Origin of the sequence: Streptomyces iconiensis (genome assembly GCF_028657195.3) — a bacterium.
In the GTDB taxonomy this organism is placed as follows: domain Bacteria; phylum Actinomycetota; class Actinomycetes; order Streptomycetales; family Streptomycetaceae; genus Streptomyces; species Streptomyces iconiensis.
Window position 1 is genome coordinate 1 of record NZ_JANCPR020000018.1, and the last position, 56,410, is coordinate 56,410.

Genomic DNA, 56,410 nt, shown 5'->3' on the forward strand with positions numbered 1-56,410 from the left:
TCTCTGGGTGGGTTGGGGGTGTCTCTTGCTGGGGGTGGGGGGCCTAGCCTGGCGGGATGGGGTCTGATGAAGGTCGTGGTCGTTGGTCGGATCTGGAGCGTCCGCCGCTGAACGCGGGGGCGCTCAGGAAGGCGTTGGTGCGGGAGGACTCGTTGTGGGCCGGGTTGGAGGTGGTGGAGTCGATCGGGTCCACCAATAGCGAGCTGGCCGACAGGGCGCGTGAGGGTGTCGCGGAGGCCGGGAGTGTGCTGGTCGCGGAGGAGCAGACGGCGGGGAAGGGGCGGCTGGACAGGGTGTGGACGGCGCCGCCGCGTTCGGGGCTGTTCTTCTCGGTGCTGTTGCGGCCGGAGCCGCCGGTGTCCAGGTGGGGGTGGTTGCCCCTGCTCGCGGGGGTGGCGGTCGCGGGGGCTCTCGCGCGGGCTGCGGGTGTGGATATGGGGTTGAAGTGGCCGAATGACGTGCTGACGGTCACGGGGGGTGAGGAGCGCAAGGTCGGTGGGCTGCTCGCGGAGCGCGTGGGGGAGGACATGGTCGTGCTGGGCATCGGCTTGAACGTCACGCTCCGCACGGAGGAGCTTCCTGTTCCCACGGCGGGCTCGCTCGCGCTGGCGGGGGCGCAGGGGGTCGACAGGGACCCGTTGCTGCGCGCGGTGCTGCGTGGGCTTGAGGACTGGTACGGGCGCTGGACCGCTTCGGACGGTGACCCGACGGGGAGCACCCTGCTGGAGGCGTACGCGGCCGGTTGCGTGACCCTCGGCAGGACCGTACGGGTGGAGCTGCCCGGCGGTGACGAGCTGGTCGGGGAGGCCGTCGCCGTGGACGGTGACGGGCGCCTCGTGGTCGCTTCGGAACAGGGCGTACAGCAGCCGGTAGCGGCCGGTGACATCGTGCATCTGCGGCCCGCGACCGGAGAGTGAGCTAGCGCACAACTGCCGTAGGGTGGGCAATCGGCGGTGACATGCGGTGCCACCAGGGGCCGCCGAGCAGCGCCGGGCACGACTGAGCAAGAGGAACGGAAGGGCTGTGCGCAGGGACGACGCTTCGCCGCGAGGAGTGCAGGGAGCGGGCAGTGGCCGTGGATGAACCGGGCACTCCCCCGCGTGCGGCGGCGTCCGCCGCGCCGGGAGACGGCGAGGACGACGGCGGAGCGCGGAGCGGTGCCTCCCCTGAGCCGCCCGATCCCGACGGCTTCGAAGGGCATCACGGCTTCGACGGGTTCGCCGACCCGCAGCCGGTCTCCGACGACGAGACCGATCCCAGCGCGCTGCGTATCGAGGAGCTGATCCTCGGCTCGGAGCGGCAGTACACCCCCTTTCAGGCGGCACGCGCCGCCGGCGTCTCGATGGAACTGGCCTCCCGGTTCTGGCGGGCCATGGGCTTCGCCGACGTGGGGCAGGCGCGGGCGCTCACCGAGGCGGACGTGCTGGCGCTGCGCCGCCTCGCGGGTCTTGTGGAGGCGGGGCTGCTCAGCGAGACGATGGCGGTGCAGGTGGCACGGTCGACGGGGCAGACGACGGCGCGGCTGGCCGACTGGCAGATCGACTCCTTCCTGGAGGGCCTGACCGAGCCTCCCGAGCCGGGCATGACCCGTAATGAAGTCACCTATCCGCTGGTGCAGTTGCTCCTGCCTGAGCTGGAGGAGTTCCTCGTCTACGTGTGGCGCAGGCAGCTCGCCGCAGCCACGGGGCGTGTGGTCCAGGCGCAGGACGACGAGGAGACGGTCGATCGGCGTCAGGCCATCGGGTTCGCCGATCTGGTGGGGTTCACCCGGCTGACGCGGCGGCTGGAGGAGGACGAACTCGGCGAACTGGTCGAGGCGTTCGAGACCACGGCGGCCGACCTCGTGGCCGCGCACGGCGGCAGACTCATCAAGGCACTGGGTGACGAGATCCTGTACGTCGCCGAGGACGCGGGCACAGCGGCCGAGATCGGGCTGCGGCTCATCGAGACCATGGCCAACGACGAGACGATGCCCGAGCTGCGGGTCGGCATCGCCTTCGGCACGATGACGACGCGCATGGGCGACGTGTTCGGCAACACCGTGAACCTCGCGAGCCGCCTCACCTCGATAGCGCCCAAGGACACCGTCCTGGTCGACGGCGCCCTGCGTGCCGAACTCACCGCCTCGGGCGAGGCCCCCGAGTCGGAGAAGGAGAGCGAGGACCTCTCCGGCTACCGCTTCGCGCTCCAGCCCCTCTACCAACGTCCCGTCCGCGGCCTCGGCGTCGTCGAACCCTGGCTGCTGCGCCGCCGCGTCTGACGCCGCGTCGGCTTGAATTCCTTCTGTGCCGGGCGGGGCGCCGGGGGCGTCGCCGTAGGGTGAGTCGCATGGATCAGAGTGAGCGAATGTTCGGTGAGTGGGTGCGGGTCAGCAAGCACGCGGACACGCATGTGGCCGAGCTGGTGATGGACCGCAGAAACGCCATGAACGCGGTCTCGACCGGGTTCGCGGACGCGCTGGCCGAGGCGTGCGCCGCGCTGGTCGAGGACCCGGACGTACGGGCGACGGTGCTGACCTCGACGCACGAGAAGGCGTTCTGCGTCGGCGCCGACCTCAAGGAACGGAACGGCTTCAGCAACGCCGACCTGGAGGCCCAGCGACCGCACAGCCGTGCCGCGTACATGTCCGTGCTGGATCTGCCGATGCCCACCGTCGCCGCTGTGCACGGGTACGCGCTCGGCGGAGGGTACGAACTGGCCCTGTCCTGCGACCTGATCATCGCCGATCCCTCGGCCGTGGTCGGCCTGCCCGAGGTGTCCGTCGGTGTGGTGCCGGGCGGGGGCGGAACGCAGCTGCTGCCGCGCCGGGTGGGAGCCAGCCGCGCGGCCGAACTGATCTTCAGCGCACGCAAGGTCGCGGCGGCCGAGGCACGCGAGCTGGGCCTGGTAGACATGCTCGTGGGCGCCGGTGACGACCGTCAGGAGGCGCTGGCTGTGGCCGCCAGGATCGCCGCCAACTCGCCCGTCGCGCTGCGCGCCGCCAAGCGCGCGCTGCGTACCGGCTGGAGCATGGACCTGCGGGCCGGACTTGAGGTCGAGGACACGGCCTGGCGTACGGCCGCCTTCTCCGGCGACCGGGCCGAGGGGGTCGCCGCCTTCAACGAGAAGCGCGATCCCGAGTGGCCCGGCGTCTGACCAGGCCACGGCCCGCTTCGGAGCAGGTCACGCAGCCCGTAAGGCAGCCCGCCCGGCGGAAGGGAGCGAACCCTCCTAATCTTGGCCGTATGGGCCAGATGGGAGAGGACGCCGACGCGCGGCTCTGCGCCGTCGTGGGCCTCGCACAGGCCATGGCGGCGGCGCAGACCTCGGCGCCGGTGCCACGGGCCGACGCCGGCCCTCTCCCGCACCGGGACGTCGCCCACGCGGCGGCGCTCGGCGCGTGCGAGGCGATGGGCGGCACCTTCGCGGCGATCTCGTTCTGGGAGCGGGACAGGGGGCGGCTGCGGGTGCTGGTGAATGTGGGGGAGCGGGCGGCGGGCGAGGAGGAGTTCCCCGCCGACGAGGCGTATCCGGTCCATGACTTCCCCGAGATCACCGAGTTCCTGCATGAGGAGTGGGCGGGCGGCGGCAAGCCCCACGCCTGGGTGGAGACCAGCGCGGGGCCCGACCAGCCCCGGGGCCCGTATGCCTCCCCGTACCGCCACGAGCGGGTGGCGGCGCTGCGGCGGCGCGGCCGTGGCTCGTGCGTGGTCGCGCCGATCGTGCTGCACGGGCGTGCCTGGGGCGAGCTGTACGTGGCACGCGGCGTCGAGGACCCGGTCCTGGACGCGGGCGACGCGAGCTTCGCGACCGTGCTCGCCGCGATCATCGCGGCGGGCATCGCGCAGAACGAACGCCTGGAGGAGGTGCGCCGCCTCGCCTTCACCGATCCGCTGACGGGGCTGGCCAACCGGCGCGCCATCGACACCCGCCTGGACGAGGCGCTGGAACTCCACCGCGACCTGGGCACCGTCGTCAGCCTGGGCGTCTGCGACATCAACGGCCTCAAGCGGGTCAACGACGAACACGGCCACGAGGCGGGCGACCGCCTCCTCGAACGCTTCGGCAGCATCCTGTCCCTGTGCGGCGCGATGCTGCCCGGCGCGCTCGCCGGACGGCTCGGCGGCGACGAGTTCTGCCTGCTGGCCGTCGGGCCCGCGGCCGACGAGGTCGTACGGGCCGCCGACGAACTGTGCCGCAGGGCGGCCGAGTTGGAGCTGGGCGAGGGCGTCGCCTGCGGCCTCGCCTCCACGGGTGACCCGGTCGGCGACGTCCGCTCGGCCCGCCGCCTGTTCCGGCTCGCGGACGCGGCGCAGTACCGCGCGAAGGCGCTGCGCTCAGCGAAACCGGTCGTCGCGGGGCGCGACGGAGGCCCCGACGACCCCGTCGTCCACCTCGCCTCCACCCCCGCTCCGCCCCATCCACCGGAGCGGCGCCGCTTCCGCAGATAGGCGATCGTGACAGTTTGCAATTCACTCACTAGGGTTCGTGAATATGAATATGCACACTGTGGTGGTCGGCGCCTCGGATGTCAGCCCCGAGGAGGTCATCGCCGTCGCACGCGACGGCGCACGCGTCGAACTGGGCAGCGATGCCCTGGAGGCGCTCGCGGCGGCCCGTCGGTTCATCGACGACCTGGCGGCCAAGCCGGATCCGGTCTACGGCGTCTCCACCGGCTTCGGCGCACTGGCCGTCCGCCACATCGGCCCCGACCTGCGCGCCCAGCTCCAGCGCAACATCGTCCGCTCGCACGCCGCCGGAATGGGCCCGCACGTGGAGCGCGAGGTCGTACGCGCCCTGATGTTCCTGCGCCTCAAGACCCTCGCCTCCGGCCGTACGGGCGTACGCCCCGAGGTGGCCCAGCGCATGGCCGACGTGCTCAACGCGGGCATCACCCCCGTCGTGCACGAGTACGGCTCCCTCGGCTGCTCCGGCGACCTGGCGCCCCTCTCGCACTGCGCGCTCACGCTCATGGGGGAGGGCGAGGCCGAGGGGCCGGACGGGCGCCTGCGTCCCGCGGGCGAACTCCTCGCCGAGCACGGCATAGAGCCCGTCGAACTGCGCGAGAAGGAGGGCCTGGCGCTCCTCAACGGCACCGACGGCATGCTCGGCATGCTGCTCATGGCCTGTGCCGACCTCGCGCGCCTGTTCACCTCGGCCGACATCGCCGCGGCGCTCTCCCTGGAGGCGCTGCTCGGCACCGACCGGGTTCTCGCGCCCGAGCTGCAGGCGATCCGCCCGCACCCGGGTCAGGCCGCCAGCGCGGCCAACATGCTGAAGGTGCTGGCGGGTTCGGGCTTCACCGGGCACCTCCAGGATGACGCTCCCCGTGTCCAGGACGCCTACTCGGTCCGCTGCGCCCCGCAGGTCGCGGGGGCAGGGCGCGACACGCTCTCGCACGCCCTCACCGTCGCCGAACGCGAGCTGGCCGCCTCCGTCGACAACCCCGTCGTGCTGCCGGACGGCCGCGTGGAGTCCAACGGCAACTTCCACGGCGCCCCCGTCGCGTATGTGCTCGACTTCCTCGCGGTCGCCGCCGCCGACCTCGCGTCCATCGCTGAACGCCGTACGGACCGGCTGCTGGACAAGAACCGTTCGCACGGCCTGCCGCCGTTCCTGGCCCATGACGCGGGTGTGGACTCCGGTTTGATGATCGCGCAGTACACGCAGGCGGCCCTGGTCAGCGAGATGAAGCGGCTCGCGGTCCCGGCCTCCGTCGACTCGATCCCGTCCTCGGCGATGCAGGAGGATCACGTCTCGATGGGCTGGTCGGCCGCGCGCAAGCTGCGTACCGCTGTCGACGCGCTCGCCCGCGTCGTCGCCGTGGAGCTGTACGCCGCGACGCGCGCCGTCGAACTGCGTGCGGGAACCGCCGGCCTCACCCCGGGCCCCGCGGCGCGCGCCGTCGTCGCCGGGCTGCGGGAAGCGGGAGCCGAGGGGCCGGGCGCTGACCGTTTCCTGGCGCCCGATCTCGCCGCCGCCGAGGAATTCGTGCGCTCGGGCGCGCTGGTCGAGGCCGCTCAGTCGGCGACGGGGCCGCTGGCGTAGCGCGGGTGCCGGTTCGGTGCGGGGCGCGGCGCTGTGCCGCTCAGGTCTGTGTGCGCGGCTGCGTGCGCGCCCTGCGCTGTCCCTGCACCAGGACGGCGCCGCCGATGCCGACGAAGCCGAGGCCGCCCACCACGAAGGGCGTCGAGTCGAAGGAGCCGGTCTCGGCGAGCTGGGCGTGTGTACCGCGCTCGGCCGCGTTCTCGTGCTGCGAAACCCCCGGCGCCGACGTGCCTGTTCCGCCGGGGTCCTCCTCCGGGTCCGCATGGGCGGAGGGGACGAACCACAAGGCGAACAGCAGGCCGCCTGCCGCGGCTGCTGTGGCCAGCGGGCGTCGGTGAGCTGAGAGTGTGGAGAGTCCGGCTCCGGACACGAAAAGCCCCTCCTGGGTGCGTTTGGCCCCCCGTACGGCGGTGAACTTGCAGTACGCAGGCTGATGTTACTGAGTAGACGGGCATAGGGGGAAGCCGTGGTTCCGGTCTGGTGGGGACCGGGTTCGCGGCGAGGTGATGAGTGTGACCGATCAGAATGAGTGTCCTACCCCACAGTTTTACCGAATGTGGAACCGGTCATAGTCGCCTTTGCGTTCTCTTGCGTAGGGCTGGGGTGCGCATGTCCGTTTTCGGGCGCTGTGTGTGCGTACGCAGCAAAACCGGGGAGACATGGGGTTCCGAAGGCAAATGGAGAAGTCAGTGATGACGGTGGGGAAGCACCGTAGGGGCCTCGCGGCCACGGCCGTACTGCTCGGCGGTGTGCTGACGCTGAGCGGCTGCGGCATGTTCGGCGGCGACGACGGGGGCGATGAGGGGTCCGCGAAGTCCGACATATCCGGCAAGAAGGATAGTTCGGATGCGCGAATAAAGATCCACGCCAAGGACGGCTCCAACAACGCGAGCATCAACACCGGCGGCAACGTCACCGTCAGCAAGGGCAAGCTCACCAGCGTGAGCATGAAGGCGGCGCAGAGCGGCAAGCCCGTCGAGGGTGAACTCGCCGCCGACGGCAAGAGCTGGAAGCCCAAGGAACAGCTCGAACGCGCCACGAAGTACGAGATCACGGCGAAGGCCAAGGACGGCGAGGGCCGCAAGGCCGTCGAGAACTCCATGTTCACCACCGTCTCGCCCGACAAGAGCTTCATCGGCACCTATGCCGGTGAGGACGGTGCGACCGTCGGCGTGGGCATGCCGGTCTCCATCACGTTCGACAAGCAGATCGCGAACAAGAAGGCCGTCCAGTCCGCGATCAAGGTCAAGTCGACCGGCGGCCAGGAGGTCGTCGGCCACTGGTTCGGCGCCGACCGCCTCGACTTCCGCCCGCAGGAATACTGGAAGCCCAACACCAAGGTCACCGTCGACCTCGACCTCGACGGCGTGGACGGCGGCAACGGCAACACCGGTGTCCAGGACAAGGAAGTCACCTTCAACATCGGCCGCTCGCAGGTCAGCACCGTCGATGTGAAGAACGCGCGGATGAAGGTCGAGCGCGACGGCAAGACGCTCAAGGACATCCCGATCTCCGCCGGCAGCGCCTCCAACCCCACGTACAACGGCAAGATGGTGATCTCCGAGAAGCACAAGGAGACCCGCATGGACGGGAACACCGTCGGGTTCGGCCGTAAGGGCGCCGAGGGCTACGACATCCCCGACGTTCCGCACGCCATGCGCCTGTCCACCTCAGGCACCTTCATCCACGGCAACTACTGGGGCGCGCCCTTCGGTTCAGGCAACACCAGCCATGGCTGTGTCGGCCTGAAGGACAACCAGGGTGCGGGCAGCACCTCGACGGACGGCGGCTGGTTCTACGAGAACTCGCTCGTCGGCGACATCGTCGAGGTCAAGGGCTCGCCCGACAAGACGGTCCAGCCCGACAACGGCCTCAACGGCTGGAACATGGACTGGTCCGAGTGGAAGGCCGGCTCGGCGATCTGAGCCGCCCCACCGCCTCGCGGCGTTCCGCCCGCTCACCCGGGAGCGGGCGGTCCGCACAACGGTACGGCTGAACGGCCCCTCCGCGTACGTACGCGGAGGGGCCGCCGCGTTTTCCGTGCCGTGCCGTTTCCTGGGCGGGTGTCTTTCCCGGACCGGCGCCTTTCCCGGGCTGGTGTCTTTCCCGGGCTGGTGTCTTTCCTGGACCGGTGCCTTTTCTGGACCGGTTCCTTGCGGGACGGGCGCCTTTGCGGGCGGGTGTCTTCGCTGTGCCGACGCCTTCCGCGTGCGTGCGTGCCGCTGTCAGGGCAGGCCGAGCACCGAGGGGTCGTCCACCAGCTCCGTGAACGCCTTGCGCGGGTCCTGCACCAGGCGCCGCCTGGACAGGTCCATCAGCCCGCCCGTGGAGACCAGTTCGGCGGAGAGCGTGCCGTCCGTCTTGCGGATGGACTGGCGCAGCCGGAACGTCTTGCCGTCCGACCATTCGAAGGCGCAGCTCACGGTGACCTCGTCGCCTGCGCGCAGCTCGCGCAGATAGCGGATCGTCTGCTCCAGCACCACAGGGCCCACCCCCTTGGCGACCATGCCGGACTGCTCGATCCCCGCAGCCGCGAGGATCGACCACCGCGCGTGCTCCGCGTACTGGAGGTACACGCTCTGGTTCACGTGCCCCTGCGTGTCCGTCTCGTATCCCCGCACCGTCACCGGCACGGTGAACGGTTCCGGGTCCTGCGCTGCTGCCACGGTGCTCCTTCGCTCGTCGCTCACGGCAGGCATCCAAGCATGTGCCGGTGACAGCGTCGGTCCACGGGGCGGCGGACGCCGGCCCGCGGACCGGCGTTCCCGGCCGCGATGCCCTTGCGGACATGGCCGAAACTGGTCGGTGCCAAACGCTGCGTGCAGCGCACGTGGTGGGCGCCGGCGGGTGCTGCCTCCCCGGCGGAACGGACGGGGGGGTGCAGGATGCCCCTCATGTCTGGTATGTCGCTTTACGGTGTGCAGCAGGCCGGGCTGCGACCGGCCCCGGGGCCCAGCGGAGTGCGGGCCTTGCGCGCCGTGCGGGGGGACCGGGACCACCTCTGGCTGATCGCTGTGTGCGCGCTGTTCGGGGCGCTCTCGCTCGCGCTCGTACCACCGTGGCTGCCGCTCGGCTGGGACGAGATCGTCTACGCCAGCCGCTTCGCGCCGTACGGCCCGGAGACACCGTTCAGCGCGCCGCGCACGCGCGGGGTGCCGGTGCTGATCGCGCCCGTCGCCGCGGTCAGCGACTCGGTCGTCCTGCTGCGCTGCTACCTGGCGGCGCTCGCCTCCTGCGCGCTCTACCTCGGCTACCGGCCCTGGCTGCGCTCGCGTCGCCCGGCGCGTGCGGCCGGGTGCGGCGCTCTCGCGCCGGGCGGGGGAAGCGTGCCCGGCGGGGGAGGGGGTGTCCTGCCGGGCGGGCGAGCGACCGCGGCTCCGGCCGCGGCCCTGTACGCGAGCGTGTGGTTCGCGCTCTTCTACGCCGGGTCAGCGATGCCCAACCACTATGTGGCCATGGGCTGCGCCGCCGCCGTCGGCTGCTTTCTGCGGATCGCCCTGGCGGAGGCGGACCGTCCGGTGCTGCGGCCGGCCGCGGTCCTCGCCGCCGCGCTCGCCTGCGCCACGCTGATGCGGCCCCACGACACGCTGTGGCCCGCCCTCGTACTGGCGCTCGCCACGCTGTGCCCGCGCGGATGGCCGGGGCCATGGTGTGCGCGGCGCCGGGGCGCCGCCGCTGTGGCCGTGGCCGCCGGGCCGGTGCTCGGCCTGGTGCCGTGGGTGGTCGAGTCGGCGCTGCGGTTCGGCGGGGTGGCGGAGCGGCTGCGGCTGGCGAGCGCGGTCCAGGGCGGCATACGGCCTGCTTTCTCGCTGCCCGAACACGCGGCGGCGCTGGACGGCCCGCTGCTGTGCAGGCCGTGCGGCGCAGCGCCCGTGGACGCGGTGTCCGTGGCCTGGTGGCTGCTGATTCCGCCCCTGGTCGCGCTCGGGGTGCGCGCCGCGCGGGCACGGGAACGTACCGCGCTCGCGGTGCTGCCGCTGCTGGCCGCCGTGGCGGTCGCCGCGCCGTACCTGTTCCTTCTGGACTACGCGGCCCCGCGCTTCCTGCTGCCCGCCTACGCGCTGCTGGCACCCGTGGCGGCGCTGGGCGTGAGCACCCTCGTACGGGACGCGCCACGCGCCCGGCTCAGGTGGCTCGTTCCCGTGTCCTTCGCCCTCGCTTCGGCCCATCTCGGCGTCCAGCTCCACCAGTTGACCATCCACGCACGGGTGCAGGCCGGGGCACGCGGGGACTGGCACCGCATGCACGGCTTCCTGGCGGCGCACGGCGTCCGGCCCCCCTGCGTGCTCGACGGCGACGGTTCCGTCGTCCCCGTGGCCCATACCGCCGGCTGCCGCCCCCGCGCACATCCGGGCCGTGACGCCGCCGCCACGGCCTCGGCGGCAGCGGCGGGCGGAACGGCCGCCGCCACGGGAACCCCGGACGCGCTGGTGCTGCACGGGCGTACGCTCCCCGCCTGGGCGAGGGCGGCCGGCTGGCGCGCTTACCCCGTAACCGGCGCCTACGACCCGCGCTGGCACGTCGCACTCCCGCCGGACCGGGACCGGGACGGGGAGGAGCAGGGCGGCGCGGGGCGGTTCAGCGGATCGCGACCGGGCTGACGGGGGAGCCGGTTCCGCCGGTGACGCGGAGGGCGGTGGCGGTGAGGAAGAAGTCCCAGGTCCCGTCGGCGCGGCAGGCGGCGGCGAGCTCCTCCAGGTTCCACATCTCGCCGAGCATCATGCCCATGTCCCTGATCAGGACGGCGTGCAGGGGCACGAGGCCGTCGCCCGCCGGCAGGACCTCGACTCCCCAGTTGTCCGCCGCCACCATCGCCAGTTCGCGCTCATGTATCCACCCGGCACACTCGGGCGCGAGGCCGGGCTCGTCCTCCAGCCACCCGTCCCAGCCCTGCGTGAGCCCCTTGCGCATCCAGCCGGTGCGTACGAGCAAGGCGTCGCCCGTCGTGAGCCGGGTTCCTGTGGCCTCCTCGGCGCGTTCCAGGTCGGCAACGGTGAGGGCGCGGCCGGCCGGCAGCCACTCACCGCCGTCGAGTCCGGCGAGATCGAGGAGGACCCCGCGTCCGGTGAAGCCGGGCAGCGTCGCGTCGATGGAGTTGCGCACGGCTCCGCGTGCCGGGGTGACGGCGTCCACCGGGACGCCGTTGTAGAAGGCGCCGTCGTATCCGACGTGCGTGAGGCCGTCGAGCTGGGTGCCCGACTGCAGCGGCATGGTGATGAAGTCGTCGCTGATGACGACTCCCTCAGGGGCCGTGAAGTCGTGCGGGGTGACGGTCATGGTGTGTACGGGGTTGATCCGCTTCATCCAGCCGGTCTGCGGCCCGGTCGAGCCGACCGGGATGCTCAGCTCGTACCGCCGCCCCGTCCGGATGGCGCCGACGGCCTGCTTCACCGTGTCCGGTGTGACGAAGTTGAGGGTGCCCTTCTCGTCCTCGTCGCCCCAACGCCCCCAGTTGGACAGCTCTTTGCCGGTCTTCTTGAACGCGTACTCCGTCATCTCATGCCTCTCTCGTGCCAGGAGCTCCTCCCGCGACGGACGCCGGGGCGCCAAGGGGGCCGGGGTGCGGGGTGCGGGGGAGGAGCAGCCTGTTTCGCCGCACTGACCGCACCTCTGAAGGTGCACTCATTGCACTCCTGTGGGAGAGGGTACGCTGAGGGTGCAATGAGTGCAATATTCGGGAGTACCGCAGGCGGGACGGAACAGTGAGCGACGCACCACGGCAGCGGCAGCAGGAGATGAGCCGGCGCGAGTCCAGGAAGCAGGCGACCACTGCCCGGCTACGGGACTCGGCGACCAAACTGGCCGGCCGCCACGGGCCCGACCAGGTCACCATCGACGCCATCTGCTCCGACGCCGGAGTCTCCCGGCGTACGTTCTTCAACCACTTCGCCACCAAGGACGAGGTGTTCCTCGCCTGGGAGGAGTCGGACGACGCCTACATCGCCGGACTCATCGTGGCCAGGCCACCCGGCGAAAGCGCCGTACGCGCGGCGCTGTGGGCCATGATGACGACCGCCTTCACGCCCGAGCCGGGCAGCCGCACCGCCGTCGTCCGCGAGGTCATGGCGCGCAACCCCGATGTGGCGGCGCAGGCCACCCAGCTCACCCGCAAGGTCGTGCACGCCGTCGAGCAGGGCATCGCCGAACGCCTCGGCCTGGCCGTCGACTCCCACACCGTGCGGCTCGGCGCCGCCACGGCCGTCGCCGCGCTCGCCGTCACGATGCGCTCGGCGGACGCCGACGACGCGCGGCGGCGCGAGCGGTTGCTTGAGGAGACCTGTCGCGTCCTGGACCAGGGCTTTCTCACCGTCCAGCCCGCCGAGGCCGACTGACCACGGCACCGAGGGAGGGCACGGCCACCCCTCTGGCCCCCGCCCCTACCAGGGACCAGGCCAACCGCCCACCGGCCCGCCCCGGTGCTCACTCGGCCGCCCACCGCGCCCGGGCCCCGGGGGCTGTCAGCCGCTCTCCTCGGGATGCAGGAGGACCTTCGTCCAGCCGGGCTCGCGGTCGTCGAAGTGGCGGTAGCCCTGGGGTGCCTGCTCCAGGGGGAGTTCGTGCGAGACGATCCATGAGGGCGCGGCCCTGCCCTGCTCGATGAGCCCGCAGAGGAGGCGGTTGTACGCCTTGACGTTGCACTGGCCGGTGCCCATCGTCTGCCCCTTGAACCAGTGCAGCCCGAAATCGAAGGCCACCTCCCCTTCTCCTTCCCGGTAGAGCCGGTCAGGGCTGTGCGGGTCCTGCGGGAGGAAGATGCCCACGACGCCGATGCCGCCGGTGAACCGTACGGAGTGCACCAGGTTGTTGAGGGTGAGATTGGGGTGCTCGTCGCCCTGTGGGTCGTGCGCCTGGTAGCCCACGCACTCACAACCCCGGTCGGCGCCCGCGCCGTTGGTGAGCTGGTTGACCTGGTCGATCGGCGAACCCAGCGTGTCGTCGATCGGGATGGCGCCGATCTCCTCGGCCAGCGCGAGCCGGTCAGGGTGCCGGTCGACGACCATGACCTGTGCGGCGCTCTTGAGCTGCGCGGAGAGCGCCGCCATGAGGCCGACGGGGCCCGCACCGTAGATCACGATGCTCTCGCCCGGCTGGAGCCCGGCCAGCTCCGTCGCGTGCCAGCCGGTCGGGAAGATGTCGGAGAGCATCACGTAGTCGCTCTGCCGCTCCTGCGCCTCCTCGGGCAGCACCAGGCAATTGTGGTCGCCATAGGGCACGTTCAGCAGCTCGGCCTGGCCGCCGCTGTGGCTGCCCATGCCGGCGAAACCGTAGGCGGCGCCCGCCGTCAGCGGATCGGAGTTGGTGGTGAGGCAGTAGGCGGTCTTGCCCGCCTCGCAGTTGCGGCAGAAGCCGCAGGAGATGTTGAACGGGAGGCACACCATGTCGCCAACCCGCACCTTGTCGACGCCCTCACCGATCGCGACGACCTCGCCCATGTTCTCGTGACCCAGGATCCGCCCGGACTCCATGCCGGCCCTGCCCTCGTACATGTGCAGGTCGGAACCGCAGATGTTGGTGGTGGTGACGCTGACCAGGACATCGGTGGGCCGCTCGATCCGGGCATCAGGAACGTTCTTGACGCTGACGCTCCGCGCACCCTCGTACACAAGAGCCTTCATGTGCGCTCACTCTTTCGTTCACTACGGGAACGGTGTGCACGTCGGCGGTGATCGGCACGCCACTGTCCGGCCGCGCTCGTGCCGGTGATGTCCGTATGCGCCTGCGCGCGTCCGCGGTGTGCGCCTGTGCGGTGCGCGCAGGCGCACGTGCGTACCGCGCCGAACCGTCGGCGTCTTCGTTACGAGGCAACCGCTGAACGGATTGCCCAATATGTCCACCCTCCCACCGGGCCGCGCCATGTCAAACGCGCGCCTGACGGGATCCGTCAGCGAGGCGGGGCGCGGGCCCCGACGCTCAGGTCGGTGCGGGCCTCCGGCAGGCTGGGACGCATGAGTGCGTTCATGCCGTGGCTGGACCGCGCGTCGCGGGCGTTCTGGCGTATCAACGGGCGCCCCGTCGATCTGGCGGGTGCGCACCGGTGGTTGGCGGCTCCCACGCATGACGCCCGGACCGTCGGTGACGGATGGCTGCGCGCGGCTGCGGAGGCGCACGGCGGAACGGTCCGTGAGCAGGACGGTGGAGGCTTGCTGGCCGACATGTCGCAGCTCGACGGCCCTGACTTCAAGGCATCCGCACTGCGCCCCGAGGTCCGCGACTTCTACGAGCACACCTCCCACTGGCGCCTGGAGGTGTGGACCCGGTGGAGCCCTCTGTTCCGGCCAGGTGGCGAGCTCGTCTCGCGGTACTTCGGACGCCGGGTGCAACAGCTCGCGCTGCCGACGCGCCCCCTCGATGTCGCCCACGGCATGGACAGCAGAGTGTCCACGATCGTCGGCACCGACGGTGAGCAACTGGCCGCTGCCTGGATACGGAAGCTGCGGTCCACCGGCGAGTACGTCTACAGCGGCTGCTACTCGGCCCGGGTACTGCCCCGCTCCCACCAGCCGAGCGTCCACGTGGCCTTTCCCCTCGAAGCCGGCAACGTCCAGGTGTTCCTGCGCCCGCGCGTCTCGTCGACGGGCGCCCTGGAACTGAGCTCGCCCGCCGGTGCCTTCGGGGACAACGGCGCGTACGTGGTCGTGCAGCACCGGGGCCGCGCACACGCCGCCCGGGTGCCGCTCCACGAGACGTTCCGCGTCTACACCGACAGCGAGGGCACGCTGCGCACGGACCACGCACTCCGCCTGTGGTCCGCCACCGCCCTCCGCCTCCACTACAAGCTGACCCCGGCGACGGACACCTGAGCACGCGGCCCTCCCGGACCGCCCGCCGCCCCGTAACACGACGAAGCGCCCTGCCACGGGTGTGGGCAGGGCGCAGTCACGGCGCCCGGGCCTACGAGGGTGCAGCCATGTGACCCATGACGAACTTCACGGGTCGTCGGCGCTCCGCGAAGGCGAAGGATCACGACGCCCCCGCGCGACGGATGACGCTCCCTGTGGGTCGCCAGCACCTCCACACGACGGCCGTCCACACTCACCACGTCACCACGTCACCACGTCACCGCGCCGCACACGCGTGACCGGCTTCTGTCGGCCCTCACCCTTCACAGAAGGCAAGCCCCTTCATCTGCCGTGTTCGGACGGCCTCCCGGTAACGAGAGGGGGCCCCAGCAGCCGGGAGACCATCCACCGCACCGGAGCCGTTGCTGCGTTCCGTGCGGTCTCGGGAACGGCCATCCTGGTCCCCAACCGCTGCCAGGGGGCCCGGCTGCCTTGGCCGCTCCTGAGCTTGCGTAGCTGCTCACCCATTCTCCCCGTCCTCCAGACCGAACCGGCAGAACACGCTCTTGCCGCCGACCTCGCGGGGCGTCCACCAGACCGCGTCGGCAAGGCACTGGATGAGATGCAGCCCACGGCCGCTGTCCTGGAGCACTCCTTCCGAGGACAGGTCGGTGAGTACGTACTCGACGGGATCGCCCACTGGCAGCGTGCGAGGGGCGGAGTCCTCGTCGGCCACCTCGATGAACAGCCAATTCGGCCAGGCCCTGAACGCCACGGTGATGCGCCGCACGCTGCCGAACGCGGCTGAACTCCCGTCCGGAGTCGCGTGCAGTACGGCGTTGCCGACCAGTTCCGAGACGCACAACGTCGCGTCTTCCACGAGAAGCGGCCGGCCCCAGTCGTTCATGGTGGGGTTCACGTGCACACTCGGGTTCACGGAACGGAAGGGGGGTTCGCACGTGACCCTCTCAACGCCCCGCCATGCGTGGGACGATGAGCCTCCGCAATCAACCCGCCCAATGGCAGGGGCGATCGTGAGGAGAGAGCCGAACGAACGGCTGGCCTCACTCATGGCCGAGGCCATCAGCGAGAAGCCAGGTCGCCGGATCACCCAGGCCGACCTCGGATTCTTCGTGTTCGCCGACAGCGCACCCAGGTCAGGCACGGTCTACGCGGACTCCCTCCCCCTCAACATTCTGGACGGCCTCACCGCTCAAGCCCGAGGACGGTGCCTCAGCCGACCTCCTGCCGGAAGGAGAGGTCAACTGCGCTGTCCTCTCCTGGTGGCAACGTCCTGTGCCGTCGACTCTATGGTATCTAGATCTCCGCACTTGACTTGAATTCGCACCAGCTTGCCGGACAATTTATCGATTCCTCTGTGGGGGCCTGGACAATGAGATCAGTTCCGGTTCCGTAGTCGTCGTTCTGGTTCACTGTGATAATGGCACTCCTGCTTCGAGGAAGGGTTTCCGCGCCAGGGCTTCATCTATTTCACCAATTAGGCGCTGACGTTCAATGTTCGGTCCATCTCCTTGGTTCACTCATATCTCCGATTTCCTGAAGGAGCCGGTAGTCGGCAGGGGGCTCCCACGTACTATTTGATTGCGTGAGCCAGATGATTCCATGGTTCGGAAGAGTTGTGGAGCGGCTGATATCTCCTCAAGTGTTAGTGGAGGGCGACCCATGTTGGGCAGGGCTGTCAGCTGTCCACCGCTGACGGGCTATAGAGTTCGGCAGCTGACCGACGGCAGCTTTAGACTTCTGCGGTATGGAGTGGTTATCGCCCATCAGCACGGCACTTGGGGCAGGTATCGGTGTCGGTGCGACGCTGCTTGCCGACAGGCTCCGGTGGCGACGGGAGCGCGAGGACCGGGCACTGGAGACGCGGCAACAGCTCTACGCGGAGTACTCGGCCGCCCTCTCGCGGATCAGGACAGCACTCAACGAGGCCGCGAACGACCCCGGTTTGTCGGAGGGCGAGCGGCGAGTCAGGGTGCGCGAGCTCTTCCTAGCGCCTGGCGCGTATGAGCTGCGGCACCAACTTGCGATTCTCGCGCCCCAGGAAGTGATTGGCGCTTCCAGCGCGGCGTTCAAGCTGCTGCGCGACACCCGCGACCGCATCGCGGAGGGCGCCGATGCCGCGAGCGCGGAGTACGCGGAGCTGGAGGACGCCTACGACGTCGCGATCGCTGAGCTACGGCGCGTGATGCGCAAGGACCTCGGGGTGAGGGAAGAGGCGTAGCTGGCCGCTCACTGCTCCAGCACGAGGGCGTCCGGCGCTGGCCACGCGGTGATCGGGAAGTCCGACGCCGAGTAGACCTCAAGGCAGGAGAGGTACCCGTCGTGGACCAGCAGGAGCACGCCTGCTGCGGTGAGTTGGCCCGGGACCGGGAACGAGGCGGACGACACTAGTCCGTCCTCCACCTGAGCCGGAGGCGTGGCCGAGCGGTCGGCCGCGAGGTCTACCGTCACGCACCCGCACCCGCAGCGTCGGACTACGTGGGTACGGGAGAGCTGTCGCAGAAGCTCCTCCCGGCCCGGCGTGCCGGGTGGGAGGAGCGCTGCGACGACGGCTGCCGCGTCGCCGGAGAGGAGCGCCGGCTCAGTCACCCGCAGGCGCGATGCCCACCGGGCAGCTGACGCCCGTGCCGCCGATGCCGCAGTAGCCGCCGGGGTTCTTGTCGAGGTACTGCTGGTGGTAGCCCTCGGCGGGGTAGAACGGGCGGGTGGCGTCGGCGGGGAGGATCTCGGTGGTGATGTCGCCGTGGCCGGAGGACTTCAGGACCTGCTGGTAGGCGTCCCGGGACGCCTCGGCCGTCGCGGCCTGCGCGGGGGAGTGCGTGTAGATCGCCGAACGGTACTGCGTACCGCGGTCGTTGCCCTGGCGGAAGCCCTGGGTCGGGTCGTGGCCCTCCCAGAAGCGCTTCAGCAGGGACTCGTACGAGATCTTCGCCGGGTCGAAGACCACGCGCACGGCCTCGGTGTGCCCCGTCATGCCGGAGCAGACCTCTTCATAGGACGGGTTCGGGGTGGAGCCGCCCTGGTAGCCGGCGAGGGTCGTCCAGACGCCCTCCGTCTGCCAGAAGACGCGCTCGGCTCCCCAGAAGCAGCCCATGCCGAAGTCGGCGATCTCCAGGCCCTCGGGGTACGGGCCGAGCAGGGGGTTTCCGAGGACCGTATGGCGCTCGGGCACCGTGTACGCGGGCTCCGGGCGGCCCGCCAGGGCCTCCTCGGGGGTGGGGAGCTGGTTCTTTGACCGGCCGAACAGCATGGGTGCTCCTGTTCGAGGGAGGGTGGCGGCGAGCCGTCAGCTCGTCGCCTTGGGTTCGGTCACGGCGGCCGGGGCCGCCGCCTCGGCGGGCTTCTCCTCGAAGTCCACCCGCTTCATGTGCTTGTTCATGGACTTCATCAGCATCCACACGGCGACACCGATCACCGCGAACACGATGAAGCCGAGGACACCGGGAGTGACCTTGTTCTTGTCCAGCTCCTCCGCGAGGGGAAGGAGCTGGGCTGCCGCCGAATGTGCCGTCTGCGTCGCACTCATGGCATCAATTCTCCCGGATGCCCGCGAAGAGGTCGTCCTCGGGGAGGGAGGTGTCCACGAGCGACTTCGCCAGCTCGTACTCCTCCGTCGGCCAGGTGTCCTTCTGGATCTCCATCGGGACCCGGAACCAGCCGCCGTCGGGGTCGATCTGCGTCGCGTGCGCGATCAGCGCCTTGTCACGGATCTCGAAGTACTCGCCGCACGGAACGTACGTGGTCAGCTCGCGCTCCTTGATCCCCATCTTGTCCCAGCGCTCCAGCCACTCCGTGTACGGGGAGTCCAGGCCGCGGTCGAGCATGGCCTGGTGCATGGCCTCGGTCCGCTTCCGGTTGAAGCCCTGGTTGTAGTAGACCTTCTGCGGCTGCCACACGGGCCCGAAGTCTTCCTCGGGGTACTTCCCGGTGTCCGAGGCGCCGTCGAAGGCGACCATCGTGACCTTGTGGGTCATGATGTGGTCCGGATGCGGATACCCACCGTTCTCGTCGTAGGTCGTGATGACCTGCGGACGGAACTCGCGGATCAGCTTCACCAGCGCACCCGCCGCCTCGTCCACGTCCTGGAGTGCGAAGCACCCGTCCGGGAGCGGCGGCAGCGGGTCGCCCTCGGGCAGGCCCGAGTCGACAAAGCCCAGCCACGCCTGCTTGACGCCCAGGATCTCCCTGGCCTCGTCCATCTCCTTCTTGCGCACCTCGTGGATGTGCTCCTCGACGTACGTGTCGCCCTGGAGCTTCGGGTTGAGGATGGAGCCGCGCTCTCCGCCGGTGCACGTCGCGACCAGCACGTCCACCCCCTCGTCGACGTACCTCGCCATGGTCGCCGCGCCCTTGCTCGACTCGTCGTCGGGGTGCGCGTGCACGGCCATCAGTCGCAGTTGCTCAGTCAAGACTCAATCCTCGTAAGGTCAAAGCGGCCCCGCCTCAGCCCGGCCTCGGGGGCTTCGCGGGCGGCTTCTATAGTGACCGAATCAGCACCGCGATGTATTCCCGGTATTCCCCGCTCGCGCCTTTGAGAGGTACGGACCATGGTTGACCTGCGCCAAGAGGTCCCCGAGGGGCGTTACGGGCGGAGGAAGGGCGCGGCGGACGGCCGGGCCACGGCGGATGACGCGCGCTCGGACCGCCGCCTGAAGATCACCGGCGGGGTGCTGGGCGTCCTGATGCTGGCGCTCATCGCCTGGATCGGCGGCAGCTACATCTCGAACCAGGATGTCAGCGGTGAGCTGATCAAGTTCAAGGTCGTCTCGAAGAGCGCCGTAGAGGTCCACCTGGAGGTCCGCAAGGACGCCGGTGTCCCCGGCGTCTGCACCCTGCGCGCGCGTGCGGAGGACGGCAGCGAGGTCGGCCGCAAGGACGTCCCCATCGCCGCCGCCAAGGCGCGCGTCGACGAGATCTTCACCATGCAGACGACGGGCCTCCCGACCAGCGCCGAGCTGGTCGGCTGCCAGGAGAAGTAGCCAGCACGCCGGCACGCCGGGGCGCTGGCACGCCGGGGTGCGGGCCCACGCGGCGGAAGCAGCCGTGGGAGGGCGCGGCCTCGCGCGGCTTCGCTCCGTTACGGCGCTTCGGTGGGGGTCTGCCCTCCCGGAGACCTGCCACCGGAGGTCCGCCCTCCCGGAGACCTCCCCCTGCTCCCTGGAGACCTGCCCCGGAGACCTGCCCCGGAGGTCGGCCCCCGGAGATCGGCCTCTACAGGTCGGCCCCCGGAGACGCGTACGGAGGCTGGCCCTCCGGGGGCCGACCCGCCGAAGTCGCCCCGCGAAGTCGCCGGCCGGGTTGCTGAGGGTGACGCGCGCCACACCTGCTCCGGGCCTCCGGGCCCTCCCGAGTCGGTCGGCGGCAGATGCGCGTCCGGTCGGCCGGGCATTGCGGCAGCAACGGGAGGTGTCGGACACGGCTCCGTCCGGGCCGCACGATCTTCACCTTTTCCTGGCAGACGGCGCTTCCGTTTCTCTTGTAGCTTCGGCATCAACTTGCAGATGTTCACTGGCAAACGGGGGAGTTCATGTCTTTCGAACAGGAGTGGGCCGGTCTGGTCGAGAACGCGCGCGACGAGCAGTCCACGGCCATGCGCCTCAACGACGCTTCCGCTTCCAACGGCGGCGGCGGGGGCGGGGGCGGCGGGAAAACGCTTCGCGTGACGCCGCACGTCCTGCGCTCCCACGCGGGCCAGGCGGACAAGGTCAGCGACGAATTCGCGAAGGCGGACAACGAGACGATGCGGGAGACCGGCCATGTGCCCGGCTCCATGAAGGGCTTCGCGAGCGATGAGGCGTTCGCGGACTTCCAGAAGACGTGGCGCGCGCAGATGAAGTACCTGGACGGCCTCTACACCGGGGTCGCCAAGGCACTGCGCGCCGCGGCGACGACCTTCAAGGCGGAGGACGTCCGGCGCAAGGTGGAGATGGACAAGGTCGATCCGCCGCTGTACGGGCCGCCCGTGCCGAAGGACGGCGGCACCCCCTCTCTGGTCCCGCCGAACTCCCCACTGCTGCCGAACTCACCGCTGCTTCCCCCGCAGTCCGGGGACAAGCCCCTGTACGGCCCTCCGTACGCGCCGACGCTCCCGTCCGCCTCCGAGCCGAAGTCCTAGGGGGCACCGATGGACACTCCTCAGCTCAGCTACACCTCTGTGCGTGACGTCAACCTCGAACCGCTCCGGCAGGCGGTGAGCGCGTGGGGCAAGCTCCCCGGCAAGATCGACGCCGTGTCCACCACCTTCAGCCGCACCGTCTCCACGCCGCTGGAGGGATCCGGCTGGTTCGGCGAGACGGCGGAGTCCGCGTTCAAGAGGTTCCGCGGTATACGGCAGCAGATGTCCGAGGCATCCGGTCAGGCCGAGAAGATCGGCACCACCATGTCCGAGGCGCTCAAGGCGTTCGAGTCCGCGCAGAGGGCGCTCAAGGACGTCGAGGACGCGCTGAAAGACCCTCCGAAGGGCGGTGACGGCAAGCGCTATCTGAAGGTCAACCAGGCCGAAGGCGTCGTCTATCTCGACCCGCCCGACGACGTGGAGAACAGCCCGGCTCTCCAGAAGGCGTTCCATGAGTCGATCGTCACCTACAACAAGCGCATCAGCGAGGCGCTGGACGCCGCGAGCAACGCCGACCACGACCTGAAGACAGCCCTTCAGATCGACCCGCCGGGCAAGGGCTTCAACGACGACATAGCGGGACACCTCAAGGACGTCGACGCGGAGACCAAGAAGGACGTCGACGCCCTGATGAAGCTGGCGAACACGGAGGGCTTCAAGGAGAACCCCAAGCTGCTCTCCCAGTTCAACGGCATCCTCGCCAAGAACTCCCAGAACGCCGACTTCGCCGAGCAGTTCGCGCTGCGCAAGGGCGCGAAGGGCGTCCTCGACTTCTGGTACCAGACGGCCAAGCCGGGCTACGAGGACGGCCCGCTGGGCGAGCCGAAGAAGCGCCCGGCCGGAGTGACGAAGCAACTCGCGGCGCTCCAGGACAACCTGGGCGTCACGCTGGCCCTCGCCAGCCAGTCCGACTCGCCTGAGATGACGCAGTGGAAAAAGGATGCCATCGACCTCGGCTACAAGCGGCTGCCCGGAGAGCACCGGACGTATTTCGCCGACCCTCCCTACGGCTTCCAGGTGATGAGCAACCTGATGCGCACCGGGAAGTGGGACACGAAGTTCCTGGACACGTACGGCGACAAGCTCGTCGAGGTGGACAAGAAGTCCTTCACAGGGCCCGGCGGCCGGGTGGAGGACGACCAGACGCACCGCAAGTGGCTGGCCTACGGGCAGCAGCCGGCCGACTTCCTCAACTTCGGCCCCAAGTGGGACGAGGGCGAGGACCCGTTCACCGGGTATTTCGAGGCACTGGGCCACAACAGCGACGCGTCGACGGGCTTCTTCAAGGACGACGAGAACTTCGACCACGTGATGCGCGAGCGCACGTGGCTGCCGGACGGCGAGGTTCCCGACTCCGGTAGCCAGAAGGACTTCAACGGCCCCCGGGTCGCCCTCGGGCACGCGCTGGGCTCCGCCACCACCGGTCACGACTGGGACGCCCCGCTGAACGTACCGGCGGAGCACACCAAGGACCAGGCCGACCTCATGTCCAAGATCGTCAAGGGCACGGGGTCGATGGACGATGAGGGGAACGCGAACATCTCCCTGGCCCCGGGCATGCGCGAGGGCCTGGGGAACGCGGCGGCCGAGTACACACCGGACTTCTTCCGGGCCATGACCGACGGCGAGGGCGACGACAAGCTCTTCCCCATGTCCGGTGAACAGGCGGGCATGGAGCACCGTGAAGCGACGAGGTTCCTCGTGCAGCTCGGTCAGGACCCGGACGCGAACGCGGCGATAACCGCCGGCCAGAAGCTCTACACCGCCCAGGTGCTCGACCATCACCTGGGCGGCGACGTTCCCGAGGGGCAGCGGTACGACGCGCCTCCGCGTGACATCGTCCATGAGGTCCTCAAGACGTCGGGAGAGATGTCGGGCACCCTGGCCTCCGGCGCACAGGAGGGCATCATCGGCCCGGCGGTCCTGGAGGAGAAGGACTACGACAAGGCGACGCTCAGCAACCGACTGTGGGGCAACACCGCCTTCGGTTCCGTGGTGACCGGAATCAGTGTGGCGGAGCCCGTCGTCTCCGCTCACCCCGTCGGCGCCGCGGTCACCGCGGCGCTGGTCGTGGGGGCCTCAGGCGCCATGAGCAACGACGTGGACGCCGAGCACTGGGACATCAACAAGTCCGCCCCGGCGGCGGAGAAAGCCAGCGTGGTCTACGACGAGATGGCAGCGCGTGACGTGGTGCAGAACCAGAGGGTGCTCAAGGCCATCGGGGAGGAACACGGCGTCGATGTGTCGAGCAGCTGGGCCCGCCTGTACTCCGCCGAAGGCTTCAGCCAGGGCTACTCCAGGGTTGGGTCGACGGCGCCGTTCCTGACCTCCATCGAGCAAGTGAAGCAAATGGCCATAGAGAAATAAGGGAACGCACACGCATGAACCGCCCGCTCCGCATCACCCTGTTCACCGTCCTCGCCGTGGCCCTGGTCGCGGCGGGGGCCGTGGGTGGCGCCCTCTACGCCCATGAGGACCCCAAGGAACCGAAGAAGTTCTCCGAGCGAACGAAGGGCTCCACTTGCTGGGCGGCCGGATCGGTGCTGGACCGGCTCGTCCCCGCGTCCCCTTCCGCGGAAAGCTCGATGTACGCGACACGAGAAGAGCTTCAGTACGACTCCTCGTGCCTTATCACCGCGGACGGCAAGCAAATACTGCGGGTCTCCGTCAAGCAGCAGAACTCCGTGCAGAAGCTCGACCGGTTCGGCACGGGTGCGGGACACGGCAAGACGAAAAGCATCCCCGGCTTCGAGCAGGGCTGGTCCTCCCGGGACGTCGCCAGCGTCGCCGTGCCTTGCACCAAGAACACAGGCGACGACAACGCCACCAACCTGTACGTCAAGGCTCAGGCGTGGGGCAAGAACTACCCGCAGTCGCGCGAGGACATGGTGCGGATCGTGAAGCAGGCGGTCAAGAAACACCGCCACATGGTCTGTGTCACGCTGCCGACGTTGTACGCCACCTCGTAGGGAGCCGCCCATGGCGGAACGCCACGACCGGGCCCAGGCCGACGCCGATGCCGCCGTCGGCGCCATGACCGTCCGCCGTGCGGGCGCGGTCACGCGGGGAGTTCACGCGCGCGTCGAGTGGGCCTCGGAGCTGGGCCTGTGAGCGCCCGGTGGGGAGGGGCTCCGGGAAACGTGGGCCCCGCGAAAACGGGCAGGGGGACTGACAAGAACAGCCGCACACACAGGAGCACCGCACACACATGTACCGCTGGGAAACAACAGAGGCCGTCACCACTCAACGCGTGTTCGGAATCATCAGGTCGGCCACGCACCAGGATGCGGCGGCAGCCGCAGAGACCGTTCTGGACGCCGGGCTGCACGCGGTGGAGGTGGCCCTGACCACACCCCACGCGACCAGGGCCATCGAGGCACTGGCCACGGCGCGCCCTGACGCGTTGATCGGCGCCGGCACGGTCCTGGACGCCACGGCGGCCCGGCACGCGATCGAGGCCGGAGCCCGCTTCCTCGTCTCTCCCAGCCTGCACCCCGAGGTCATCAGAACCGGCCACAGATTCGGCGTGCCGGTCTTCCCCGGCGTCACGACACCGACGGAGATGGTCCAGGCGCTGGAGGAGGGCGCAGACGCCCTCAAACTGTTCCCGGCCTCAGCCGTGACCCCCTCGTGGCTGCGCGATGTACGTGCCGCGCTTCCCCAGGCGCCCCTGATCCCCACGGGCGGCGTGACCGTCGACAACGCCCCGGAGTGGATCGCGGCCGGCGCTGTGGCCTGCGGCATGGGCTCGGCCCTGACCTCGGGCGGCACGCGTGCTGCGGGGGCGCGGGTGGCGACGCTGCTGGACGCGCTGGCCCGGGCCCGGTGAGCCTCGCCCGATGAGCCGGGCCCGGTGAGCCGGGTCTGGTGAGCCGGGGCGTTCCGGGCGGTCACCGACCGGCGGCCGGGAGAGGGATGGCGCGCTCGCGCGCTGCCGGGCGCGTTCGGTGACGACACATTCGCGCAACGCGTACGGCCACACGTACGGCCAACGCGTACGGCCACACGTACGCCCAACACGTACGCCCAACGCCTCGCGGTCGCTGAGGGGTTGCCGACGGCCCGCCGTGGCTTCGCGCTGATGCGGTGCGCGGTGCGCGGTGCGTGGTGCGCGGCGGTCGCCTCGGCCCGGTACGGGGCGGCGTCCGACGTGCGACGACTGCTGCGCCGGGACACCGCTCGGTATCCGGAACGGCGCCCGGGCCGTTCCCGGACCACCCGGCGGCCCCCGTGGCCGCGAAACCGCGCCCGGGGGCCGGACGGGAATCGCGCCCGGCCCGGGGCCCGCTCGACCCCGGGGACCAGCTTCCGGCCCTTACCAGCACCGGCTCCAGGCCGCCACAGGGCCTGGTGTTCTCACGGCGCCCGCACCTCTGTGACCTGGACCTGGGCCCTGGGCTTCTTCCCTTTTCCGCCGGAATTGTTAAGCTCGTGGTTTCGCCCACCTCTGAAGGCGCAGCCTTCTTGGTAGGGCGATTGCTTATATTCCCACCAGTACCGACGAGGAGCACCTGTGACCCAGACCAGCGACAACGTCACCTGGCTGACCCAGGAGGCGTATCACCAGCTCAAGGCCGAGCTGGAGTACCTGTCGGGTCCTGCACGCACCGAGATCTCCAAGAAGATCGAGGCGGCTCGCGAAGAGGGCGACCTCCGCGAGAACGGCGGGTACCACGCGGCCAAGGAGGAACAGGGCAAGCAGGAGTTGCGGATCCGCCAGCTCCAGCAGCTCCTGGACAACGCCAAGGTCGGTGAGGCTCCCGCCGACGACGGCGTCGTGGAGCCCGGCATGGTGGTGACGATCGCCTTCGACGGTGACGAGGACGACACGATCACCTTCCTCCTGGCGTCGCGTGAATACGCCAGCGCGGACATCGAGACGTACTCCCCGCAGTCCCCGCTGGGTACCGGTGTGAACGGCAAGAAGGTCGGTCAGGACGCCGAGTACGAGCTGCCGAACGGCAAGATGGCCTCCGTGCGGATCCTGCGGGCGAAGCCCTACGAGAAGTAGGCAGCCAGGGCCGCGAAGGCCCCACTCACGAACGACCGGCGCACAGCGCGCCGGTCGTTCGTCGTTCCCCCGCCGGGCCCCGCCTCGTCCCGCCCTGCCCTGCCCCCGCGCCGGATCGGGAGCCGTCGTCGTCCGCCGCCGTCCTCCGCGCCGTTCCCCGGCGTCCCGGCGTCCCCGGCGTCCTGCGCGTTGTCGTCCCCGTCGTTGCCCGTCGTTGCCCGTCGTTGCCCGTCGTTGCCCGTCGGCGTTCGTCCGTCGTTCGTGGTGTGGGCCTGTTCACCTGGCGTACATGCGCCAAGCATTAGTTGTACAGGGCAAGCTGTTGGCCTTGACTCCGTTACGGGGACCACCACTCGCACCGGAGGACCGCACATGCCCAGCAGCAACATGCCCCGTCCCGCCCGCTCGACCCGCCGCCGCCTTGCCTGGGGCACGGCGGCCGTGCTGGCTGCCGGCGTCGCCGTACCGACCCTCGCGCAGGCCACTCCCGGCGGCGGGCCGGCCTCGGCGGGGGCATCGGCCGGAGCCACGGCGGCGGGTTCGGCGGCGGCCTCTCCGGCGAGCGGGCACAAGGCCAAGAACGTCATCGTGCTCATCGGCGACGGCATGGGCGACTCCGAGATCACCCTCGCCCGTGACTACACCGTCGGTGCGAACGGCCGTCTGAACATGGACGGGTTCCCCAGGACAGGCGCCTATACGACCTACTCGGTCGACGAGAAGGGCAAGCCGGAGTACGTCACCGACTCCGCTGCCAGCGGCACCGGTTGGGCGACGGGGAACAAGACGGTGAACGGACGTATCTCCAAGACGCCCGGCACCGACAAGCCGTTGCCCACCATGCTGGAGCTGGCCAAGAAGAAGGGCCTCGCCACCGGCAACATCACCACCGCCGACCTCACGGACGCCACACCCGCCGTGCAGAACGCGCACGTACGCGACCGCGGCTGCCAGGGCCCCGCCGACATGAAGAAGTGCCCCCGGGACACGCTCGGGCAGGGCGGGGGCGGCTCCATCGCCGAGCAGACCGTGACCACGGGCGCCGATGTGCTCATGGGCGGCGGCAAGGAGCATTTCGACCAGACCGTCACCGAGGGGCCGCACAAGGGCCGCACCGTCACCGAGCAGGCCAGGAAGGCCGGATACCGGTTGGTGACGGACAAGAGTGGCCTCGAATCCGCCACGCCCGGCACACCGCTGCTCGGGCTCTTCGCGCGGAGCGACATCCCCGTCGAGTGGACGGGCAAGCCCGCTGCCAGGGGCGGTACGGACCCGCAGCGCTGCACCACCAGCAACCCCGAACGCCCGGACACCACCCCCTCGTTGGAGCGGCAGACCAGCAGAGCGATCGAGCTGCTGGAGGCGCAGCAGAAGGGGAAGAACGGGAAGGCGAAGGTGAAGGGGCACGGCAAGAAGCCGGGCAAGGGCTTCTTCCTCCAGGTCGAGGGCGCCTCCATCGACAAGCAGGACCACGTGGCCGACCCCTGCGGGCAGATCGGCGAGACCGTGGCCTTCGACCGGGCCGTGAAGGTTGCCCGGGACTACGCCAGGAAGCACCCCGACACGCTCGTCGTCACCTCGGCCGACCACGCGCACGCGAGCCAGATCGTGCCCACCGACGCCAAGCCGGCCGGCCTCGCCTCGACCCTGATCACGGACGAGGGCCGGCCGCTCCAGGTCAGCTACTCCAACAACGACCCGGCCGCCGCGCAGGAACACACCGGCACCCAGGTCCGTATCGCCGCCTCGGGCCCCGGTGCCGACCGCGTCCAGGGCGTCACCGACCAGACGGACCTCTTCCACACCGTCACCGGCGCGCTGCGCTAGGCAGCCGAGTGGCGAGTGCCGAGTGCCGCTCACGCGTGCACGTGCTCCCGTAAGGGCCGGACGTCCGGCCCTTACGGGAGCACAACCCGGCCGCAGGCCGGCTCAGACGGTCGCCGACCTGTACTTGCGTACCGCCAGCGTGCGGAAGAAGAGGATGATGACCACGGACCAGATCAGGGACGCCAGCACCGGGTGCTGCATCGGCCAGGCGTCGGGGATGGGGTAGTTCGGGGGGAAGTTCCCGAACAGGTCGCGGCAGGCGACGACCGTCGCGCTGAACGGGTTCCACTCGGCGATGTGCTGGAGGAACGACGGCATGTTCTGCGAGGGGACGAACGCGACGGAGATGAACGTCAGCGGGAACAGCCAGATCAGTCCGCCCGAGGTCGCCGCCTCTGGCGTCCGCACGGTGAGCCCGATGAGCGCGCCGATCCATGTGAACGCGTAACCGAGCAGGAGCAGCAGCCCGAAGCCCGCGAGGGCGTTGAGGACGCCGTCGTGCGCGCGCCAGCCGACGAGCGCGGCGACGACGGCGAGGACGACGAGGGTGAGCGCCGTCTGCACGAGGTCGGCGAGCGTACGGCCGGTGAGGACGGCGCCGCGTGACATGGGCAGGGAGCGGAAGCGGTCGATGAGGCCCTTGTGCATGTCCTCGGCGATGCCCGCGCCCGCGCCCGCCGTGGCGAAGGTGACGGTCTGCGCGAAGATGCCGGCCATCAGGAACTCGCGGTACGCGCTCGGATCGGTGCCGGCGCCCGGGACCTTGATGGAGCCGCCGAAGACGTAGCTGAACAGCACGACGAACATGATGGGCTGGATCAGCCCGAAGATGACGACTTCGGGGATCCGCATCATCCGGATCAGGTTGCGCTTGGCCATCACCAGGGAGTCGGTGACGGACTGCAGGAACCCGCCGCGGCCTCTGGGTGCTGCCGTCGTGGGTGCCGGCTGCGTGGTGGTGGTCACTTCGCGGCCTCCTCTGTCCCGGGCTTCGCATCGGCCTTCAACTCGGGCTCGTCCTCGGCCGCGTGGCCGGTGAGCGTGATGAAGACGTCGTCGAGGGTGGGCCTTCGCAGGCCGATGTCGTCTATCTCGATGCCCGCCGTGTCCAGTTCGCGGATGACCTCGGCGAGGAGCTTGGCGCCGCCGGAGACCGGAACGGTCAGCTTGCGGGTGTGTTCCTCGACGGTGCAGCCGCCCTGCGAGGTGCCGCCGAGCTGGTGCCGTTCGAGGATGCCCCGGGCGGGGGCGATGTGTTCGCGCTCGTGGACGACGACTTCGATGCGCTCGCCGCCGGTCTGAGCCTTGAGCTGGTCGGAGGTGCCGCGTGCGATGACCTTGCCGTGGTCGACGACGGCGATGTCGTGCGCCAGCCGGTCGGCCTCCTCCAGGTACTGCGTGGTGAGCAGCAGGGTGGTGCCGCCGGCGACGAGTTCCTCGATGACCTCCCACAGGCCCTGCCGGTTGCGCGGGTCGAGCCCCGTGGTGGGCTCGTCCATGAACATCACGGGCGGGCTGACGACGAGCGCGGCGGCCAGGTCGAGGCGCCGGCGCATACCGCCGGAGTACGTCTTGGCCGTACGGTCGGCCGCGTCGGCGAGGTTGAAGCGGTCCAGGAGTTCGCACGCGCGTTTCTTCGCGTCGCGTCCGGACATCTGGTAGAGCTGGCCGACCATTTGCAGATTCTCACGGCCCGTCAGGTACTCGTCGACGGCGGCGAACTGTCCCGACAGGCCGATCGAACGGCGCACCGCCGTCGGGTTCTTGAGCACGTCGATACCGGCGACCACGGCCGTGCCGCTGTCGGGCCGGAGCAGCGTGGTGAGCACGCGGACCGCCGTGGTCTTCCCGGCGCCGTTCGGCCCGAGCAGACCGAGCACGGTGCCCTCGGGAACGTCGAGATCGACGCCGTCCAGAGCCCTCACGTCACCGAAGGTCTTCACCAGACCCTCGGCGTAAATGGCACCTGGCATTGGTGGACTCCCAGAAGTGTGGGTGAGTGAAGGAAAGGGATGCCGGACCTATGAAGATGCTAGATCTGTCGGACAGTTCCGGCATGTACGGAGTGCGGCGGGCCCGTGGCCCGGCCGTTCAGCAGTATGTGGGGACGCGATACATCGCGTCAAGCGATACGCGATAGCTCGCGTCTACTCGGGGTGTCCCGCGCCGTCCACGGGCATCCCGTACCGCCTCGCGTCGGGTCGGCGGAGCGAGCGCCGGGTCCGCCTCCGCCTCAGCTCATGACCCTGTACCCGGCGGCCTTCAGCGAGGAGGAGACATCGACGCAGTGCTCGGGACCCTTCGTCTCCAAGTGCAGTTCCACCTCCGCCTCGTCGAGCCCGAGCCGTGGATCGGTCCGTACATGGCTCACGTCGAGGACATTAGCGTCCACCACTGACAACTCCCTCAGGAGCGCTGCCAGGGCGCCGGGGCGGTCGGGCACCCGCAGCCGCAGCGACAGGTAGCGCCCCGCCGCCGCCATACCGTGCCGCAGCGTCCGCTGGAGCACCAACGGGTCCACGTTCCCGCCGGACAGCACGGCCGTCACAGGGCCCTCGAAGCTGCGGGGCGCCGACAGCAGCGCGGCCACAGGGCTCGCGCCCGCGGGCTCGACCACCATCTTGGCCCGTTCGAGACAGAGCAACAGGGCGCTGGACAGGGCGTCTTCGGACACCGTGACGATCTCGTCCACCAGGGCGCCGGCGATGGCGAACGGGATGTCACCCGGCCGCGCCACCTTGATGCCGTCCGCCATCGTGGAGAGCGAATCGAGCGCCACCGGCTCACCGGCCGCCAGCGAAGCCGGGTAGGCCGCCGCGCCCGCCGCCTGCACCCCCACCACGCGGATGTCGGGCCGCAGCGCCTTGAGCACCACCGCGATCCCCGCCACCAGGCCGCCGCCGCCCACCCCCACCACGACCGTGCGCACCTCGGGGCACTGCTCCAGCAGTTCGAGCCCCACCGTGCCCTGGCCCGCCACCACATCGGAGTGGTCGAACGGGTGGATGAGCACGGCGCCCGTGCTGTACGCGTACTCCTTGGCCGCCTCCAGCGCCTCGTCCACCACCTGACCGTGCATCCGCACCCGCGCCCCGTACTCGCGCGTCGCGGCCACCTTCGGCAGCGGGGCGCCGACCGGCATGAACACGGTCGAACGGACCCCCAGCAGCGAGGCCGCCAGGGCCACGCCCTGCGCGTGGTTGCCCGCGCTCGCCGCCACCACACCCCGCCGCCGCTCGCCGGCCGAGAGCCCCGCGATGCGTACGTAGGCGCCGCGCAGCTTGAACGAGCCGGTGCGCTGAAGGTTCTCGCACTTGAGCTGCACCGGGGAGCCGACCAGCGAGGACAGATGACGGCTGCCCTCGATCGCCGTCGTGCGCGCGACGCCCGACAGCGTCTTCTGTGCGAGGCGTACGTCGTCCAGGGAGACGGGCAGGGATGCGGGTGCCGCGCCCCCGCTTGCGCTGGTGGCCATGACGCCAGTCTGGCAGCAGGTGCGGGGGCCCGCCGGACGAGTCCACAGTGCGGCGGGCACCCCGTACCCGCTGCCGTACCGCGCCGTAACGGCCCCCGCTCAGGGCCCGCTCAGGGCCCGCGGTCCGTACGTGCCGTCGTCCGCGTGGTCACGGGTTCGTGCAGCGACGGTACGTGCGGCTCCCGGTCCGCGTACCCTTTGGGCCACCACCCCCGGATGCCGTACCACCGCAACACCTGGAACACGTCCACCTGGAACACGTCCGCAGACCCGAAGAAGCGAGCACCCCGGCCATGCCCACGCACCCGGACATGACGACAGACATGACAGACGACGACCACACGGCGCCAGACGAGGCAGCAGCCCTCAACGAGCCCGCCGTTCTCGACGCCTTGCAGCATCAGCTCGCCGTGTACGCGCGGCGCGCTGAGCAGACACGCCTCGGCGGCCTCGGCCACGCCCGCAACTCGATGGACCGCGCGGCCTACCTCCTGCTCAACAGGCTCGACCAGGAAGGGCCGATGGGCGTCAAGGCGCTCGCGGCCGGTATGGGTATCGACTCCTCGACCGTGACCAGGCAGGTCGCGCCGCTCGTCGAGTCGGGCCTGGTCAAGCGGACCTCGCATCCGGAGGACGGCCGCGCGGTCGTCCTCCAGCTCTCGCCGCGGGGCGAGTCGAGGCTGGAGGAGGTCCGCTCCTCGCGGCGCAGGCTCATGGAACTGATCACGACGGGCTGGAGCGAAGAGGAGCGTGAGACCTTCTGCTCGCTCCTCACCCGCTTCAACACCGCGATGCTCGACCTCAACCCCGCAAGCCTCAGCAACCCGCCCGAGCCTCCCTCCGGCGGAGGTCAGGACGCTCCCGCCTCTTGATTTGATCAGCGCGCCTGCCGTCCTATAGGCGGCAGGAGGCGTGCTGAGTGCGAGAGCGTCGTGCACGGCAAGAGCGCGCCCGCGCCCGGGAGTTCGAGGCGTTCGTCGCGGGCGCGGGTGGCAGGCTGCTGCATGCTGCCACGCTGCTCACGGCCGAACCGCCAGGCGCTGCGCCAGGAGCGCAGCGCCTGCTCGTCGGTGCGCTGGCGCACACCTGCGCCGACTGGACGCGGCTGCGGGGCGAGGACCCCTACGACCACACCCGTCAGGAACTCGCCGCCCGCTTCGCCCACACCGCCTGGCGCTACCGCCGCTCGCGGGGCGGGCTGCTCGGAATCCTCTCGCCCCAGGAGCGGTTGGTGCTCGTCCTGCGCCTGTACGAGGGCGTCGCTGAGGAGCAGACAGCCGCCGGGCTGGGCCTTCCCGTCGAACGGGTACGCGCGCTGTGCTCGCGTGCGATGGCGGCGATGCTCAGCAGGGGCGCGGCGCCGCTGCCGTCGGCCCTGCGCGAGGCGGAGGGAGCGCTGTGAAGCTGCCCGACCGCAAAGAGGCCGAAGTGCGGCGGCTGTTGGAGGCACCCGTACTGCCGCTGCCGCCCGATCTCGCCGAGCGGGCGCTGGTGCTCGGCGCCCGCCTGGTACGACGCCGCAGGCTCCTTCACCTCGCGGTGTGCGTGCTTCTCGTCGCCGTCCTGCTCGGCCTCGGCGTGTGGGCCCTCACGGCCGAACCCTGGTCCACGCCGCCCCCCGCGACCTCACCGACGCGCGGCTGGTAGCCCGCCCGCTGCGGGCCGCTCATCAGGTGGGGGTCTCGCCCGTGTCGACCGGTCGGCGGTCACTGGCCCGCTGGAGTTCCCTGAAGTCCTTGAACCACGACTGGTTACGTCCCGCGGTTCCGTCCTCGTGCTTCTGGACGGTGCGGGTGGCGTACAGGCTGTTGAGCATCCACGGCTTCTTGTGGGCGGTGATCCTCTCCACCATGGCGTCGGCCTGCACGACGCCGTACGTGGCCACGGCGAGCTTTCCGGTTTCACGGAACTGCCGCACCTGGTCCCGCAGATAGTGCCGGTTCTCGTTGAACCAGGGGCTCAGGGCGAGAAACGCGTTCCACTTCTCCTGCGGGAAGGGATGAGCGACAGCCGCCTTGAGCAGTTGCCACACCCGCGTCTCCGGGTCCACGTCGTCATAACGCTCGGCGAAACGGGCCGGAATCCTGTCCGCCATGTGCTGCTCCCAGAGCAGCACGAGGGAGAATTCCGTGGCGAGGAATTTCTGGTCGTCCCGAAGGCGCCCGACCACATGGTCCAGATACTTCTTGCTGTCGGCGAGCGAGGCCACGTGAGGATGGATGTCGACGCCCTCGATCTGAGGTGTGTCGTGGACGAATGTCAGCCAGCGCTCGGTGCTTTCGGTCTGCTTCTCCGGATCGTCCAGATGGTTGAGCGCGCCCATGTAGAGGCGGGTCCTGCAATGCCCCTTGAAATGCGTCTTGCGGTACGCGATGACGTGCTGCGCCACGTGCTCGTAGAAGGCGTTGAGCGCGGGACCGCGGTTCTGGCTTTCGAGGAAGGGCTCGTTGCCGATGGTCAGGATGTCCACCTTGCCCATCGCGGCACGCAGCACTTTCTCCACGCGCGTGAGTTCGGCGCCCATGAGCCTGCTGCCGGCCCTGGGGAACTCCTCTTCCTGGTAAGGGAACTTCAGCGACAGGATCGTGCCGTATCCCTGCTTGCTCGCGTCGAGCAGTGTGGCCACCGCGGCCTGGCGCTCCGCCGGGCCCTTGTCGGCCTCCGGTACGGGGATGAATCCGCGCACCCAGCTCGCCGAGAGCCCTTCCAGATGCGAGAAACGCATGTCGCTGGGATCTTCGTTGAAATTGGCGCCCAGTACGCCACTCGGCCCCGAGGGGGGACCTTTCGACCCGCCCTGTGCTTTCGAGCCCAGCCCGGGCTTCTCGCCGGAAGTCTTGCTTCCCCCCTCCGTGCTTCCCCCTTCCGTGCTGCATCCCGCTGTGAGAAGTGCGGCACCGGAAGCACCGAGCAGCAGCCGCCGTGAAATTCTCGACCTCTCGGAGGTCTTCCCGTTTTCCCGTACGCGGGGACGCTGCATGGCTTCCTCCTCCTGTGTCCATGACCGATGAACCGCTCAACCTGAATTCAGTCGAACACGGGGAAGGTCGCCCCCTCAATCAATCCCTCCCCCTTGTTACTCAGCCATGACAGGCCGAACAACGGACAGCGAAGGGGATTTGGGCCCCCGTACCCGTTCTCTCCCCGGCGGCTTGACCGGGAAGAGAACGCGTACGGAAAAGACGGAGAAAGCGGACTGAAAGAGGAGGAATAGGCAGAAGAGGTAAAAGAGGAGCCGAGGAGCGCTCTTCCTGGTCCGGTGCCTCTTAGTCCAGTGCCTGGGTGAGGTCCGCGAGGAGGTCTTCGGGGGTCTCGATGCCGACCGAGAGGCGTACGAGGTCCTGGGGCACCTCCAGCGCCGAGCCCGCCACCGAGGCGTGCGTCATACGGCCCGGGTGCTCGATGAGCGACTCGACGCCGCCGAGCGACTCACCCAGCGTGAACAGTCGTGCCCGGTCGCAGACGCGCACGGCCGCCTCCTCGCCGCCGCTGACACGGAAGGACACCATGCCGCCGAAGGACCGCATCTGCTTGGCTGCGATCTCGTGCCCCGGGTGCGAGGGCAGCCCGGGGTAGAAGACCTCGGTCACCTTCGGGTGTGCCGACAGCAGCTGCGCGACGCGCGTCGCGTTGGCACTGTGCCGGTCCATGCGGACGGCGAGCGTCTTGATGCCGCGCATGACGAGCCACGCGTCGAAGGGCCCGGCGATGGCGCCCATCGCGTTCTGGTGGAAGGTGAGTTGGTCGCCCAGCTCCGGGTCGGAGACGACGAGCGCACCGCCGACGACATCGGAGTGGCCGCCCATGTACTTCGTCGTGGAGTGCACGACGGCATCGGCTCCCAGCGCGAGCGGCTGCTGGAGGTACGGGCTGGCGAAGGTGTTGTCCACGACGAGCTTCGCGCCCGCGCCGTGCGCCACGTCGGCGACGGCGGCGATGTCGGTGATGCCGAGCAGCGGGTTGGACGGGGTCTCCACCCACACCACCTTCGTCCGCTCACGCAGCGCGGCGGCCACGGCCGCCGGGTCGGAGGAGTCGGCGACCGACCACTCCACGCCCCACCGCTCGACGACCTTCGCGAACAGCCGGAAGGTGCCGCCGTACGCGTCGTTCGGGATCACCACGTGATCGCCCGGAGTGAGGAGCGTACGCAGCAGGCAGTCCTCGGCCGCGAGCCCCGAGGCGAAGGCGAGACCGCGCCTGCCGCCCTCCAGTGCCGCGAGATTCTCCTCCAGCGCCGTACGGGTCGGATTCGCGGAACGGCTGTACTCGTAGCCGCCGCGCAGCCCGCCGACGCCGTCCTGCTTGTACGTGGATACCTGGTAGATCGGCGGTACGACCGCCCCTGTCGCGGGATCGGCGGTCTGCCCCGCGTGAATGGCGAGGGTCTCGAACCCGCCCGGGCTCCCGCCGCCGTGTCCGCCGCTGTCGATGCCGTTGTCGCGCTGCTCACTCATGAGAGCGAGACTAGTGGGCCGTACGGTGGAGGAAGGGGCGCACTCCATGAGGCCGCCCCGGCAGCACCCGCACCGCCAGTAGTCCGCACAGCACCGAGCCTCCCCTCCGACCGTCCCGAACACAGCGTGGAGACCCGACGCCATGGAAGCCCTGCTCCTCCTGATCGCCCTCGCCGCCATCTTCGGTGTGGTGGCCTACCCCGCGATGCGCCGCAGGCGGCTGCGCCAGGACGCGCACAGGGGCGTGTTCCAGGCCGTCGACCCGACGGCCGGTTACGGGTTCGTGCCCTCCGACCAGCTCGACGTGCGGCTGCCAGGGCCCGACCGTGACCTGGTGGAGGCGCTGGAGGAGACCCAGCGCACCCAGGACTGGCAGCCCGTCGCGCGGCTCCTCGCGTTCACGGGCGACGAGTACGAGCTGCGCTGGCAGCGCGTGCAGTCCCTGGCGGGCGCCGCGGCCATGGAACTGGCGCGGGCCCGCGAGGCGGGGGCACTGTCGGCCGACGAGAGCGCGGGGCAGGCCGGCGCCGTCTCGTTCGCCAAGAAGCCGGTACAGCAGGACGCCGGCTGGCTGCGGGACTGGCGCTCCCAGCAGCCCCGCGACCACGGCGGGGCACAGGTCTACGCGCAATTTCTCGTCTTCCAGGCCCTCGCCGACCCCTCCTCCGACGACCGCCGCATCATCCTGGAGGAGGCACGCAACGTCGCGCACGACGCCGCGAAGCTCGCGCCCTCCGACCCGACGCCGTACATCACGGAACTGTTCATCGCGCGCCACCTCGGATACCGCGAGGCCGACTTCGAGTCCCTGTGGTCCACCGTCCGCCGCCATGCACCGCACCACATGGGCGCGCACCTGGCGGCGCTGCCCTACTGGTCGGCGAAATCCGCCGGCTCCAGGGAACAGGCCGACGCCTTCGCGCGTACGGCGGCCGGACAGGCCCCCGACGGCACGCTGCTGCCCGCACTGCCGCTCTTCGCGACGTACACGCACCTGCCCGAGGTCAACATGGTGCGCGGGCTCTACCAGAGCGAGGACATCCGGCACGCCATCGAGGCCGCCGAGTACGCCGTCGACCAGGTCGAGGACGACCACCCCGTACGCCCTCACGTCCTGCACCTCCTCGTCTGGTTCCTCGTACGCGCCGAACGCTATGCCGAGGCCATGGAGGCCCTCGCCGCCGTCGACGGCCACGTCGGCGCCCTCCCCTGGGTCGACGAGGGCGACCCCGCCTCCGCCTACACCGCCTACCGCGCCCTCGCGGTGGCCGGCTGGGAGTCCTCCGGCGGAGCCCGCGCCCCGCACTCCTGACGGGCACGCCCCGTAGCGCGCGGGTCCCTGTCGGTGCGCGACCATGGGGCCATGGCCAACCGACTCGCGGACGAGACCTCCCCGTATCTCCTCCAGCACGCCGAAAACCCCGTCGACTGGTGGCCCTGGTCGCCCGCCGCCTTCGAGGAGGCGCGGCGCCGTGGCGTCCCCGTGCTGCTGAGCGTGGGATACGCGAGTTGCCACTGGTGCCATGTCATGGCCAGGGAGAGCTTCGAGGACGAGGCGACGGCCGAGCTGCTGAACGCGCACTTCGTGGCGGTCAAGGTGGACCGCGAGGAGCGCCCCGACGTGGACGCCGTCTACATGGAGGCCGTACAGGCGGCGACAGGCCAGGGCGGCTGGCCGATGACGGTGTTCCTGACGCCGGACGGCGAGCCGTTCTACTTCGGTACGTACTTCCCGCCGGTGCCCCGCCACAGCATGCCCGCGTTCCAGCAGGTACTGGAGGGCGTACGGGCCGCATGGCAGGACCGGCGCGGAGAGGTCACGGACGTCGCCTCCCGCATCACCCGTGACCTGTCCGAACGCACCATCGCCCTCGGCGCCGGCGAGCCCGGGCCGCCCGGTGCTGAGGAAATGGGCGCCGCGCTGCTGGGACTCACCCGGGAGTTCGACGCCGCACACGGGGGCTTCGGCGGTGCGCCGAAGTTCCCGCCCGCGATGGCCCTGGAGTTCCTGCTGCGCCACCACGCGCGCACCGGCTCCGAAGGCGCGCTCCAGATGGTCGAGGCCACCTGCGAGGCCATGGCACGCGGCGGCATCTACGACCAGCTGGGCGGCGGCTTCGCCCGCTACTCCGTGGACGCCGAATGGATCGTTCCGCACTTCGAGAAGATGCTCTACGACAACGCGCTGCTCTGCCGCGTCTACGCACACCTGTGGCGCTCCACCGGCTCCGAGCAGGCACGCCGCGTCGCACTGGAAACCGCCGACTTCATGGTGCGCGAACTCGCCACCAGCGAGGGCGGGTTCGCCTCCGCGCTGGACGCCGACAGCGACGACGGCGAGGGCGGCCACGCCGAAGGCGCCTACTACGTGTGGACACCCGCGCAACTCGCGGCGGCCCTGGGACCCGAGGACGCCGCGCCGGCGGCCTCCGCCTTCGGCGTCACCGAGGAAGGCACCTTCGAAGGCGGCGCCTCCGTACTCCAACTCCCCGACACCGGGGAACCCCTGACGGACGCCACCCGCCTGGACTCCGCACGCAAGCGCCTCTTCGAAGCCCGCGCCTCCCGCCCGCGCCCCGCACGCGACGACAAGGTCGTCACCGCGTGGAACGGGCTCGCCATCGCCGCGCTCGCCGAGACCGGCGCCTACTTCGACCGCGACGACCTCGTGGACGCCGCACGCGCCGCCGCGCGGCTCCTGGCCGACCTGCACACCCACGACGAGGGCCGCCGCCTCGTACGGACCTCACGCGACGGCGCCCCCGGCACCAGCGCAGGCGTACTGGAGGACTACGCCGACGCCTCCGAGGGCTACCTCGCGCTGTACGCCGTCACCGGCGAAGAAGAGTGGCTGCAAAGGGCCGGCACCCTGCTGGACACCGTCATCGACCGGTTCGCCGCCGAAGACGGCACGCTCTACGACACCGCCGACGACGCGGAACGCCTCATCCGGCGCCCCCAGGACCCCACCGACAACGCCGTACCCTCCGGCTGGAATGCCGCCGCCGGCGCCCTCCTCTCGTACGCCGCCTACACAGGCGAGGACCGGCACCGCGACGTGGCCTCCCGCTCCCTGGGCGTCGTACGCGCCCTCGCCTCCCGCGCGCCCCGCTTCATCGGCTGGGGCCTAGCCGTAGGAGAGGCCCTCCTGGACGGCCCCCGCGAGGTCGCCGTCCTCGGCACCCCACCCGAGGTCACCCCCCTGCACCGAGCGGCCCTCCTGTCGGCCGCCCCCGGCGCGGTAGTTGCCCTGGGCACGCCAGGCGAGTCCTCGGTCCCCCTGCTCCGCGACCGCGACCTCATCAACGGCAGCCCCACCGCCTACGTCTGCCACCACTTCATCTGCACAGCCCCCACCACAGACCCCACCCCCCTGACGGAAACAATGCGCGCCTGAAGCCCACCCCCCGCAAGCGATGCCGCCCCCGCCCCGCCCCCCCAGGGCGGCCCCGAACGTGCCCCCCTCGGACTCGACTTCAGGGCCGGCCCCGATACGGGCGGGGGAGTCCAGAGGGGGCGAAGCCCCTTTTGGCGGGGGGCGCCGGGTGGGGGTCCCCCCGGACGGAGTCTGGGGGAGGAGCCCCCCGACGCCCGGCCGGCGAGGCCAACGGGGAAAGGGGCGAAGCCCCATATACAAGAAAACAGCAACCTGGGGTGAAACCACAGGAACCACAACGGGGCACGGGGCAAAGCCCCATATAAAAACAGCCCACCCACCACAAGTGGAAGGCACAACATGACACCGCTCATGGAGACAAAAGAACAAACCGCACTACGCGAAGCGGTATCCGCCCTAGGAACCCGCTACGGCCGCGACTACTTCGCGGACGTAGTACGCGAAGGCAAACACACAGACGAACTATGGGCAGAGGCAGCCAAACTAGGCTACCTAGGAGTGAACCTCCCCGAGGAGTACGGCGGCGGAGGCACCGGCATCCAAGAACTCTCCATAGTCCTGGAGGAGCTGGGAGCAGCAGGCTGCCCCCTCCTCATGCTGGTGGTCTCACCAGCAATCTGCGGCACAGTAATATCCCGCTTCGGCACAGAAGCACAAAAGAACGAATGGCTGCCCACGCTAGCGAACGGCACCCGAAAAATGGCGTTCGGCATCACAGAACCAGACGCCGGTTCGAACTCCCACCGCATCACCACCACAGCCCGTCGCGACCCAGCGACGGGCGACTGGCTGGTGACAGGCCGCAAAGTGTTCATCTCGGGCGTGGACATCGCGGAAGCGACACTCATCGTGGGACGCACGGAGGACGCGAGGACAGGCAAGCTGAAGCCATGCCTGTTCATCGTCCCGAGAGACGCGCCAGGGTTCTCGCGGAACGAGATCGACATGGAGATCGGCGCCCCGGAGAAACAGTTCGAACTGGTACTGGACGACGTACGCCTACCCAAGGACGCACTCGTCGGCGACGAGGACGCGGGCCTGCTACAGCTGTTCGCCGGACTGAACCCGGAACGCATCATGACAGCGGCCTTCGCCCTGGGCATGGCGCGCTACGCGATGGGCCGCGCACTCGACTACGCACGCACCCGACAGGTGTGGAAAGAGCCGATCGGCGCGCATCAGGCCATCGCGCACCCCCTGGCGCAGGCGCACATCGAGGTGGAGTGCGCACGGCTGATGATGCAGAAGGCGGCGCGTCTGTACGACGAGGGCGACGACGTCGGCGCGGGTGAGGCCGCGAACATGGCGAAGTACGCGGCGGCCGAGGCATGCGTGCGTACCGTCGACCAGGCCGTGCACACGCTCGGCGGCAACGGGCTGACGCGCGAGTACGGCCTCGCAGGACTGATCACGGCGTCACGGGTGGCACGGATAGCGCCCGTGAGCCGGGAGATGATCCTCAACTACGTCTCCCACCAGTCCCTCGGCCTCCCCAAGTCGTACTGATGGGCGAGCCATTGATCCGCGTGGCACGGGCCGAGGGCATCACCACACTCACACTGGACTCGCCGCACAACCGCAACGCGCTGTCGTCCGCGCTGGTCGCCGAGTTGTACGCGGCACTCGCTGAGGCCGCGGAAGACACGGCGACCCGCGCGGTACTGCTCACGCACACAGGCAACACGTTCTGCGCAGGCGCCGACCTGACAGAGGTACAGGCACAGCCGCAGCCACAGGTACAGGCGCAGGTACAGGCGCAAGCCAAGCCGCAGGCGCAGGTGCAGGCACAGGACCAACCACAGGGACAGGCGCAGGCACAGGACCAACCACAGGGACAGGTGCAGGCACAGGACCAACCACAGGGACAGGCGCAGGCACAGGACCAACCACAGGGACAGGCGCAGGCACAGGACCAACCACAGGGACAGGCGCAGGCACAGGACCAACCACAGGGACAGGCGCAGGCACAGGACCAACCACAGGGCCAGGCACAGCCACAGGGCGGCCAGCCACCAACCTCAGCCCCCAAGGCCCTGGCAACCCTCCTCCGCACGGTGGTCGCCTTCCCCAAACCCGTAGTGGCCCGAGTCCAGGGCCACGTACGCGCCGGCGGTACGGGCCTCCTCGCGGCGTGCGACATCTCCGCGGCGGGCCCGGACGCGACGTTCGCGTTCACTGAGGCACGCATCGGCGTGGCGCCGGCCGTGATCTCGATGCCGGTGCTACCCCGCATGGACCCGCGGGCGGCGGCGCGCTACTACTTGACGGGGGAGAGGTTCGGGCCGGAAGAGGCGGCCCGTATCGGCCTGGTGACGCTGGCGGCCGACGACCCCGAAGCGGCGCTCGCGCCCGTGCTCGACGGGCTGCGACGAGGCTCGCCGCAGGGCCTCGCGGAGTCGAAGAAGCTGGTCACAAGGGAGGTGCTGGCCGCGTTCGACCGCGAAACCGATACCCTCGCTGACCTGTCGGCGCGGCTCTTCGCGTCGGATGAGGCCCGAGAGGGCATGAGCGCCTTCCTCGAACGACGGGATGCTGAATGGGCAGTGCGGCAAACGCCCGAGCGGTGAACGTCCGTGGTGCGGCGCCCAAGCAGGACCGCAGCCGCGCCACGCGGCAGCGGCTGCTGGAGTCGGCCGTGACCTGCCTGGCCGAGCACGGCTGGTCGGGCAGCACGGTCACCGTGGTCGCCGAGCACGCGGGCGTCTCGCGAGGTGCGGCGCAGCACCATTTCCCCACCCGCGAGGACCTGTTCACGGCCGCCGTCGAGTACGTCGCCGAGGAACGCTCGCGCGCCCTGCGCGAACTGCCGCCGCGCGCCTCGACGCAGGCGGCCGTGGAGACGCTGGTGGGCCTCTACACGGGCCCGCTGTTCCGCGCGGCACTGCACCTGTGGGTCGCCGCCTCCAACGAGCCGCAGTTGGAGCCCCGTGTGACGGCGCTGGAGGCCCGTATCGGCCGCGAGACGCACCGTATGGCGGTCAGGCTCCTCGGCGCCGACGAGCGGGAGCCCGGCGTACGGGAGACCGTGCAGGGCCTGCTCGACATGGCACGCGGCCTGGGCCTGGCCAACCTGCTCACCGATGACAGCGCGCGCCGGGAGCGGGTCGTCGCGCAGTGGGCCCGCCTCGTGGAGAACGGCGCGGCCGGCGCGACACACAACAGGTAGCCGGCACGCTCCTGGCAGCGGTCCCGCTCTCCGGCGCCGCCCTCTCCCCGGGCCCGCCGACGCGCGGACCTCCCGTCTCCGCCGCGCGGCTCGGCCCGACGCGCGGCCCGCCTCCGACGCGCGGCCCGCCTCCGACGCGCGGCCCGCCTCCGACGCGCGGCCCGCCTCCGACGCGCGGCCCGCCTCCGACGCGCGGCCCGCCTCACAGCGCGCGGCCCACCTCCAACGCGCGGGACCTCGACCCGCAGACCTCCCAACCCCCGTGTACCCCCCGCTGGTTCACGTCCACCGACATGGATATGAACCAGCGGGGGTTTCGCGCCGTGCACAGTCTTGACGGGCCTATAGGGCACTTCTAGTGTGACGGCCTGTTCAGCGATCTGGCACATGTTCATATGAATGAACCAGGGGAGCCGCCATGTCCGGATTGGACTGGGTCGTAGTCGCCGCCTATTTCTGCGTGATGGTCGCGATCGGCCTGTGGTCGACGAGGCGCATCGAGAACGTCGCGGACTTCTTCACCGCGCGCGGTCGCATACCGTGGTGGCTCTCCGGGATCTCTCACCACATGTCCGGATACAGCGCCATCATGTTCGTGACGTTCGCCGCCGTCGCGTACGACTACGGGATCACCGTCTACTTCTGGTGGCCCCTCACCATCGGCCTCGGCATCGGTGTCGGGGCCTTCCTCTTCGCACCCCGCTGGAACAGGCTCCGCGCCAAGCATGGAGTCAACTCCCCGCTGGCCTACCTCGCGGTCCGCTACAACCTGCCCACGCAGCAAGTGCTCGCCTACAGCGGCGCGTTGCTCAAGGTGGTCGACATCGCGGCCAAGTGGGTCGCCATCGCGGTGCTGCTCCAGGGCTTCGCCGACCTCCCGCTCGCCTGGGGCATCGGGCTCACCGGCGTGTGCACGATGTTCTACATGGCGTTCGGCGGGCTGTGGGCCGATGTCCTCACCGACCTGGGCCAGTTCATCATCCAGGCCGTCGCCGGTATCGCCATGCTCATCGCCGTCATGGCACACCTCGGCGGCGTCTCCTCGCTGTGGACGATGTGGGGCGACCTGCCGGAAGGGCACTCCGACCCGGTCAACGGCACCGTCTCCACCGGCCTGATCATGGCGTTCCTGCTCGTGAAGACCTTTGAGTACAACGGCGGCATGTGGAACCTCGCGCAGCGCTACATGTCCGCGCCCTCGGGCACCCGCGCGAAGAAGTCGGCGCTGCTCTCCAGCGCGCTGTGGCTGGTCTGGCCGCTCATCCTCTTCATCCCGATGATCGCGGCGCCGCTCATCGTGCCCGGCCTGGAGAACGGCGAGCAGTCCTACATCAAGCTCGCCCAGGAACTCCTGCCGACCGGCCTCATCGGGCTGCTACTGGCGGGCTTCTTCTCGCACACGATGGCCATGGTCGCCTCCGACTCCAACGTCATCACCGCTGTCATCACCCGCGACCTCGCACCCGCGATCATGCCCCGCCTCCGTGCGCTCTCGGACCGTTCGGCGCTGCTGTTCGCGCGCGTCACCACGGTCGCGTTCGTGACGGTGAGCATGGGGTTCGCGCTCTTCTCAGACCCCAACGGGTTCATCATGACCGTCGTCGTCAGCATCGTCGCCGCGACCATGGGGCCCATCTCCATCCCGCTGATGCTCGGCCTGCTGCCCTGGTTCAAGCGCCACGGTCCGCTGGCGGCCATCGGCTCCTGGGCGGGCGGCCTCGCCGTCTGGGCCTGGCTCTACTGGGGCGTACCGGACGCGAGCGAGACGGTGACCGTAAGCTCTCCGCTGCTGACCTCGCTCGTCCTGTACGTCGTCATCGGCCTGGTCAGGCCCGAACGCAACCCGGAGGGCGACGCCGTGGTCGACTCCCTCAACGACGACCCGCTCCCGGAGGAGGCCACCCTGCCTCCCGCCGCACCCCCGGCCACCGAGCCGCTCACCGAACCCCGCTGACACGGCCCTGTGGGCCCGGGAACCCCGTCCCCGGGCCCACACGACCCGGGGAGGGCGGGGAGCGTCAGGGACAGGACTCAGGCCGTGTATCCCTCGACATCACGCGGCGAACGGGGGCCAGGGCCCACGTACTTCGCCGAGGGCCGCACAAGGCGCCCTGTCCGCTTCTGTTCGAGGATGTGTGCCGACCATCCGGCCGTACGCGCACACGTGAACATCGAGGTGAACATGTGCGCCGGCACCTCGGCGAAGTCCAGCACGATCGCCGCCCAGAACTCGACGTTCGTCTCCAGCACCCGGTCGGGCCGCCGGGCCCGCAGCTCTTCGAGCGCGGCCTTCTCCAGTGCGAGCGCGACCTCGTAGCGCGGGGCGCCCAGTTCCTGGGCCGTACGCCGCAGCACGCGGGCGCGCGGGTCCTCGGCGCGGTACACGCGGTGTCCGAAGCCCATCAGCCGCTCGCCCCGGTCGAGTTGCTGTTTCACGTAGGCGGAGGCGTCCCCGCTGCGTTCGATCTCCTCGATCATGCCGAGCACGCGCGAGGGCGCACCCCCGTGCAGCGGGCCCGACATCGCGCCGACGGCGCCGGAGAGCGAGGCGGCCACGTCGGCGCCCGTCGAGGCGATCACGCGGGCTGTGAACGTCGAGGCGTTCATGCCGTGTTCGGCGGCCGAGGTCCAGTACGCGTCGACGGCGGCGACGTGCTTGGGGTCGGGCTCACCGCGCCACCTGCGCATGAAGCGTTCGACGATGGTGTCGGCCTTGTCGATCTCCTTCTGCGGCACCATTGGCAGGCCCTGGCCGCGCGCCGACTGCGCGACGAAGGAGAGCGCCATGACGGCCGCCCGCGCCAGCTCGTCGCGCGCAGTGCGCTCGTCCGTGTCGAGCAGCGGTTTGAGGCCCCACACGGGCGCGAGCATGGCGAGCGCCGACTGCACGTCGACGCGGATGTCGCCGGAGTGCACCGGGATGGGGAACGGCTCGGCCGGCGGCAGGCCCGGGTTGAAGCCGCCGTCGACGAGGAGCCCCCACACGTTGCCGAAGGAGACATGGCCGACCAGGTCCTCGATGTCGACACCTCGGTAGCGGAGCGAGCCGCCTTCCTTGTCGGGTTCGGCGATCTCTGTCTCGAACGCGACGACCCCTTCGAGTCCGGGTACGAAATCGGACATCTGGCGGCTCCCTCATGAATGGGCCGCCAGGGTCGCTGACGGCGGATCTGTCTGCTTGGGAAGAGGACGGAACGGTTCCCCTGCCGTGTCGGCGGCTAGAGGACCGGGCCGTTACTCCGGTCATGCCCGGCGGGGTGGGTGGTCACGCTCCGTCGACCCTCCCCCCGCCCTCGGCCGGGGGATGTCCCCAGGTCGGCGCGTCCACACCTGCCGGACGGAGCGGCAACGATAGCCCGTGATGTACGGATGCCACAGCTCCTGGATCAAGATTCTGGCTGGTCCGGCACGTGCGCGGCAGGGTGAGATGAGGCACAGGCCCTGATTCGTGGCCCTCAGGTGTGCGGAGAGTGTCCGGCGGGCAGACTGTCCGACCGCGGGCCGGTCGGATGCTGCAAGATAAGCGGCGTGCCTCACGATGACGACGCCGCCCGGACAGACGCCCGTACATCCGGCCGTACGACCGCGAGTTCACCACCAGCCTCGCCCACGCGTACGGCAACCACCCTCGACCCCGCCGCGATGCGCGCGCACTACCGCGCCGAGGGCCTCGCGGAGCCCGACCTCGCGCCCGACCCCTTCGCACAGTTCGCGCGCTGGTTCGCCCAGGCAGAGGCGAGCGGACTGCACGAGCCGAACGCCATGGTGGTCTCCACCGCCGACGAACAGGGCCGCCCCAGCTCCCGTACGGTCCTGCTGAAGCGGTACGACGAGCGGGGCTTCGTCTTCTTCACCAACTACGGCTCCCGTAAGGGCCGTGAGCTGGAGGCGAACCCGTATGTCTCGCTGCTCTTCCCCTGGCACGGCATCGCCCGCCAGGTGATCGTCTCCGGAGTCGCCGAACGCACGGGACGCGACGAGACCGCCGCCTACTTCCGCACCCGTCCCCACGGCTCCCAACTGGGCGCCTGGGCCAGCGAACAGTCCTCCCGCGTGGCCTCACGCGAGGAACTCGACCGCCTGTACGCACAGCTCGCCGCCCGCTACCCGGAGGGCGAGGACGTTCCCGCACCGGCCCAGTGGGGCGGATTCCGGGTGCGGCCCGAGACGGTCGAGTTCTGGCAGGGGAGGGAGAACCGGCTCCACGACAGGCTGCGCTTCGCGCGCACGGAACAGGACGGCTGGGAGGTCGAACGGCTCTGCCCGTAGGCGGCAGCTCCCGGAGCCCGGCGCTCTGCCAGTAGTTGCCCGGAGCACCACTGGCAGTCCGGCGCCGTGCGTAGCCGTTCGGAGCACCAGTAGCCGCACGTGGTCGTTCGACGCGCCAGTAGTCGTCGCCAGTGGTCGTTCGCAGCTGTCCGTGGGGGCCTCGTGCCCCTGCGGGCAGCAGAACGGCCCGTGGGCTGCTCCCCTCGCCGGAGGCGAAGGGCGCCGGTCGGACGAGTCCGACGAGCCCACGGGCCGGGTGACTGCTGGGTATTGGCCTCGCTGCACATGTCCGGGGGCGCCTCCCGGGCCCATGAGCGGGCCTTCACACTGTGGCGTCGGCCCTAGGCCGCAGCCACCTCACACGTCCGGTGATTGATCATCAGCCGGATCACCTCCTTTCCTGTGTGCCCCGCACGTTATGCACGGCCGCACAGGCGTGCAATCGAATTTCGGGGCGACAACGATTTTCCCGAACCCGGTGTGTGCTGGGTCACGTTCGAGTTGAATGATCCGTACACACGCGGTGGCGTTCCGCAGTCGGAGCAAGCAGGGGGTGCCGAGGTGGCGGCTCGATCCAAGACCCACTCCGCGTCGTCCTCGGACGGTGACGGCGGCGGAGCCGATGACGAACTCCTTCTCGCCGCACTGCTCGACGGCATGGACGCCGCGCTGTGCGCCTTCGACGCCGACGGCGTCGTCACCCACTGGAACCGGGAGGCCGAGCGCATGCTCGGCTGGACACAGGACGAGGCCGTCGGCAGGCAGGGCCTGGCGGGCTGGGCCGTACGGGCAGCTGACGCCGAGGAGGTCGAGGGGCAGCTGATGGGCGCCATGCGCGCCCCCGGACGGCAGGTGCACGAGTTCGCGCTGCTGACCAAGGACGGCGGCCGGGTGCTGGTCCGTATCCAGTCCTCAGGCGTCAGCGGCGCCGACGGCAGGCCCATGGGCGTCTACTGCGCTTTCAGCGAGGTGCACGCGCAGATCGACCTGGAGCGCTCGATCGCCCTGAGCGAGGCGCTCCTTGAGGACGCCTCCTGGGGCGTCGTCCTCGTCGACGCCGACCTGCGCCCCACGGTCGTGAACGCGTACGCGGCGCGTGCCTTCCAGGTCTCCTCGCGCGCGGCCCTGCTGGGCCGCCCGCTCGGCGAACTGCTGGAGCAGGGCGTCGAGGAGCTGGAGGGCGCGCTCCAGCATGTGCTGGGCGAGGGCGCACCTCCCGCGCCCGCCGAGATATGGGTGACGCTGCGCGGCCGGCAGCCGACAGGCGCCGAGGGCACGGGCGTACGCGGCGGGAGCGGGGGAGAGGGCGGCAACGGGGGCGGCGGGCCCGGCGGCAGAGGCGGTTCGGCCGACAGGCCCGAGGGGGCAGGAGGGGAAGCGTCCCAGGAGGCGGGGCGCAGGTGCTGCTGGCGCAGCGGGTTCCTGCGGCTGGCCTCACCGCTGGCCGAGGAGCCGGTTCCGCTGGGTGTCGCCTGGCTCTTCCAGGACACCACCGAGCACAAGCAGACCGAGCGGGAAGCGGCACGGCTGCGCTTCCGCGACAGGCAGCTCCACCGGGCCGTGCGCGCCGCTGGGGAGTGCGAGGACCCGCTGGAGGCGGCCCGCGTCCATCTGGACTTCGCGCTCGCCGGGTTCGCCGACCACGCCCTGCTGGACCTCGCGGCCGATCCGGGGCCCGAACCCGTCTCCGGTTCCGACGCGGGTCTGGACGCGCTTCCGCCAGGTGACCCGCGTCTCGTACGCGCCGTCCTCACACCGACAGCCGTCCGTGGCCGCCCCCCGCTCATCGAGCCGGGCACCGACAGCGGCATCCCCGTGGCGTACGCGGAGGGGCATCCGGCGCTCCAGGCGTACGCGCGCTGCGGTTCGGTCCGAGCCAGTGCGAGCGGCCCGCCCGCACCCGAGGGCTGGGCCGAGGCCCGCAAGTGGCCCGAGGGCACGGCGCACGGTCTGTGCACGGTGCTGCGCAGCCGCGGGCGCACGCTGGGGATCGTCACGTTCCTGCGCGACGCCGGGCACCGGCCGTTCGACCGTACGGACGCCGTCTACGCCGAGCAGATCGCCGCGCACGTGTCCGCAGCCGCCGACCTGGCGGACGCGATCGGGAAGTGAGGCCGCCCCCACGGACAGGGGCACGCGCGCGGCCACGGCGGGCGGTTCCTGCGGTATCGGGCCGGGACGGCGGGGACGGACGGGTCAGGAGTAGAAGATCCGGTCCGCGTACTCCTCCATGACGCGTGCGTTCCAGTCGTGACCGCCGTCGACGTTCCCCGAGCGCAGCATGGGGGGCTCGATGCCCCTGCGGGCCAGTTCACCCGCTGCGGTGGCGACGACGGCCTGCATCAGCGCGCTGGTCACGACGGTGGAGGCGGGCGCGAACGGCGCCTCGATGCCCTCGGCCGTCAGCTCGGCGTCGCCCACGGGGATACGGCTGTCGATGACGAGGTCGCAGTGGTCCTTGAGGAACGTACCTGTGGTGTGCCGGGAGCGGGTGCCCTCCGCATACGCGACCGAGGTCAGGCCGATGACCTTGAGGCCGAGCGCCCGGGCGTTGAGGGCCAGCTCCACGGGGAGCGCGTTGCGCCCCGACAGGGAGATGACGATCAGGAGGTCCCCCGAGCGCACCGGGCTGGAGTCGAGCGAGGCAGCCGCGAGCCCCTCGACGCGCTCCAGCGCGCTGCCGAGGGTGGCAGGCCGGACGTCGACGCCTGTGACACCCGGCACGTTGAGGAGGTTCATCACGGCGAGGCCGCCCGCGCGGTAGACGGTGTCCTGGGCCGGCAGCGAGGAGTGCCCGGCGCCGAAGGCCCAGACGCATCCGCCGTCGGCGATCACCTCGGCGAGCATGGTCCCCGCGGCCTCGACATTCTTCGCCTCCGCGTCCCTGACCTGCCTCAGCAGTCCGATCGCGGCGTCGAAGAAGTCCCCAGCCAGCGTCTTCTCGCTCATCCCGTGGTCCCTCGGGTCGTTGCGGCTGAGTGCCGTCGCAGGCTTCACCGCAGTCCTCGGCGCTGTCTTTTCGCACGTGCCGGCGCCTGTATTGACGCGATCACGGTGAGGTCTGGACCTTTCCCGTGTCAATACCGGGACCCGGCGTCAGTACCCCGTCTCGTCGGGCGCGGCACGGTTGTCAGTGCGATGCGTCAGAATTGGTGCCAGGGCCACCGCACCAGCTGACTAGGGGCTACGCATGTCAGGACTCATCGACACCACGGAGATGTATCTCCGCACCATCCTGGAGCTTGAGGAGGAGGGTGTGGTCCCGATGCGTGCCCGCATCGCCGAACGCCTCGATCAGAGCGGGCCAACGGTCAGCCAGACCGTGGCCCGGATGGAGCGGGACGGGCTGGTCACGGTCGCGGGCGACCGGCATCTGGAGCTGACGGCCGACGGGAGGCAGCTGGCCACGCGCGTGATGCGCAAGCACAGGCTGGCCGAGTGTCTCCTGGTCGACGTGATCGGCCTGGAGTGGGAGCAGGTGCACGCGGAGGCGTGCCGCTGGGAGCACGTGATGAGCGAGGCGGTCGAGCGACGCGTCCTCGACCTGCTGCGGCATCCGACCGAGTCGCCGTACGGGAACCCCATCCCGGGCCTTGAGGAGCTGGGCGAGAAGGCCGAGGCCGACCCGTTCCTGGACGCCGGGCTGGTCAGCCTGAGCGAGCTGGAGCCCGGTGGCGAAGGCAAGACGGTCGTGGTGCGCAGGATCGGCGAGCCGATCCAGATGGACGCGCAGCTCATGTACACGCTGCGGCGGGCCGGCGTGCAGCCGGGCGCCGTGGTGAGTGTGAACGCGGGTGCGGCCGGCGGCGTGCAGGTCGGCAGCAGCGGCGAGGCGGCGGAGCTGGGCTCAGAGGTCGCGGCGCACGTTTTCGTCGCCAAGCGCTGAGGGCGCGCGGATTCCGTCGAGCATCGTGGGATGCGGTGCGTATCACGCGCCGCACCTTCCCAATTGGCCCAGCCGGTATCAGAGTTGCCGGAACGCGAGCGACCGTGCGCGCACCGTGCGACGCTGTCGCTGGTAGGGAAAGCGCGCCCAGGGGACCGGTCGCGCTGAGGTGTGCAGGGGCGGGAGGGGAGCCGTCGATGCTGTTCCCGCTGAGTGATGCGCGGCGCATGACGGCGCCGGAGCACGGCAGAGGCCCCGGCGCCAACATCCGCCGGGGCCCCGCCTCCCCATGTCCCCCCCCGTGGCGACCCGGAGCCCCGAGCTCTCAGGGTCTGCCCCCCTCCCGGTTCCTGTCTCCCCGTGGGCGCGGCACACAACCCTGGCGCCATGTCACTCGAAGGTGGGGTGTTCGCCGCGGGACCAGAGTGTTCGAATAGAAGTTCGATAGGGTGACGCAGCGGTCAGAGGGAGTGGGGGTGCCAGGACGCATGGTGCGACGGATCAACGTGACGGGCGTAGGTGGAATCCGGCTGGCTGCCTGGGAGTTCGCGGACCCGCCCAAGGGTGGTCCCGGGCGCGTGGCCGACCGCGAACCCGCCCCGGTGCCCGAGCCGCGGAGCCAGGAGAAACCACCGGGCGTGCTGTTACTGCACGGCCTGATGGGACGTGCCTCGCACTGGGCCGGGACAGCGCGCTGGCTCTCGGGGCGTTATCGGGCCATCGGCCTCGACCAGCGGGGCCACGGCCGCAGCGACAAGCCAGGCGAAGGGCCCTACGACCGCGAGGCGTACGTCGCCGACGCGGAGGCCGCCATCGAACAGCTCGGCCTGGCCCCCGTCGCCCTCGTCGGGCACGCCATGGGAGCCCTTACCGCCTGGCAACTCGCGGCCAAGCGCCCCGACCTGGTCCAGGCCCTCGTCATCAGCGACATGCGTGCCTCCGCGCTGGGGGAGCAGTCCCAGAGCGAGTGGGAGGAGTGGTTCAAGTCCTGGCCCGTCCCCTTCGCGACGCTGGGGGACGTACGCAAGTGGTTCGGCGAGGACGACCCCGTACTGGAGCGTTCGAAGCCCTCGCGCGGAGAGTTCTTCGCCGAGGTCATGGCCGAACGCGCGGACGGCTGGCGGCCCGTCTTCTCCCCGCGCCAGATGATGCGGGTCCGCGAGACGTGGGTCTACGACGCGCACTGGGACGACCTCGCGCAGGTGCGCTGCCCCACCCTCGTCGTCCGCGGCATCGACGGTGAACTGGGCCGCGCCGAGGCGCAGGAGATGGTCCGCGTGCTGCCGCGCGGCATCTACGCCGAGGTGCCGGAGGCCGGCCATCTCATCCACTACGACCAGCCGGAGGACTGGCGCAAGGTCGTCGAGCCCTTCCTCCAGGCGGCGCTCCCCGCAGGCAGCTGAACCCGGCCGCCGTACCCCGGCCTCCTGCCCCCCCGGCATCCGAACCTCAGCCTCCGCCTCGGCCTCCGAGCCTCAGCCCGGCGCGCCTCGGTCTCCGAACCTCCGCCTCCGTTCGCCTCAGCCTCCGGAACCCGGCTTCGCCGCCCAGCCTCTGGATCTCAGCCTCTGCTGACCGCCACCAGGATCTCTGGGAGCCGGGCTGCCGTGCGCCGTGCGGCCAGGCGCAGGGTCAGCGCGGGCAGTGCCAGCGCGTAGACGGCGCCCACGGGCAGCAGCACCCACGTCTGTCCGCCGCTCATGTGCAGCCAGACGGCCAGCGCGATCATCGGTGCCGACAGCAGCCCGCCGCACACCATGCCGCCGAGGAGACTGACGTAGGCGATCGAGCCCTGGCCGGGCGCGATGTTGCGCCGGCCGTCGTCCTGGGGGATGGAGTACGGGAAGAAGACGGACGCCATCGTGCCCGTGGCGAGCAGTGCGCCGAGCAGCGCGACGGAGATCCCCAGTACCTCGGCGAACATGCCCCACGCGTCCAGGAGTACGACCGACAGCAGCACGACGGCACTGACGTAGGGGACGGCGACGAGTGCCACGGCGAGCAGCCGGGCGCGCAGCTCGACGTAGGCGTCCCGCACGGTGGACACCGTGGAGGCGACGAGCCAGAAGGCGGAGTAGTCCTGCCCGAACTGGTTGTACATCTGGAGCCCCAGCAGCCCGGCGGCCCAGCACGCGTTGTACGGGCTGCCCGTGCCCTGGAGCGCCAGCACCACGGGCAGCAGCAGGCCGATGCCGAGCGAAGAGGCCCAGCCCACCTTCGTCTTGGGGTCACGCCACGCATAGCGCAGGGTGCGCAGTATCACGGCACCTGTTCGCCCCTCGGGCAGCAGCGAGGCAGGGCCGCGACGGGTGCCACGCCGCTTCTCCGGGCCGGTCGCAGCCTGGAAGGTGGAGGCGTCGGGCGAGGTCATCAGCCGGGTCAGCGTGTGCTGCCACCACCACAGCAGCGCGGCCAGGGCCGCGCCCGCGAGGGCGAGTTGAAGCACGGCGACCGCGTACGAGCCCTCGCTCGCGGCGCGTACGGCGTGCACGGCCGAGGCGGGCGGCAGCCAGTTCAGCACCCGCGCCACGGGCTCCAGCGCCGAGAGGCCGCCCGGCTGGGAGAGCTTCTGGGCCCCGAGGTTGAAGAACTGGGCGCCGAGCGCGATGAGCAGACCGCTCAGCAGCGCCAGGTCGCGGCCTTTACGGCTGTTGAGCAGGCGGACGTTGGCAGCGGCGACGGCGCGCGCCAGGGTCACGCAGACCAGCACGAGCAGCGGCAGCGCGAGCACGGCCGCCACCCAGCCCGCAGCCCCGTGCGCGAGGGAGGCCACGGCGCCGATGGCCAGCACCAGTGTGAACAGCGGCCCGATACCCACCAGTGAAGCCGTCAGCAGCGCGGCAACCAGCCCGCGCGGGCGCAGCGGCAGCATCACCAGCCGCGCCGGGTCCAGCGTCTCGTCCCCGCCGGGGAAGAACAGCGGGGCCACGGCCCAGCCAAGGGCCAGTACCGAGCTCAACGTGACCGCGACCGCCGACGCCTGCTCGTGCCCCCGCAGCAGGAGCAGGCCCAGCAGTTGCAACGCGCCCATCAGCAGCGCGAGTACGACGGAGGTGACGAAGAAGAACGTCCTCCCGGTGGACTGGCGCAGCCCGTTGCGCAGCAGCGCCAGCTTCAGCCGTACGAAGGTCGAGGTGACCGCCGTCGGCGCCGCATGGGGTGTGGCGCTCGGCACGGTCATCGGGCGCCGCCTCCCAGCCAGTCGAGCGCGTCGCCCGCCGCCGGGCGGCCCTGCGCGCCGACCAGCGTGAGGAACGCGTCCTGGAGAGTCGGAGCGTCCCCGCGCACCTCGTCGAGCGGGCCGTGCGACCTGATGCGCGCCGTCGCCATCACGGCGACCCAGTCGCACAGGGACTCCACCAGCTCCATCACATGGCTGGAGAAGACCACGGTCGCGCCGGAGCGGGTGTAGCGCTCCAGTACGCCTCTGATGGTCTGCGCCGAGACGGGGTCGACGCCCTCGAACGGCTCGTCCAGGAAGAGGACTTCGGGGTTGTGCAGCAGCGCCGTGGCCAGACCGATCTTCTTGCGCATGCCGGTCGAGTAGTCGACGACGAGCTTGTGCTGCGCCCCGGACAGATTGAGGACCTCCAGCAGCTGCCCGGCCCTGCGCTCGGTCTCGTCAGCCGGAATGCCGCGCAACGCGCCCATGTGGGTGAGCAGTTCGGCCCCTGAGAGCCGTTCGAACAGGCGGAGCCCCTCGGGGAGCACGCCGATACGGGACTTGACGGCTACGGGGTCCTTCCACACGTCGTGCCCGCCGATCACGACGGTGCCGGCGTCGGGGCGCAGCAGCCCGGTCACCATGGAGAGGGTGGTGGTCTTGCCGGCGCCGTTCGGACCTACGAGACCGATGAACTGCCCTGCGGGAAGGTCCAGATCGATGCCCGCGACAGCGACGTGGTCGCCGAACGACTTCCACAGCCCTCGTACGGATACGGCGTGCGTTTCTGCCATCGGCCGGCCCCTCTCGTCTTGCGCGTGTTGGGGCTCCCGATGGTAGGCCGCAGTCCTGGGCCGGCTGTGACCGCCCGTACTCAGCGCTCCCGGGAGGCGGCGGCCTCGCGACCGCACGCGTAGGCGAGCGCGGGGACCAGTTCGGTGGCGTCCGGCAGCCAGCGGTTGGCCGCCGTCGGCTGGCGTGCCCACTGCACGGAGCCACGTGTGCCGAGCCTGCTGGGCGGCGCCGCCACCCAGTCGCCCTCGCCCCGTGCGGAGAGGTCGATCGAGGTGGGTGACCAGCCGAGCCTGCGTACGGTGTCCGGCACCTTGGCCGTGGCGCCGGGCAGGACGAAGAAGTGCATCCGGCCGTCGGGGGTGAAGGTGACGGGGCCGAGGGACTGCTCCATGCGTTCCAGCCGGGCCAGCGCGAAACAGCCGACGGCCTCGGAGACCTCAAGCGCGTCGAAGGCGCGGCCCGTGGGCAGCAGTACGGAGGCGCGGGGTTCGCTGGTCCACATCCGGCGCGCGGTGTTCGCACTGCCGGTGGCCTCGCCCGCCCAGTCGGAGCTGGTGGGGTGCGCGCCGGGCGCCGCGCAGCCGGAAGCACCGCAGACGCAGCGCGGTACGCCGTCCACCGCCTCAAGCCAGGTACCGGGGAAGACGTCCCAGGCGCGCTCCTGGGCGTAGCGCACCGCGTGTTCGAGTAGGGACTGTGACCGCTGCTGAGGGGAGTGCGCGCTCGTTGTAACTCCACGTGTGACTTCGATGGTGGCTTCCACGACCATCACAACTTTCGCATCCGGCAAGGGTTACGGGGCGCCTGCGGCGCCGGGAGAGGTGCATCGTTACCTCTCCGTCGCCGGAGTAGGCACCCGCCGAGGGAGTACGCACCCGGCGGACGGAGGGACGGGTCACACGGCCGGGGTCAGCCCGCGCGCGGAACGGCGCATGGGTGCATGTGTGGGGGCGCGTGCGCAGACGGGGGGCCTTGGGTGGGTAGATCCCCTCAGGCGCATTGTGCTGTGAAGGGTGGGATTTATACAGAGTCACGGCATATGCGCTGGGCAGTGATCATGCATAGCCTTCATCCAGAGGGGGATCACATGGCCGCGAGGCCGCTCGTCGCGAGGCAGCCCAACGAACGGCTGCAAGCGCTCATCCAGGAAGCCGCGTGCTCGAACGCGGGACTCGCGCGCCGCGTGAACATGTGCGGCGCCGAGCACGGACTGGACCTCCGTTACGACAAGACCTCTGTCGCACGCTGGCTCAGGGGCCAGCAGCCGCGCGGGCGCGCTCCCGGCATCATCGCCGAGGCGCTGGGCCGCAAACTGGGCCGCACGGTCACCATCGACGAGATTGGGATGGCCAACGGCAAGAACCTCGCCTCAGGAGTGGGGCTCCAGTTCGCGCCCACCGTGCTCGGAGCCGTCGAGCAGGTCTGCGAGCTGTGGCGGAGCGACGTGGGGCGCAGGGACTTCCTGACGGGCTCGACGGTCGCGGCCTCCGCGCTGGTCGAGCCCAGCCGCGACTGGCTGATCACCGCGCCCGACACCCAGGTCGCACGCGCCTCGGGCGCCCGCGTGGGCACGGCCGACGTCGAGGCCGTACGCGCCATGACGGAGGCGCTCTCCGAACTGGACCACCGCTACGGCAGCGGGCACATCAGGCCCGTTGTCGTGCACTACCTCAACAGCGTCGTCTCGGGCCTGCTGGCCGGCTCGTACCGCGAACCGGTCGGCCGCGCGCTGTTCGCCGCCGTCGCGCGGCTCACCGAACTCGCCGGCTACATGGCGGTCGACACGGGCCAGCACGGTCTGGCGCAGCGCTACTACATCCAGTCGCTCCGGCTCGCACAGGCCGCCGGAGACCGCGCGTACGGCGGCTATGTGCTCGCCGCGAGCATGAGCCACCTCGCCGCCTCCCTCGGAAACCCGCGTGAGATCGCACAGTTGGCGCGGGCGGCGCAAGAGGGAGCGCGGGGGCATGTGACGCCGCGCGCCGAGGCGATGTTCCACGCTGCCGAGGCGCGGGGGCACG

At 70.4% G+C, this 56,410-nt stretch carries 50 protein-coding genes and 2 pseudogenes (1 of these 52 cut by a window edge); 33 read left to right on the forward strand and 19 right to left on the reverse strand.

What is annotated here, in order from left to right:
* The first annotated feature begins 56 nt into the window (after window positions 1-56).
* From NMN56_RS18945 to hutH, 5 genes are all read left to right on the forward strand, one after another.
* Window positions 57-917, forward strand: coding sequence for a biotin--[acetyl-CoA-carboxylase] ligase (locus NMN56_RS18945; RefSeq protein WP_274041052.1), 861 nt, complete (start codon window positions 57-59; stop codon window positions 915-917).
* A 152-nt stretch (window positions 918-1,069) separates the two neighbouring features.
* Window positions 1,070-2,260 (forward strand): adenylate/guanylate cyclase domain-containing protein, encoded by a 1,191-nt coding sequence (locus NMN56_RS18950; protein WP_274041050.1) that lies wholly within the window; start codon window positions 1,070-1,072, stop codon window positions 2,258-2,260.
* Window positions 2,261-2,328: 68 nt separating this feature from the next.
* Window positions 2,329-3,135, forward strand: a complete 807-nt coding sequence (locus tag NMN56_RS18955) for an enoyl-CoA hydratase/isomerase family protein (RefSeq protein WP_274041049.1) — start codon at window positions 2,329-2,331, stop codon at window positions 3,133-3,135.
* A 98-nt stretch (window positions 3,136-3,233) separates the two neighbouring features.
* Window positions 3,234-4,430 (forward strand): GGDEF domain-containing protein, encoded by a 1,197-nt coding sequence (locus NMN56_RS18960; RefSeq protein ID WP_274041090.1) that lies wholly within the window; start codon window positions 3,234-3,236, stop codon window positions 4,428-4,430.
* A gap of 43 nt (window positions 4,431-4,473) precedes the next feature.
* Complete coding sequence (hutH, locus tag NMN56_RS18965; protein ID WP_274041048.1) at window positions 4,474-6,027, forward strand: histidine ammonia-lyase; 1,554 nt, start codon at window positions 4,474-4,476, stop codon at window positions 6,025-6,027.
* Between the two features lie 40 nt (window positions 6,028-6,067).
* Here hutH and NMN56_RS18970 read toward each other — a convergent pair whose 3' ends face one another.
* On the reverse strand, window positions 6,068-6,397 hold the full coding sequence (locus NMN56_RS18970; RefSeq protein WP_274041047.1) for an LPXTG cell wall anchor domain-containing protein: 330 nt from the start codon (window positions 6,395-6,397) through the stop codon (window positions 6,068-6,070).
* A gap of 307 nt (window positions 6,398-6,704) precedes the next feature.
* Between NMN56_RS18970 and NMN56_RS18975 the strand changes: the two genes are divergently transcribed.
* Window positions 6,705-7,952 (forward strand): L,D-transpeptidase, encoded by a 1,248-nt coding sequence (locus NMN56_RS18975; protein WP_274041046.1) that lies wholly within the window; start codon window positions 6,705-6,707, stop codon window positions 7,950-7,952.
* Window positions 7,953-8,252: 300 nt separating this feature from the next.
* Here the strand turns inward: NMN56_RS18975 and NMN56_RS18980 are convergent, their stop codons facing one another.
* Entirely contained in the window at window positions 8,253-8,693 is a 441-nt protein-coding gene (locus NMN56_RS18980; RefSeq protein WP_274041045.1) for an acyl-CoA thioesterase, read from the reverse strand.
* 228 nt (window positions 8,694-8,921) lie between these two features.
* Between NMN56_RS18980 and NMN56_RS18985 the strand changes: the two genes are divergently transcribed.
* The gene (locus NMN56_RS18985; RefSeq protein WP_274041044.1) at window positions 8,922-10,628 is read left to right on the forward strand and encodes a hypothetical protein; all 1,707 of its coding nucleotides are present in this window, start codon (window positions 8,922-8,924) and stop codon (window positions 10,626-10,628) included.
* Here the strand turns inward: NMN56_RS18985 and NMN56_RS18990 are convergent.
* Window positions 10,606-11,523, reverse strand: a complete 918-nt coding sequence (locus NMN56_RS18990) for a cyclase family protein (RefSeq protein WP_274041043.1) — start codon at window positions 11,521-11,523, stop codon at window positions 10,606-10,608. The two genes, NMN56_RS18985 and NMN56_RS18990, sit on opposite strands and share 23 nt — an antisense overlap.
* Window positions 11,524-11,729: 206 nt before the next feature.
* On the opposite strand from NMN56_RS18990, the gene NMN56_RS18995 reads away from it, so the two are divergent.
* Window positions 11,730-12,359: a TetR/AcrR family transcriptional regulator gene (locus NMN56_RS18995; RefSeq protein WP_274041042.1), complete on the forward strand. Its 630-nt coding sequence runs from the start codon at window positions 11,730-11,732 to the stop codon at window positions 12,357-12,359.
* A gap of 126 nt (window positions 12,360-12,485) precedes the next feature.
* Here the strand turns inward: NMN56_RS18995 and NMN56_RS19000 are convergent, their stop codons facing one another.
* Window positions 12,486-13,643, reverse strand: a complete 1,158-nt coding sequence (locus tag NMN56_RS19000) for a glutathione-independent formaldehyde dehydrogenase (protein WP_274041041.1) — start codon at window positions 13,641-13,643, stop codon at window positions 12,486-12,488.
* A 330-nt stretch (window positions 13,644-13,973) separates the two neighbouring features.
* Between NMN56_RS19000 and NMN56_RS19005 the strand changes: the two genes are divergently transcribed.
* The gene (locus NMN56_RS19005; RefSeq protein ID WP_274041040.1) at window positions 13,974-14,828 is read left to right on the forward strand and encodes a hypothetical protein; all 855 of its coding nucleotides are present in this window, start codon (window positions 13,974-13,976) and stop codon (window positions 14,826-14,828) included.
* 499 nt (window positions 14,829-15,327) lie between these two features.
* Here the strand turns inward: NMN56_RS19005 and NMN56_RS19010 are convergent, their stop codons facing one another.
* On the reverse strand, window positions 15,328-15,726 hold the full coding sequence (locus NMN56_RS19010) for an ATP-binding protein (RefSeq protein ID WP_274041039.1): 399 nt from the start codon (window positions 15,724-15,726) through the stop codon (window positions 15,328-15,330).
* An 849-nt stretch (window positions 15,727-16,575) separates the two neighbouring features.
* Here NMN56_RS19010 and NMN56_RS19015 point away from each other — a divergent pair.
* Window positions 16,576-17,049: a hypothetical protein gene (locus NMN56_RS19015; protein ID WP_274041037.1), complete on the forward strand. Its 474-nt coding sequence runs from the start codon at window positions 16,576-16,578 to the stop codon at window positions 17,047-17,049.
* 8 nt (window positions 17,050-17,057) lie between these two features.
* Here NMN56_RS19015 and NMN56_RS19020 read toward each other — a convergent pair whose 3' ends face one another.
* The 4 genes from NMN56_RS19020 to mca all read right to left on the reverse strand — a co-directional run bounded on the left by NMN56_RS19020 (window position 17,058) and on the right by mca (window position 19,237).
* Window positions 17,058-17,279, reverse strand: a complete 222-nt coding sequence (locus NMN56_RS19020; RefSeq protein ID WP_274041036.1) for a hypothetical protein — start codon at window positions 17,277-17,279, stop codon at window positions 17,058-17,060.
* 130 nt (window positions 17,280-17,409) lie between these two features.
* Window positions 17,410-18,078 carry a peptide-methionine (S)-S-oxide reductase MsrA gene (gene msrA, locus NMN56_RS19025; protein WP_274041035.1) on the reverse strand — a complete coding sequence of 223 codons (669 nt, stop codon included), beginning with the start codon at window positions 18,076-18,078 and terminating at the stop codon, window positions 17,410-17,412.
* 36 nt (window positions 18,079-18,114) lie between these two features.
* Window positions 18,115-18,354, reverse strand: coding sequence for a hypothetical protein (locus NMN56_RS19030; protein ID WP_274041034.1), 240 nt, complete (start codon window positions 18,352-18,354; stop codon window positions 18,115-18,117).
* Window positions 18,355-18,358: 4 nt separating this feature from the next.
* On the reverse strand, window positions 18,359-19,237 hold the full coding sequence (gene mca / locus NMN56_RS19035; protein ID WP_274041033.1) for a mycothiol conjugate amidase Mca: 879 nt from the start codon (window positions 19,235-19,237) through the stop codon (window positions 18,359-18,361).
* Window positions 19,238-19,375: 138 nt separating this feature from the next.
* On the opposite strand from mca, the gene NMN56_RS19040 reads away from it, so the two are divergent.
* The 8 genes from NMN56_RS19040 (at window position 19,376) to NMN56_RS19075 (ending at window position 27,781) form a co-directional block, all read left to right on the forward strand.
* Window positions 19,376-19,807, forward strand: coding sequence for a DUF4307 domain-containing protein (locus tag NMN56_RS19040; RefSeq protein ID WP_274041032.1), 432 nt, complete (start codon window positions 19,376-19,378; stop codon window positions 19,805-19,807).
* A gap of 548 nt (window positions 19,808-20,355) precedes the next feature.
* Entirely contained in the window at window positions 20,356-20,943 is a 588-nt protein-coding gene (locus NMN56_RS19045; RefSeq protein ID WP_274041031.1) for a type VII secretion target, read from the forward strand.
* Window positions 20,944-20,952: 9 nt separating this feature from the next.
* A complete protein-coding gene (locus tag NMN56_RS19050; protein ID WP_274041030.1) occupies window positions 20,953-23,310 on the forward strand; it encodes a PPE domain-containing protein in 2,358 nt (785 codons plus the stop codon).
* A 14-nt stretch (window positions 23,311-23,324) separates the two neighbouring features.
* Entirely contained in the window at window positions 23,325-23,912 is a 588-nt protein-coding gene (locus NMN56_RS19055; RefSeq protein WP_274041028.1) for a hypothetical protein, read from the forward strand.
* 10 nt (window positions 23,913-23,922) lie between these two features.
* Window positions 23,923-24,054 (forward strand): hypothetical protein, encoded by a 132-nt coding sequence (locus NMN56_RS19060; protein WP_274041027.1) that lies wholly within the window; start codon window positions 23,923-23,925, stop codon window positions 24,052-24,054.
* Between the two features lie 97 nt (window positions 24,055-24,151).
* Window positions 24,152-24,772: a bifunctional 4-hydroxy-2-oxoglutarate aldolase/2-dehydro-3-deoxy-phosphogluconate aldolase gene (locus NMN56_RS19065; protein WP_274041026.1), complete on the forward strand. Its 621-nt coding sequence runs from the start codon at window positions 24,152-24,154 to the stop codon at window positions 24,770-24,772.
* 684 nt (window positions 24,773-25,456) lie between these two features.
* Window positions 25,457-25,954, forward strand: a complete 498-nt coding sequence (gene greA, locus NMN56_RS19070) for a transcription elongation factor GreA (protein ID WP_274041025.1) — start codon at window positions 25,457-25,459, stop codon at window positions 25,952-25,954.
* A 372-nt stretch (window positions 25,955-26,326) separates the two neighbouring features.
* Window positions 26,327-27,781: an alkaline phosphatase gene (locus NMN56_RS19075; protein WP_430542634.1), complete on the forward strand. Its 1,455-nt coding sequence runs from the start codon at window positions 26,327-26,329 to the stop codon at window positions 27,779-27,781.
* Window positions 27,782-27,883: 102 nt separating this feature from the next.
* Here the strand turns inward: NMN56_RS19075 and NMN56_RS19080 are convergent, their stop codons facing one another.
* The 3 genes from NMN56_RS19080 to ilvA form a co-directional block, all read right to left on the reverse strand.
* Window positions 27,884-28,747 (reverse strand): ABC transporter permease, encoded by an 864-nt coding sequence (locus tag NMN56_RS19080; protein ID WP_430542636.1) that lies wholly within the window; start codon window positions 28,745-28,747, stop codon window positions 27,884-27,886.
* A complete protein-coding gene (locus tag NMN56_RS19085) occupies window positions 28,744-29,754 on the reverse strand; it encodes an ATP-binding cassette domain-containing protein (protein WP_274041023.1) in 1,011 nt (336 codons plus the stop codon). Before NMN56_RS19085 ends, NMN56_RS19080 begins: the two co-directional genes overlap by 4 nt.
* Before the next feature lie 260 nt (window positions 29,755-30,014).
* Window positions 30,015-31,256, reverse strand: a complete 1,242-nt coding sequence (gene ilvA / locus NMN56_RS19090) for a threonine ammonia-lyase (protein ID WP_274041022.1) — start codon at window positions 31,254-31,256, stop codon at window positions 30,015-30,017.
* Between the two features lie 293 nt (window positions 31,257-31,549).
* Between ilvA and NMN56_RS19095 the strand changes: the two genes are divergently transcribed.
* From NMN56_RS19095 to NMN56_RS19105, 3 genes are read left to right on the forward strand one after another with little or no spacing between them, the layout of a single operon-like run.
* Window positions 31,550-32,128, forward strand: a complete 579-nt coding sequence (locus NMN56_RS19095) for a MarR family winged helix-turn-helix transcriptional regulator (protein ID WP_430542637.1) — start codon at window positions 31,550-31,552, stop codon at window positions 32,126-32,128.
* A gap of 47 nt (window positions 32,129-32,175) precedes the next feature.
* Window positions 32,176-32,658, forward strand: coding sequence for a sigma factor-like helix-turn-helix DNA-binding protein (locus tag NMN56_RS19100; RefSeq protein ID WP_274041021.1), 483 nt, complete (start codon window positions 32,176-32,178; stop codon window positions 32,656-32,658).
* On the forward strand, window positions 32,655-32,903 hold the full coding sequence (locus NMN56_RS19105; protein ID WP_274041020.1) for a hypothetical protein: 249 nt from the start codon (window positions 32,655-32,657) through the stop codon (window positions 32,901-32,903). Before NMN56_RS19100 ends, NMN56_RS19105 begins: the two co-directional genes overlap by 4 nt.
* A gap of 22 nt (window positions 32,904-32,925) precedes the next feature.
* On the opposite strand, the gene NMN56_RS19110 is transcribed toward NMN56_RS19105, so the two are convergent.
* Entirely contained in the window at window positions 32,926-33,981 is a 1,056-nt protein-coding gene (locus tag NMN56_RS19110) for a hypothetical protein (protein ID WP_274041019.1), read from the reverse strand.
* Window positions 33,982-34,522: 541 nt separating this feature from the next.
* Window positions 34,523-35,713 carry a cystathionine gamma-synthase gene (locus tag NMN56_RS19115; protein ID WP_274041018.1) on the reverse strand — a complete coding sequence of 397 codons (1,191 nt, stop codon included), beginning with the start codon at window positions 35,711-35,713 and terminating at the stop codon, window positions 34,523-34,525.
* A 142-nt stretch (window positions 35,714-35,855) separates the two neighbouring features.
* Here NMN56_RS19115 and NMN56_RS19120 point away from each other — a divergent pair, with 142 nt between their 5' ends.
* The 7 genes and pseudogenes from NMN56_RS19120 to NMN56_RS19150 all read left to right on the forward strand — a co-directional run bounded on the left by NMN56_RS19120 (window position 35,856) and on the right by NMN56_RS19150 (window position 44,230).
* On the forward strand, window positions 35,856-37,025 hold the full coding sequence (locus NMN56_RS19120) for a hypothetical protein (RefSeq protein ID WP_274041017.1): 1,170 nt from the start codon (window positions 35,856-35,858) through the stop codon (window positions 37,023-37,025).
* 51 nt (window positions 37,026-37,076) lie between these two features.
* Window positions 37,077-39,110, forward strand: a complete 2,034-nt coding sequence (locus NMN56_RS19125; protein WP_283742496.1) for a thioredoxin domain-containing protein — start codon at window positions 37,077-37,079, stop codon at window positions 39,108-39,110.
* A gap of 339 nt (window positions 39,111-39,449) precedes the next feature.
* Window positions 39,450-40,616, forward strand: coding sequence for an acyl-CoA dehydrogenase family protein (locus NMN56_RS19130; protein ID WP_274046082.1), 1,167 nt, complete (start codon window positions 39,450-39,452; stop codon window positions 40,614-40,616).
* A pseudogene (locus tag NMN56_RS19135) lies at window positions 40,616-40,891 on the forward strand (enoyl-CoA hydratase-related protein); the annotation flags it as partial. The gene NMN56_RS19130 and the pseudogene NMN56_RS19135, both read left to right, overlap by 1 nt.
* Window positions 40,892-41,134: 243 nt before the next feature.
* Window positions 41,135-41,677 (forward strand): annotated as a pseudogene (locus tag NMN56_RS19140) (enoyl-CoA hydratase-related protein); the annotation flags it as partial.
* A complete protein-coding gene (locus tag NMN56_RS19145) occupies window positions 41,647-42,276 on the forward strand; it encodes a TetR/AcrR family transcriptional regulator (protein WP_274046083.1) in 630 nt (209 codons plus the stop codon). The pseudogene NMN56_RS19140 and the gene NMN56_RS19145, both read left to right, overlap by 31 nt.
* Before the next feature lie 418 nt (window positions 42,277-42,694).
* Complete coding sequence (locus NMN56_RS19150; protein ID WP_274046084.1) at window positions 42,695-44,230, forward strand: sodium:solute symporter family protein; 1,536 nt, start codon at window positions 42,695-42,697, stop codon at window positions 44,228-44,230.
* A gap of 77 nt (window positions 44,231-44,307) precedes the next feature.
* On the opposite strand, the gene NMN56_RS19155 is transcribed toward NMN56_RS19150, so the two are convergent.
* Entirely contained in the window at window positions 44,308-45,399 is a 1,092-nt protein-coding gene (locus NMN56_RS19155) for a citrate synthase 2 (protein ID WP_274046085.1), read from the reverse strand.
* A 519-nt stretch (window positions 45,400-45,918) separates the two neighbouring features.
* On the opposite strand from NMN56_RS19155, the gene pdxH reads away from it, so the two are divergent.
* Both pdxH and NMN56_RS19165 read left to right on the forward strand, forming a co-directional pair.
* The gene (gene pdxH, locus NMN56_RS19160; RefSeq protein WP_274046183.1) at window positions 45,919-46,545 is read left to right on the forward strand and encodes a pyridoxamine 5'-phosphate oxidase; all 627 of its coding nucleotides are present in this window, start codon (window positions 45,919-45,921) and stop codon (window positions 46,543-46,545) included.
* A 657-nt stretch (window positions 46,546-47,202) separates the two neighbouring features.
* On the forward strand, window positions 47,203-48,657 hold the full coding sequence (locus NMN56_RS19165; protein WP_430542643.1) for a PAS domain-containing protein: 1,455 nt from the start codon (window positions 47,203-47,205) through the stop codon (window positions 48,655-48,657).
* 84 nt (window positions 48,658-48,741) lie between these two features.
* Here the strand turns inward: NMN56_RS19165 and NMN56_RS19170 are convergent, their stop codons facing one another.
* Window positions 48,742-49,494, reverse strand: coding sequence for an SIS domain-containing protein (locus tag NMN56_RS19170; RefSeq protein ID WP_274046087.1), 753 nt, complete (start codon window positions 49,492-49,494; stop codon window positions 48,742-48,744).
* Window positions 49,495-49,735: 241 nt separating this feature from the next.
* Between NMN56_RS19170 and NMN56_RS19175 the strand changes: the two genes are divergently transcribed.
* Window positions 49,736-50,431, forward strand: a complete 696-nt coding sequence (locus NMN56_RS19175) for an iron-dependent transcriptional repressor DtxR (RefSeq protein WP_274046088.1) — start codon at window positions 49,736-49,738, stop codon at window positions 50,429-50,431.
* Window positions 50,432-50,919: 488 nt separating this feature from the next.
* Window positions 50,920-51,834 carry an alpha/beta fold hydrolase gene (locus tag NMN56_RS19180; RefSeq protein ID WP_274046184.1) on the forward strand — a complete coding sequence of 305 codons (915 nt, stop codon included), beginning with the start codon at window positions 50,920-50,922 and terminating at the stop codon, window positions 51,832-51,834.
* A gap of 158 nt (window positions 51,835-51,992) precedes the next feature.
* On the opposite strand, the gene NMN56_RS19185 is transcribed toward NMN56_RS19180, so the two are convergent.
* The 3 genes from NMN56_RS19185 to NMN56_RS19195 all read right to left on the reverse strand — a co-directional run bounded on the left by NMN56_RS19185 (window position 51,993) and on the right by NMN56_RS19195 (window position 55,158).
* Window positions 51,993-53,612, reverse strand: a complete 1,620-nt coding sequence (locus tag NMN56_RS19185) for a transporter (protein ID WP_274046089.1) — start codon at window positions 53,610-53,612, stop codon at window positions 51,993-51,995.
* Window positions 53,609-54,388, reverse strand: a complete 780-nt coding sequence (locus NMN56_RS19190) for an ABC transporter ATP-binding protein (protein ID WP_274046090.1) — start codon at window positions 54,386-54,388, stop codon at window positions 53,609-53,611. Before NMN56_RS19190 ends, NMN56_RS19185 begins: the two co-directional genes overlap by 4 nt.
* A gap of 80 nt (window positions 54,389-54,468) precedes the next feature.
* Window positions 54,469-55,158 carry a bifunctional DNA primase/polymerase gene (locus NMN56_RS19195; protein ID WP_274046185.1) on the reverse strand — a complete coding sequence of 230 codons (690 nt, stop codon included), beginning with the start codon at window positions 55,156-55,158 and terminating at the stop codon, window positions 54,469-54,471.
* Window positions 55,159-55,476: 318 nt separating this feature from the next.
* Between NMN56_RS19195 and NMN56_RS19200 the strand changes: the two genes are divergently transcribed.
* Window positions 55,477-56,410, forward strand: the 5' portion of a protein-coding gene (locus NMN56_RS19200) for an NsdA family TPR-like regulatory protein (RefSeq protein WP_274046091.1). It continues 458 nt past the right edge of the window; only the first 934 of its 1,392 coding nucleotides appear in the window; the start codon lies at window positions 55,477-55,479; the stop codon falls past the right edge of the window.

Excerpts from the sequence above, each read along its gene's own strand:
- NMN56_RS18945 (WP_274041052.1), top strand. The coding sequence starts at position 57 with ATGGGGTCTGATGAAGGTCGTGGTCGTTGGTCGGATCTGGAGCGTCCG.
- NMN56_RS18955 (WP_274041049.1), top strand. The coding sequence starts at position 2,329 with ATGGATCAGAGTGAGCGAATGTTCGGTGAGTGGGTGCGGGTCAGCAAG.
- NMN56_RS18960 (WP_274041090.1), top strand. The coding sequence starts at position 3,234 with ATGGGAGAGGACGCCGACGCGCGGCTCTGCGCCGTCGTGGGCCTCGCA.
- hutH (WP_274041048.1), top strand. The coding sequence starts at position 4,474 with ATGAATATGCACACTGTGGTGGTCGGCGCCTCGGATGTCAGCCCCGAG.
- NMN56_RS18975 (WP_274041046.1), top strand. The coding sequence starts at position 6,705 with ATGGAGAAGTCAGTGATGACGGTGGGGAAGCACCGTAGGGGCCTCGCG.
- NMN56_RS18985 (WP_274041044.1), top strand. The coding sequence starts at position 8,922 with ATGTCTGGTATGTCGCTTTACGGTGTGCAGCAGGCCGGGCTGCGACCG.
- NMN56_RS18990 (WP_274041043.1), bottom strand. The coding sequence starts at position 11,523 with ATGACGGAGTACGCGTTCAAGAAGACCGGCAAAGAGCTGTCCAACTGG.
- NMN56_RS19000 (WP_274041041.1), bottom strand. The coding sequence starts at position 13,643 with ATGAAGGCTCTTGTGTACGAGGGTGCGCGGAGCGTCAGCGTCAAGAAC.
- NMN56_RS19005 (WP_274041040.1), top strand. The coding sequence starts at position 13,974 with ATGAGTGCGTTCATGCCGTGGCTGGACCGCGCGTCGCGGGCGTTCTGG.
- NMN56_RS19015 (WP_274041037.1), top strand. The coding sequence starts at position 16,576 with ATGGAGTGGTTATCGCCCATCAGCACGGCACTTGGGGCAGGTATCGGT.
- msrA (WP_274041035.1), bottom strand. The coding sequence starts at position 18,078 with ATGCTGTTCGGCCGGTCAAAGAACCAGCTCCCCACCCCCGAGGAGGCC.
- NMN56_RS19030 (WP_274041034.1), bottom strand. The coding sequence starts at position 18,354 with ATGAGTGCGACGCAGACGGCACATTCGGCGGCAGCCCAGCTCCTTCCC.
- NMN56_RS19040 (WP_274041032.1), top strand. The coding sequence starts at position 19,376 with ATGGTTGACCTGCGCCAAGAGGTCCCCGAGGGGCGTTACGGGCGGAGG.
- NMN56_RS19045 (WP_274041031.1), top strand. The coding sequence starts at position 20,356 with ATGTCTTTCGAACAGGAGTGGGCCGGTCTGGTCGAGAACGCGCGCGAC.
- NMN56_RS19050 (WP_274041030.1), top strand. The coding sequence starts at position 20,953 with ATGGACACTCCTCAGCTCAGCTACACCTCTGTGCGTGACGTCAACCTC.
- NMN56_RS19055 (WP_274041028.1), top strand. The coding sequence starts at position 23,325 with ATGAACCGCCCGCTCCGCATCACCCTGTTCACCGTCCTCGCCGTGGCC.
- NMN56_RS19060 (WP_274041027.1), top strand. The coding sequence starts at position 23,923 with ATGGCGGAACGCCACGACCGGGCCCAGGCCGACGCCGATGCCGCCGTC.
- NMN56_RS19065 (WP_274041026.1), top strand. The coding sequence starts at position 24,152 with ATGTACCGCTGGGAAACAACAGAGGCCGTCACCACTCAACGCGTGTTC.
- NMN56_RS19075 (WP_430542634.1), top strand. The coding sequence starts at position 26,327 with ATGCCCAGCAGCAACATGCCCCGTCCCGCCCGCTCGACCCGCCGCCGC.
- NMN56_RS19085 (WP_274041023.1), bottom strand. The coding sequence starts at position 29,754 with ATGCCAGGTGCCATTTACGCCGAGGGTCTGGTGAAGACCTTCGGTGAC.
- ilvA (WP_274041022.1), bottom strand. The coding sequence starts at position 31,256 with ATGGCCACCAGCGCAAGCGGGGGCGCGGCACCCGCATCCCTGCCCGTC.
- NMN56_RS19095 (WP_430542637.1), top strand. The coding sequence starts at position 31,550 with ATGCCCACGCACCCGGACATGACGACAGACATGACAGACGACGACCAC.
- NMN56_RS19110 (WP_274041019.1), bottom strand. The coding sequence starts at position 33,981 with ATGCGTTTCTCGCATCTGGAAGGGCTCTCGGCGAGCTGGGTGCGCGGA.
- NMN56_RS19115 (WP_274041018.1), bottom strand. The coding sequence starts at position 35,713 with ATGAGTGAGCAGCGCGACAACGGCATCGACAGCGGCGGACACGGCGGC.
- NMN56_RS19120 (WP_274041017.1), top strand. The coding sequence starts at position 35,856 with ATGGAAGCCCTGCTCCTCCTGATCGCCCTCGCCGCCATCTTCGGTGTG.
- NMN56_RS19125 (WP_283742496.1), top strand. The coding sequence starts at position 37,077 with ATGGCCAACCGACTCGCGGACGAGACCTCCCCGTATCTCCTCCAGCAC.
- NMN56_RS19130 (WP_274046082.1), top strand. The coding sequence starts at position 39,450 with ATGACACCGCTCATGGAGACAAAAGAACAAACCGCACTACGCGAAGCG.
- NMN56_RS19145 (WP_274046083.1), top strand. The coding sequence starts at position 41,647 with ATGGGCAGTGCGGCAAACGCCCGAGCGGTGAACGTCCGTGGTGCGGCG.
- NMN56_RS19150 (WP_274046084.1), top strand. The coding sequence starts at position 42,695 with ATGTCCGGATTGGACTGGGTCGTAGTCGCCGCCTATTTCTGCGTGATG.
- NMN56_RS19155 (WP_274046085.1), bottom strand. The coding sequence starts at position 45,399 with ATGTCCGATTTCGTACCCGGACTCGAAGGGGTCGTCGCGTTCGAGACA.
- pdxH (WP_274046183.1), top strand. The coding sequence starts at position 45,919 with ATGCGCGCGCACTACCGCGCCGAGGGCCTCGCGGAGCCCGACCTCGCG.
- NMN56_RS19165 (WP_430542643.1), top strand. The coding sequence starts at position 47,203 with ATGGACGCCGCGCTGTGCGCCTTCGACGCCGACGGCGTCGTCACCCAC.
- NMN56_RS19170 (WP_274046087.1), bottom strand. The coding sequence starts at position 49,494 with ATGAGCGAGAAGACGCTGGCTGGGGACTTCTTCGACGCCGCGATCGGA.
- NMN56_RS19175 (WP_274046088.1), top strand. The coding sequence starts at position 49,736 with ATGTCAGGACTCATCGACACCACGGAGATGTATCTCCGCACCATCCTG.
- NMN56_RS19180 (WP_274046184.1), top strand. The coding sequence starts at position 50,920 with ATGGTGCGACGGATCAACGTGACGGGCGTAGGTGGAATCCGGCTGGCT.
- NMN56_RS19185 (WP_274046089.1), bottom strand. The coding sequence starts at position 53,612 with ATGACCGTGCCGAGCGCCACACCCCATGCGGCGCCGACGGCGGTCACC.
- NMN56_RS19190 (WP_274046090.1), bottom strand. The coding sequence starts at position 54,388 with ATGGCAGAAACGCACGCCGTATCCGTACGAGGGCTGTGGAAGTCGTTC.
- NMN56_RS19195 (WP_274046185.1), bottom strand. The coding sequence starts at position 55,158 with ATGGTCGTGGAAGCCACCATCGAAGTCACACGTGGAGTTACAACGAGC.